This window comes from Pseudomonas sp. PH1b (genome assembly GCF_000633395.1).
Taxonomy (GTDB): Bacteria; Pseudomonadota; Gammaproteobacteria; order Pseudomonadales; family Pseudomonadaceae; genus Aquipseudomonas.
Genome location: NZ_AYMU01000003.1, coordinates 1 through 57671, shown reverse-complemented (window position 1 = coordinate 57671; position 57671 = coordinate 1). Strand labels below are relative to the sequence as shown.

The window sequence follows — 57671 nt, the reverse complement described above, 5'->3', positions numbered from 1 at the left end:
CCGGCCAGGCAGTGCCGGCCAGGAGAATGTCCCAGCCGTACAGGCCCGCGGCATTGGACCGCAGCATTTTCCAGAGGAACTGCGGACGGATCAGGCGCCACAGGTGGCGCCCCATGTTGTCCGGCCCGACGCTGAAGAAGAAGGTCGCCTTGACCCCGGCCTCATCCAGCGTTTCGAGCAGCCGTGGCACCCCCTCCCGGGTGCCGCGGTAGGTATCGACATCAATGCGCAGACCTGCCTGCATCAGCGTGCTTCTTTCTTGGCGCGATCGGCGATTTCCAGCATGGCTTCACGCAGGAAGAAGTCCAGGGTATTACCGATGGTTTCGCTCATTTCCACGGTCGGCTCCCAGTTCAGCAGGCGCTTGGCGTTGTCGATGCTTGGCTTGCGGTGTTCCACGTCCTGGTAGCCGGCGCCGTAGAAGGCCTTGCTTTCGACGTCGCGGAAACCAGCGAACGGCGGGAAGTTGCTGCGCAGCGGGTGGGCTTCGAACTGACGCAGCAGCTCTTCGCCCAGCTGGCGGATGCTGGCTTCGTTGTCCGGGTTGCCGATGTTGACGATCTGGCCGTTGCAGCAGTCATTGTCGTTGTCGACGATGCGCGCCAGGGCTTCGATGCCGTCGGCGATGTCGGTGAAGCAGCGCTTCTGCTCGCCACCGTCGAACAGACGGATCGGCGTACCTTCCACCAGGTTGAGGATCAACTGGGTGATGGCCCGGGAGCTGCCGATGCGTGCCGAATCCAGACGGTCCAGGCGCGGGCCCATCCAGTTGAACGGACGGAACAGGGTGAAGTTCAGGCCCTTGGCGCCGTAGGCCCAGATCACCCGGTCCAGCAACTGCTTGGACACCGAGTAGATCCAGCGCTGCTTGTTGATCGGGCCGACGATCAGGTTGGAGGTGTCTTCGTCGAAGTTCTTGTCCTGGCACATGCCATAGACTTCCGAGGTCGACGGGAAGATCACCCGCTTGTTGTACTTGACGCAGTAGCGCACCAGCTTGAGGTTTTCCTCGAAGTCCAGTTCGAACACGCGCAGTGGGTTGCGGGTGTATTCGATCGGGGTGGCGATGGCCACCAGCGGCAGGACCACGTCGCACTTCTTGATGTGGTATTCGATCCACTCGGAGTGAATGCTGATATCGCCTTCGACGAAGTGGAAGTTGGGGTGGCTGCGCAGGCGTTCGATGGCGTCGGAGCCGATGTCCAGGCCGTAGACGTCGTACTTGTCGTCACGCAGCAGGCGCTCGGACAGGTGGTTGCCGATAAAGCCGTTGACGCCGAGGATCAGTACCCGGGTGCGACGTGGTTTACGGCCGGACTCCGCACCGCGCAGGATCGAGCCGTCCACCAGGCCCAGTTCATTGGCCAGTTGCGGGCCGCCCAGGTACAGGCCGTTGGCATTGCGCTGGCCCGAGGTGATGACCAGGGAATCTTCGCCGCAAGCGATGCGCAGCGGGTCGACGCTGATGACCCGGCCCGGGGCCTGGCCTTCATTGCCCTTGGCGACTTCGGCGCTCCAGACGATCAGCTTGTGCTCGCCCACGGCGCAGAAGGCGCCCGGGTACGGCTGGGTGACGGCACGTACCAGGTTGAACAGTTCTTCGGCCGGGCGCTGCCAGTCGATCTTGCCGTCCGCTGCGGTGCGACGACCGAAATAGCTGGCCTTGGATTCGTCCTGGGCGGTCTCGGTGATCTTGCCCTGGGCCAGTGCCGGCAGGGTGTCGCGCAGCAGGCTGGCGGCGGCGTCACGCAGTTTGTGGTGCAGGGTCAGCGCGGTGTCGCTGCGCTCGATGGCGACCCGTTGCTGGGCAATGATGGCGCCGGCGTCGGCGCGCTTGACCATGCGGTGCAGGGTCACGCCGGTTTCGGTTTCGCCCTTGACCAGCACCCAGTTGGCCGGTGCGCGGCCACGGTAGTGCGGCAGCAGCGAGCCGTGCAGGTTGAACGCACCCTTTTTCGCGGTGGCCAGCAGTGGCTCGCTCAGCAGGTTGCGGTAGTAGAAGGAGAACAGGTAGTCGGGGTCGAGCTTGGCGATGCGCTCGATCCACAGCGGGTGGTTGGCATCTTCCGGGGCGTGCACGGCAATGCCCTTGCGTGCGCAGAGCTGGGCCACCGAGCCGTAGAAGGTGTTTTCCTTGGGGTCGTCGGCGTGGGTGAACACCGCGGCGATCTCATAACCTGCGTTGAGCAGGGCTTCGATGCCTGCACAGCCGATGTCGTGGTAGGCGAAGACGATAGCTTTATTGCTCATGGCGAAACCTGATCAGTATGGGTGGAAGTTAAACCGTCGACAGTCACAGTCGGGGCCGGAGCCGCCGGTTGGCTGCGCAAGACTTTTTCAATGAAGAAGCGTGGGCGGGCGCGCACGTCGCTGTACATGCGCCCCAGGTATTCACCCAAGAGGCCCATGCCGATGAACTGGCCACCGGTGAACACGAACAGCACCGCGAACAGCACGAAGGTGCCGTCGCCGGCCCAGGTGGCGCCGAAGATCAGCCGCAGGACGATCAGCATCAGGGCGAACACCGCACCGAGGCCGGCCATGCCGAAGCCGATGATGCTCAGCAGCCGCAGGGGCGTGGTGGTCATGCAGGTGATCAGGTCGAACATCAGGTTGATCAGGCGCATCGGGCTGTACTTGGAGTCGCCGTGCTCGCGCTCGGCGTGCTCCACCAGCACCTCGGTGGTGTGCCGGGCAAAGCTGTTGGCCAGGATCGGGATGAAGGTGCTGCGCTCGGTGCAGGCCAGCATCGCGTCGATGATGGTCCGGCGGTAGGCCCGCAGCATGCAGCCGTAGTCGCTCATGGCGACGCCGGTGGAACGCTGCACGGCCAGGTTGATCAGCTTCGACGGCCAGCGGCGAAAGGCCGAGTCCTGGCGGTTGTTGCGCACCGTGCCGACCACGTCGTAGCCCAGCTCGGCCTGGGCCACCAGGCGCGGGATTTCTTCCGGCGGGTTCTGCAGGTCGGCGTCGAGGGTGATCACCACGTCGCCACGGCATTGTTCGAAGCCGGCCATGATCGCCGCGTGCTGGCCGTAGTTGCGGTTGAGGATTACCGCCACCACTGGGCTGTTTTCGCGCTCGGCGGCTTCCTGCAGGATGTTCGCCGACTCGTCGCGGCTGCCGTCGTCCACCAGGACGATCTCGAAATCATGCTTGAGCAGGCGGCAGGCCGCTTCGGTGCGCCGCAACAGCTCGGGGAGGCTCTGTTCTTCGTTGTAGACCGGAATGACGATCGACACGAACTGAATCGGATAAGGTTTCAAAGGCTTCAGTCCAGGAGGTTGGCAATGGCACCGGAGACCCGCTCGACGTCGTCGAGGGACATGTCCGGGAACAGTGGAATCGAGCATAGCCGCGCCGAGTTCCACTCGGTATGAGGCAGATGCACTTCAGGGAAGCGCTGTCGGTAATAGGTATGCAGGTGGGTCGCAATGAAGTGGATGCCGGTGCCGATGTTCTGTTCCTGCAGGCCCTTCATGAAGGCGTCGCGGTCAAGGCCGCAGCGTTCGGCGTCGATGCGCAGGATGAACAGGTGCCAGGCATGCTGCTGCGGGTACCGGGGTTGAAGCAGGGGTTGCACCGGCAAGCCTTCGAGGCGCTGCAGGTAGGCCTGGGCCAGCACTTCGCGCTTGGCGTTGATTTCATCCAGCCGCTGCAACTGCACCAGGGCAATGGCCGCGTTCATGTCCGCCAGGTTGTACTTGAAGCCGGGCTCGATCACCTGGGCCTGGGGTTTGCGGCCATGGGTCAGGCGGTCGTAGGCGTCCACCCCCAGGCCATGGAACTTGAGCATGCGCACCCGGTTGGCCAGGGCCTCGTCATCGCTGACGAACATCGCGCCTTCGGCGCAGGTCATGTTCTTGATCGCGTGGAAGGAGAAGATCGCCGTGCCTTGGGCGCCAATGGCACGCCCACGGTAGGTGGTGCCTGCGGCGTGGGCCGCGTCCTCGATCACCGCGATGCCATGCTGTGCTGCCAGGGCGTAGAGCGGGTCGAGGTCGAAGGCGGCACCGGCGTAGTGCACCGGAATGATCGCCTTGGTCCGCGGGGTGATGGCGGCCTCGATGGTCGCCGCATCGCTCATCAGGGTGTCGGGGTCGATGTCGACGAACACCGGGGTGGCCCCCAGCAGGCAGATCATGTTGGCCGTGGAGACCCAGGTCTGCGAGGGGGTGATGACTTCGTCGCCAGGGCCGATGCCCAAGGCCAGCAGGGTGATGTGCATGGCGCCGGTGGCCGAGGACAGCGCCACGGCATGCCGGGCACCGACACGTTCGGCGAAGTGCTGTTCCAGTTCCTGGTTTTTCGGGCCGGTGGTGATCCAGCCGGAGCGCAGAACCTGCTCCACTGCAGCGATCTCTTCTTCGCCAATACTCGGGCGCGAGAAAGGAAGGAAAGCCTGGTTCATGGTTACCTCGGGTTTACACAATGCTAATTGCCGGAATACGGGGTGGTGCGGGTGAACAGACAGTTCATGGAAAGCGGGGAGGTCTTGCAGTCATCAAGGCGCATCCAGTTATTGAGCCAACAGGGCATTCCATGCAGCGAATCAGTAAAGACTAGGTTTATTAAAAGTAAAGGTGGATCAAGGTGTTATCTTTGCAACCTGAGAAAAAACTGCACTCGGACGGTTGTCTGTCGGGGGCTGAGATTAAGCCGAAAAATGTGAAACGAATATGAAAAATAAGGTAAAAGTCCGTTTTTCTGCGAGCCAGACAGCTAGTGTTCAGTTTGTTTCCAAAGTTATCGAAGTGCACAGATGCGGCGACTCTTGTAACCAGTTTTCAATGGCGATTGAAGGGGCCACCGAAAGTATTTTTCTTAGCTCGCAAAGGTGCTACCCGGTGCAACCTTGCCCAGTGCAGAACCCATGACCGCGTCGCCAGCCTGGGCGCGCCCAACCCTTTGAGCCTGTACCTGAAGCGGCTGGCCCCCTCCAGCCAGTCGACCCTGCGCTACGTGCTGCAGGACACCGCCGACCGCCTGGGCTATGCCGAACAGAACCTCGAAGAGATTCCCTGGCACCTGTTGCAGCCCGAGCATGTCACGGCCCTGGTGGCCACCCTGCGCGCAGACGGTTACGCGCCCAATACCTCATCGCTGTACGTCAACGCCTTGCGCGGGGTGATGAACGAGGCCTGGCGCGCCAGCCTGATCAGCCAGGACCACCTGTTGAAGATGCGTTCGGTCAAGGCCATCAGCGGCACACGCCTGGCCCGTGGGCGCAACCTCAAGCGTGGCCTGATCCATGAACTGATGGCCAGGTGCGCTGCCGACCCGCGCCCCCAGGGCGTACGCGATGCAGCGCTGATTGCGGTGCTCTATGGCTCGGGCATGCGCAAGTCCGAGTCGGTGAACCTGGACCTGGCCCAGGTGGACTTCAGCGAGCGCAGCCTGCAGGTGCTGGCCAAGGGCAATCGCCAGTTGATCAAGTACGCGCCCACCTGGGCCTTCGACAAATTGCAGGCCTGGCTGGAGCTGCGCCGCTCGCACCTGCCCGCAGGCCAGGAAGACGACCCGTTCCTGTTCAACCGGATCCGTCGGGGCGGCCACATCACCCGCGAGCGCATTACCAAGCACGCCATCTACTACATTGCCCGGCAACGCGGGGCCGAGGTCGGCGTGCGGATCATGCCTCACGATTTCCGTCGTTCGTTCATTACCCGGGTGATCGAGGAGCACGACCTGTCGATCGCCCAGAAACTGGCGCACCACAGCAACATCCAGACCACCGCCAGTTACGACCTGCGCGATGACAACGAGCGCCGCCGAGCCGTCGACCGTTTCGACCTGTGACCGCCTCAGGGGGCCGGCAGGGTGGGGGACAATTGTCCTGCGAGGTCCCAGGCTTCGAGCATTTTCGCGTACTCGAAGGCATGGCTCGGGTCGCTCTGCAGCCAGTCTTCGAAGGCCCGCCGCTCGTCGACGGTGCAATCGGCTTCCCGCAGGCGCAGGCACCAGTGCGCGGCCTGCATCATCAAGTATTCGTCTGCTTCGCTGGCAGGATTCGTCATCGATCAATCCTTGTTCAAGGTAACGCCGGGGGCGCCTGCGGGCCGCGGATGCTGCGTCAGTATCGGACTGAATGCGCCACCGGCCAAGGTCTCAGGTCAACGAGGACGCTGATGCCCCCGGCGACGCTCCCAGGACATGGGCATGGCCCCGGGTCGAGATCCATACCCGGCTGCCGACCTTCGGGGCATACAACCCGGAACTGCGTACCGGTAGCCGGTGTTGGCTGCCATCGACGGCGGCGACGCTGATGCTCAGGGTGCAGGTGTTGCCGGCAAAATCACAGTCGCTGACCACCCCTGCGCAGCCGGCGTCGCCCCCGCTAGCCGGGGCATCGGTGCGCAGTTGCAGCTGTTCCGGGCGCAGCATGATCTGTGCCGGTCCCTTGAGCGAGTGATCGCCGATGGGCACCTGACCCAGGTCGCAATGGGCCAGGCCGTTGGCGAGCCGCGCGGGCAGCAGCACGGCGTCGCCGAGAAACAGTGCGGTCTGCGCATCCAGGGGGTGGCGATACAGGTCCAGCGGCGCGCCGGCCTGGATCAGCCGCCCCTGGCGCATCACCGCCAACTGGTCGGCGAAGGACAGGGCCTCGGCCTGATCGTGGGTGACCAGCAAGGTGGTGACTCCGGCGTCCGCCAGCAGGCGGGCCACGGTCTTGCGCATCGCAGCCCGCAGGCCGGTGTCCAGGGCGGAAAAAGGCTCGTCCAGCAACATCAGCCGCGGGCGCTGGGCCAGCGCCCGGGCCAGGGCCACTCGCTGCTGCTGGCCGCCGGACAGCTCATGGGGCCAGCGCGTTGCCAGGCGGGCATCCAGGGCGACCCTGTCCAGCAACTCGGCGATCCGTGGCTGTTTGTCCGCCTGCTTGCCCGCCAGACCGAAGCCGATATTGTCCGCCACGCTCAAGTGTGGAAACAGCGCGCCGTCCTGGGGGACATAGCCGATCAGGCGTTGATGGGCCGGCACCGCTCCCTGTCCATCCACCAGTACCTGGCCGTTGAGGGTGATGCGTCCGCTGTCGGGAAACTCGAACCCGGCGATCATCCGCAGCAAGGTGGTCTTGCCTGAGCCGGAGGGGCCGACAATCGCCGTACGGCTGCCGGCCGGGACACTGAGACTGATATCGGACAAGGCGCTGAAGCCGCCAAAGGATTTGTGCAATGCCTGTAGTTCAAGGGTATTCATCGGCCCGCCGTCACTCTGGATTGGTGGTAGAGAAGGCCGGTCAACGGCAGTGAGAGCAGGATCATCAGCAGGGCATAGGGCGCTGCCGCGGCGTAGTCGATTTCGCTGGTCATGGCCCAGAAGCCGGTGGCCAGGGTGCGAGTGCCGTTGGGGGCCAGGAACAGGGTGGCGGTCAGCTCATTGCTGATGGCCAGAAACACCAGGGCCGCGCCGGCGGCCGCTCCTGGCGCGGCCAGGCGCAGGGTGACGCGCCACAGCGCCTGCAGCGGCGAGCGGCCAAGGCTGCGGGCGATGTTTTCCAGTTCCACCGGGGCCTGGGCGATACCTGCCCGCAAGCTGACCAGGGCCCGGGGCAGGAACATCAAGGCATAGGCCAGAAACAAGCTGATGCTGGTTTGATAGATGGGGCGGGCCAGCTTCACCGTGAGGGTCACCAGGGCCAGTGCGACCACGATGCCCGGCAGGGAACTGGCGATGTAGTTGCAGCTTTCCAGCAGGCGCAGCAAGGGCCCGGGCATTCGGATCGACAGCCAGGCCACGGGCACCGCGGCGCAGGTGGTCAGCAGTGCCCCGAGCGCAGCCAGCTCCAGGGTCTGGCGCAGGCTGGGCAGCAACTCCGGTGCTTGCCAGGGGGCAATGCCCGCGGCCAGTAGCCAGTGGCCCAGGGTCAGCAGTGGCACCCCCAGCGCCAGGGCCGTGGTGAGCAACGGCAACAGCCATGCGCCGTAGCGGGCAGCGCCACGCAAGGCCTGCAGCCGTTGCGCTCGCGGGCTGCCGGAGCCAACCCGGGCATAGCGCGCCCGGCCCCGGCTGGCGGACTCGGCCCACAACAGCAGCAGGCAGCAGAGCACCAGGACACCCGCCAGCATGTTCGCCGCCGCACCGTTGTAGGTGGACTGGAACTGATCGTAGATGGCGGTGGTGAAGGTATCGAAGCGAATCATTGCGTACAGGCCGTACTCGGCCAGCAGGTGCAGGCCCACCAGGAGCGCGCCGCCGGCGATGGCCAGGCGCAACTGCGGCAGCACCACCCGCAGCAACAGCTGCCAGGGCTTGAGCCCGAGGGATTCGGCGACATCCTCGAGGGCCGGGTCGAGCCGGCGCAGCGAGGCGGCGACGGGCAAATAGACAAAGGGGAAATAGGCGATCACCGACACCAGCACCGCGGCGGGCAGGCCGTGCAGGGCAGGCACCAGGCTGACCCAGGCGTAGCTGTGGACGAACGCCGGCACCGCCATGGGTGCCACCGCCAGCAGGGACCAGGTTCGCCGCCCGGGCAGGTCGCTGCGCTCGGTGAGCCAGGCCAGGGCCACGCCCAGGAGCACACACAGCGGCAGGGTCAGAACCAGCAGCAACAAGGTATTGCCCAGCAGCTCGGCGACCCGTGGCCGGAACACCAGCTGGACGATGGTCGCCCAGCCGGTCTGGATCGACACGCCGACGACAAACCCCAGGGGCAGCAAGGCCAGCAGTGACACCAACAGCGCCGCCCCCAGCAACCAGGAAGCCGATCGGCTGCCCGGAGATCGGCGGCGATAGCCGGGCAGGGGCGTGCAGCTGGTCGGGGCCACGGCGGCCGTGGGTGCCAGGGACAAGTCGTCGGCCATGGCTCAGAGGATTCCGGCCTGGGTCATCAGGTCCACTGCCTTCTTGCTGTTGAGTTTGCTGGCCTCGACCTTGGGCGCATCGAGTTCTGCCAGGGGCACCAGCTTGGGGTTGGATTGAGCGCCATTGCCCACGGCATATTCGAATGAGTGGCCGTTCTTGAGCACTTCCTGCCCTTTAGGGCCAGTGATCCACTTGAGGAAGGCCTGGGCCTGTTCCTGGTGGCGGCTGGAAGCCAGTACCGCGCCGCCGGACAGGCTGACAAAAGCCCCCGGGTCCTGGTGCTTGAAGTAGTGCAGGGCGGTGTTCTTGCTGTTTTCGCCGGTCTTGGCCTGATCGACGAAGCTGTAGTAGTGATAGATCACCCCACTGTCCACCTGCCCGGCATTGACCGCCTTGAGCACGGCGCTGTTGCCACGATAGAAGCTGGCATTGGCTTTCAGGCCCTTGAGCCATTCCAGGGTGGCGGCTTCGCCCTTGAGCTCCAGCACGGCGCTGACAATCGCCTGGAAGTCGGCGCCGGCCGGCGAGGCGGCCCAGCGGCCTTTCCAGTTGGCGGCGGCAAGGTCCATCAGCGAGCCTGGCAACTGGGCCTGGTTCAACTTGGCCGGGTTGTAGACCAGCACCGTGGAGCGGGCGGCAATCCCGATCCAGTGCCCCTGGGCCGGGCGGTAGGCCGCCCCTACCTGCTCCAGGGTCGTGGGGGCGACGCTGGCCAACAGCCCGGCGTTGTCCACCAGGGCCATGGCCGGTGAGTTCTCGGTGAGGAATACATCCGCGGGGGAGGCGGCGCCTTCTTGCACCAGCTGGTTGCCCATTTCGCTGTCATCGCCGTTGCGCAGGGTGACCTGGATTCCGGTGGCCTGGGTGAACCCTTCGACCCAGGCCTTGGTCAGGCCCTCGTGCTGGGCGTTGTACACCAGGATGCCATCGGAGGCGGCGTAGGCGTGGCCAGCCGCCAGCAACGCCGTGGCCAGCAGTGCGCGTTTGAACAGGGAAGAGAGACGGACAGTCATCGGGGTGCAGCTCCTGCGCGGTTATTGTTCGAAGGAAGGGACGGCGCATGGAATCAATCGGGATGACTCGTAATGCTGTCACCTAATGGGAATCATTTGCATGTGCGTCCGATGGCAAATGTAGAGCGGCAAACCAGAAAAAATCGTCAAATTTATGGTGAATCCTTGTCATTTCTGTTTTGATTCGCTGCACTCGATCGGCCGTTCTGTGCCGTCGCTTTCCGTCCTGCCGGCCGCCGGCCAGCACGCGCTGCAACAGCAAGGATCGCTAGACATGCAAGTTGCCAGGGAGCGGCCAGAATGCCCCTCGCTTCCTGCAATTGCTGAGGCTCCAAGCCAAGTTGCCGTCCAGGGCACAGGCTCAGGCCGAGCAAGGTGAGCCCGGTAATCGACCGGGGCATCAAGCCAGGATGAGCCTGCAATCGTTCAGTCAAAAGAGGGAGTTTTCTTGAGCGCCAAACTGTGCAACAACATCAGCGCTGTCACCTTTGTCAGCAAATACAAGGCGGTCTGCCAACCGATCGCCGATCAACTGGACCTGCCGGTGGAGAACATCCTGGGCCTGGCGGCCCAGGAGAGCCAGTACGGCACCGGGCGCATTGCCCGGGAACTCAACAACTACTTCTCCATGCACGCCCCGGCGCCCTTGCAGAGCGGTGCCGAGTCGCCCCAGGGCAATGCCAGCATCAAGGTGGCGAAGTTCGACTCCTTCCAGAAATCCGCCCAGTCCTTTGCCCAGCGCTATGGCGCCTCGGTGCGCAGCAAGCGCGATCCGCTGGAGTTCGCCCAGGCGCTGGTTCGCAGCGGCTACAACACGGGCGATGCCGCCACCGGCGGGCGCAACGGTTTCGCCAGCTACCTGGCGGACATCATCAACGCGGTCAGAGGGCGTTTGGCGTGCTGACAAAACCAGCCGGTTCATGGGGGCTGTGGCTGTGCCTGGCCGCAGTCGCTCTCAGCGCCTGCGCCGCCGGCACCTTGCAGCCGGCCCAGGTCAATCCCGCGGGGCTGACGCGCGAGCAGGCCCAGGCAGTCTTGCAGGTGGCTCTCAAGCATCAGGATTACCCCATGGGCAAGCCAGGGGTGTTTATCGACGGTGACCTGCAAGATGAAAGCGGCCAGCCGCCGCACCCGGGCTACTTCGATTTCAGCCTCGGCTACAACGATCCCAAGGCCGGCGCCACCGAATACTGGGGGCTGTTCTCGGTCAGCCTGGCCACGGGGGATGTCTGGGAGATCAATCGCTGCCAGCGCCTGGACGGCGCTGAACTGCGGGCCTTGCAAGGCCAGATCATGGCCCGTACCGGCAAGACCCTGGCGGCCGAGCAGCCCCAGCGCCAGGGGCTGGGCTGCGAGGAGTAGCCGCTAGCCACTGCAGGCCCGCCAGCAGGTGCGGGCTTGAGGGATGCAAGGGCACCGGCTGCCCTGGTCACTCAGAAGCGATAGCCGGCGTTGACCATCACCGCTGCGGCGCCGAGCACCACCAGCTCGGTGCTCACCGGCCCGTAATGCGCACCGATCGCCGGGATCAGCGCTGGGGCCACGCCGAAGTGGTTCAGCGGGATCTTGTCCTTGTAGTCGCCCTTGTAGCCCTGGATCAGGCCGCCGCTGAGCTTGGCGTAGACCGGCCAGTCGGCCATCTCCCAGGCCTTGCCGACGTAGGCGTAGTAGGAGCGCTGGGAGAAGGAGTTGCGAAAGGTGCTCACACCCCACAACTCGCCGTCGGCGTAGTTGCGCTCCAGGCCGATCAGGTCCTGGTGGTTGTTGTGGTCGGGGTCGTTGCTCCAGTGGTTGGTGTAGACGCTGGTCTGCACCATCCAGTAGTCCTGCTGCTGATCGGCTTGGGCGCCCTGCAGGGCGGTCACTGCCAGCAAGGCCGCGCCCATGGTGGCGCGAGCCCAGCGGCGAGTCGGCAAGGGCAGGCCAGGGGCGTGGGGTCGAATCATGGGTTTCATCGTGGTTCCCTGCCATGGCGGCAGTTGTGCCCCCGTGGAAATCATGGGGGCAAAAAGGGGGCGCAAACTAGCACCTATCCATTCAAGGGATCAATGAATGAACTGTTGCTTAGTTTATATCGGCGTCGATGCGCTGGATCAGATACGAGTAGAAGGGATTGCTGGTAAGGCGCATCAGTTCATCCATCGGCACCACCAGCACCCCGCGCTCGCCACGGGCCGCCACCGTGCCCAGGTGCACGCCGAAATCCTCGCTGGCAGTGGGTTGTGTGCCGTACAGGGCATCGTCCAGGGGGAAAGGCAAGGCCACGTGGGACAGTGAGAACACCTCGGGCGGGTAGTTGAGGTTCAGCCGCTGGCGCTGGCTGTGCAGGCTCTGGGCCGGAGTGCTCACGGCCTCCAGCGCCGCGGTGCCGGTGCCCTCGTTGGTCAGCAGTCGGGTCGCGTAGTTGCGTGGCGCCGGCGGCAGCAGGCTGGCCAGGGAGGTGACACTGGCCGGGTCCAGCAGGCCCTCGAAGTCCCGGGCGCGATTGAGGTCGAAGATCACCAGCTCACTGCCGTTGGCCGGCAGTTGCCGATACAGGCCGCTGACCAGGGCCGGGGTGCTGACCGTGGCATCGGTCAAGGATTGGAAGCTGAGGATCGGCGGCAGGCGGTTCAGGCGCGGGTCCGTCACCAGGGCCTGCAACTGGCTTTGCAGGGCATCGGTGAGCAGCCAGGACTGGCGCGCCCCATTGGCCGGAAACGAGTTGTACTTGAACGGGTTGTATTCGGGCCGCAGGTTGAGCCAGGCCGCCTTGCTGAAAGCCGGGAACACCGCGGGCAACGCCGCCAGCCCGGCAAAGCGGGCGGAGGAGGCGACACCGATCATCGGCGAGATCAGCACCAGGCGCTGGGCCTGGGGCAATTGCGGATCGTCGAGGGCATCGAGGGCGTACTTGACCGCCAGGGCGCCACCGTTGGAGTAACCGACGATGTGCAAGGGCGCCGGCGCCGGAACTTCGGCCCGGGCGGTACGCAGGGCCAGGCGGGTGGCGGCCAGCCAGTCCTGCCAGTGGACGTCGGTCAGGCCGGCCGGCACGGTGCCGTGGCCGGGCAGGCGCAGGCCGATGGCCAGGTAGCCGCGCTCGACGTAGCGCCGGGCAACGTGGCGCAAGCTGTAGGGTGAGTCGGTCAAACCGTGCACCAGCACCACCACGCCCCGCGGCGTGCCAGGGGGGCGCAGCAGGTAGGAGCGGTTCCAGTCGGTGGCAAAACGCGGCGAGTAGACCCGGCTGTCCACCCGATAACGGTTGAAGGGCGGGACCTGGGTCGGATCCAGGCGGTCGCTGACTTCGTGCCGGACCTCGGCGAACACCCGATCCTCGGCCTGCAGCCAGGCCGCCCAGTCGGCGCCATCGATCTGTTCGATGCTCAGCTCATGGGGCACTCGCAGGTGCCAGGGTTGCAATGCCGGACCCCGCTCACTGTCGAAGGCGCGCCAGGCCAGCAGGGTGAATGCGGCAACGCCAAGGATCAGCGCGCCGCGCTTGAGCAGGCGGGACAGGGCGGGAGCGATCACGGGCAGGGACTCGTCTGGGTGGCACGGATGCGATAGACGCAGCGTCGATCGCCGGTAATCAGGTGCTCCACGCGCTGCACCTGGCCCAGGTCGCCAATGGCGGCCTGGAACACCTGCAGTTCGGCACGGCAGAAACCCTGGCACTGCTGGGCGGCGACGCAGATCGGGCAGTGGCTCTCGATCAGCAGCCAGCCGTCGCCGTCGGCCTCGACGCTGGCCATGTAGCCGGCCACATCACGGATCTGCGCCAAGGCCAGGACCCGCTCTTCCAGGGTCGGCAGCGGGGCGCAGACATCGAGGTACTGCGCGGTGTTGACCCGCTCCATGTCAGTGACGATGCGCTCCACGCCGTCGGAGCCGTAGACCGCGCGAATCGAATCGATCAGTTGCAGGGTCAGGTGCGCATGGGTGTCGGGAAAGCGCGCCTGGGCCTGTTCGGTCAACAGCCATTTCTGCGACGGGCGCCCGGCGCCCTGGGCCGGCATCATCTGCCCGACTATCAGCTCGCCGTCCACCAGCTTCTGTAGCTGCTGGCGGGTGGCTTCCTGGGAAACCTTGAGCAGCGGGGCCAGGTCGGCGGTTTTCAGCGGGCCGTGGGTTTTCAGCAGAAACAGAATCCGCTCGGCGGTGGCTCCGGGATTCTTCTTCTTCTTCTCGGCAGGGGAGGACATCGAGGACATGCTGGGCCATTAACCAATGCGCAAGTGGGGTATCAAGGGCGTGCAAGACGCTGCCAACCGCGCAAGCATAACAGGCTCCAGCCTCGGGGCCTGGCGATTGTCGATCTTTCAGCGGCGCATGCAGGCGGTTGTCCAGGCGATGAAAAATTAATTATCAAATCAAATGCTTGTGTAATACAGTGCGGCTTTCTCGAACAACCCGAAGGGAGCAAGGCATGGCTTCAACAAGCGGATGGTCGGCACTGTTACTGGGCAAGAACGGGCTGCGCTCGGCAGCCCTGGCCGGTGGCGTGGCACTGCATGCAATCAACGTGTACCTGGTCACCACGCTGTTGCCTTCGGTGGTCAAGGATATTGGCGGCCTGGACTACTACGCCTGGAACACCACCTTGTTCGTGGTGGCCTCGATCATCGGCTCGGTGCTGTCCACCCGCGCGCTGGGAGGACTGGGGCCGAAGCTCGCCTATGCCCTGGCAGGCCTGGTGTTCATGCTCGGTTGCGGTCTGTGCGCCCTGGCCCCGGACATGGGCTGGCTGATCTTCGGGCGCAGCGTCCAGGGGTTGGGCGGAGGGCTGTTGTTCGCCTTGCCCTACGCGATGATCCGCCTGGTGTTCGACGAGCCGCTGTGGCCCCGGGCGATGGCGCTGATTTCCGCCATGTGGGGCGCGGCCACCCTGATCGGTCCTGCCGTGGGTGGGGTTTTCGCCGAGCATGGAGCCTGGCGTGCGGCGTTCTGGGTGCTGCTGCCCTGCACCTTGCTGTTCATGCTGCTGGCGCTCGCCCTGCTGCCGGGAAAAAGCCGCGAAGCGGCGCCGCGCACGCCCATTCCCGGCCTGCAGCTGGTGCTGTTGACCGCTGTGGTGCTGGCGATCTCCATTGGCAGCATCACGCCTTCAGCCGGGTACAACGCCCTGGGCCTGGGGGTGGGCCTGGGCCTTCTGCTGCTGGTGGTGATCGTGGAAAACCGCTCCGGCAAACGGCTCTTGCCCCGTGACAGCCTGAAGCCCGGCAGCCCCTTGCTGGCGCTGTACATCTCCATGGCACTGCTGGTGGTGGGCATGACCAGCGAGGTCTTTGTCCCGCTGTTTTTGCAGGTGCTGCATCAGCAGACGCCCTTGCTGGCGGGTTACATCGCCGCGCTGATGGCGGCCGGCTGGACCCTGGGGGCGATCTTCAGCTCCGGCCTGAGCCCCCGGGGCGCGTCCCGTGCCATCGCCAGTGGACCATTGCTGGTGGTGGCCGGCCTGGTTCTGGCCTGCCTGTTCATGCCCGCCACGACCACGCCGGCCTTGAGCCTGGGGGCGGTGTGCCTGGCGATGTTGCTGGTGGGCACAGGAATCGGCCTGGCGTGGCCGCACCTGTTGTCCCGGGTGCTGGAAAACGCCGCCGCTGACCAGAAGGAACTGGCGGGCGCCTCGATCACCACCGTGCAACTGGTGGCCACGGCCCTGGGCGCGGCCCTGGCGGGGATGATCGTCAACCTGGCCGGCCTCGGTTCCAGCGCAGGTGTGGCCGGTGCGGGCCAGGCCGCGGCCTGGCTGTTCGGTCTCTATGCCGTGGTATCGGCGCTGTTGTTTATCAGCGTGCGCCAGGTTCGGCGCAGCCATGCCCGGGTTTTGGCCGAGGCTTGAGGCTGCCTGGATTCATCTCTTGGCCAGGGCCAGGTTGCTGGGGGGGGCAATGCCCACCCGTATACACCTGGCGCGATAGCTGCGTCGTCCTTGTAGGAGCCGGCTTGCCGGCGAAGAGGCCCTTGAGCCTTGCGCTGTCCTTGTGGGCGCCTTCGCTGGCAAGCCAGCTCCTACGGCTGGCGCGATAGCGGCGTCGTCCTCGTAGGAGCCGGCTTGCCGGCGAAAGGGCCCTTGAGTCTTGTGCTGTCCTCGCGGACGCCTTCGCTGGCAAGCCAGCTCCTACACAAGCTGGTGGCGGGTGGGTTTACCAGGTGTCGACGAAGCCTTGGGGGCGCTCGGTCCAGGGCTGCGGCCGGGGTGCTGCCTGCAGGCCGCGAAGCAGCCAGGAGCGGCTGTCCAGTGGGTCGATCACGGCGTCGATCTCCAGGTAGCTGGCCATGTTCAGGGCCTTGCCCTGGACGTAGGCCTTGGCCACCAGTTTGTCGAACAGCGCCTGGCGCTCCTCAGGGCCGGGCTGGGCCGCCAGTTCCTTGGCGAAGCCCAGGCGCACCGCCCCCTCAAGGCCCATGGCGCCGAATTCGGCGCTGGGCCAGGCCACGGTGAACATCGGGTTGTGGAAGCTCCCGGCCGCCATGGCCTGAGCCCCCAGGCCATAGCCCTTGCGCAGCACCAGGGTGAAGAACGGCACCGTCAGGCTGGCAGCGCTGACGAACATCCGCGACACATGGCGCACCGTGGCTTGCTGTTCCGCATCGGGCCCGACCATGAATCCCGGGGTGTCACACAGGGACACCAACGGCAGACCAAAGGCTTGGCACAGGCGCATGAAACGCGCGGCCTTGTCGCCGGCCGCGGCGTCGATGGCGCCCCCCAGCACCCCGGGGTTGTTGGCGATCAGGCCAAAGGCCCGGCCCTCGATGCGGATCAGTGCGGTAATCAGCCCGGGAGCGAACTGGCGCCGCAACTCCAGCACGCTGTCACGGTCGGCCAGGGTCTGGATCACCTGGCGAATGTCGTAGACCCGCAAGCGGTTTTCCGGGATCAGCTGGCGCAGCGCTCGCTGGTCCGCGCATTGCCAATCCTCGAGCGGCCCCTGGAAGTAGCCCAGGTACTGCTTGGCCACGGCCACGGCTTCGGCCTCGTCCTTGACCAGCACATCGATCACCCCATTGGGCCCTTGCACCGATGCCGGGCCCACTTGCTCAGGCGTAAAACTACCCAGGCCGCCGCCTTCGATCATCGCCGGGCCGGCCATGCCGATGCTGGCGTTGGCCGTGGCGATGATCAGGTTGCAGCAGCCGAGCAGTGCGGCGTTGCCGGCAAAACAGCGACCCGAGGCGATGCCCACCGTCGGCACCCAGCCGGAAAGCCGAGCCATGGCCGCAAAGGTATGGCAGTCCAGCCCGGCAACCCCGACAAAGTCGCTGTCGCCGGGGCGACCACCGCCGCCTTCGGCAAACAGCACCACCGGCAGCCGCCATTCCTGGGCCAGGCTCAGCAGGCGGTCGGTTTTCTTGTGGTTCATCACCCCCTGGGTGCCGGCGAACACCGTGTAGTCGTAGGCCAGGGCCAGGCAACGGGCAGACGGGGCATCAAACAATCCAGCATTCACCGTGCCGATGCCGGCCACCAGGCCGTCGGCCGGGCTCAGGGCCTGCAGTTCCTCGAGGCTGCGCCGGCGGCGCTGCGCCGCCAGGGCCATGGCGCCGTATTCCATGAAGCTGCCCGGGTCCAGCAGGTCGTCGAGGTTCTCCCGGGCGCTGCGCTGGCCAGTCTTGCGGCGCTTGGCCAGCGCCTCCGGGCGCTGGGCGTCCTGCAACAGGGCGTGGCGTTGGCGGACCTCGGCCAGATCGGCGCGGATCAACTCCAGGTCAAGCTGCTCTTCGCTGCGCGGGTCGCTACCTGCGACCTCTGCCGGTTCCAGGAACAGCAGCGGCTGGCCGTGGCTGAGGGCATCACCGACCCGGCTGGCCAGGGCCCGGACGATGCCGCTGCACTGGGCCTTGACCTCGAACTCCATCTTCATCGCTTCCAGCACCGCCACCCGCTGGCCGACTTGCAGCTCATCACCCTCGGCCACTTCCAGGGTCACCACCACGCCGGTGCTCGGGGCCTCCAGGGCCAGGGTGCCCGGGGGCGCCTGCAGGTTGCTGCGCAGTTGCTCCGGGGCCAGCGCCTGTTGGGCAAAGAACCGCGACGGATGGTCATCAGCGGCGACCTGGGCCAACGTCGCCCAGTGCTGCTCGACGAAGCCGGTGCTGAGCTGATATTCGGCCACTGCCGGATGGCGCAGCAAGTTCTGCAGGAGCCCCAGGTTGTTGGCGACACCTTCCAGGCGGAACTCGCAGAGCCCGCGATAGGCCCGCCCCAGGGCGCTGGGGTAGTCCGCGCCATGGGCGATCAGCTTGGCCAGCAGGGAGTCGTAGCTGGGGTTCACCGGATAGCCGGCGTAGCCGTAGCCATCGACCCGCAATCCGGGACCGCTGGGCGCTTCATAGGCGCTCAAGGTTCCGGCCACCGGGCGGGTGCCGCCGTCGGCCAGTTGCTCCTCCAGATTGATCCGCACCTGCAGCGCGAACCCCTGGGGCTTCGGTGGCCGGGTCAGGCCCAGGCTGTCCAGGGAGGCACCGGCGGCCAGGCGCAGTTGGGTGTGCAGCAGGTCGATGCGGGTCACCGCCTCGGTCACCGTGTGCTCCACCTGGATGCGCGGGTTGGCCTCCATGAAGTAGAAACGTCCCGGGTGCTGCTGATCGAGGAGAAACTCGAAGGTGCCAATGCCCTGGTAGCGCACCCGGCTGGCCAGTTGCAAGGCGGCGTCGATCAGTTGCTGGCGCAGTTCGTCAGCCAGGTCCGGGCTGGGGGCTATTTCCACCAGCTTCTGATGGCGCCGCTGCAGGCTGCAATCGCGCTCCCACAGATGGCTGACCGCGCCGCTGCCGTCTCCCAGTACCTGGATCTCGATGTGCCGGGCGTGTTGCAGCAACTGCTCGACATAGAGTGCGCCATTGCCGAAGGCGGCCTGGGCTTCGGATTGGCAGCGGGCAAAGGCCTGCTGCAGTTGCCCGGCTTCGGTGACCGCGCGCATGCCGCGGCCACCGCCCCCGGCCAGGGCCTTGAGCATCAGCGCGCCGTGGCGCGCAAGGAAGGCGGCGGCCTGTTCCAGGCTCACCTGATGGTTGATCCCGTCCAGCAGCGGCACCCGGCAATCCTGGGCCAGGGCCCGGGCCGCAGCCTTGTCACCGAACAGTTGCAGCACCTCGGGGGCCGGCCCGATGAAGGTCAGGCCGGCCTTCAGGCAATCCCGGGCAAAGTCGGCGTTCTCGGCAAGAAAGCCGTAGCCGGGGTGGATCGCTGCGCAGCCGTGCTCCAGGGCCAGGCTGATCAACTGCCGGCGATCCAGGTAGGCCGGCACCCCGCGTCCTTTCAGGGGCAGGGCCAGGTCGGCCCGGCGCAGGTGCAGGCTGGCAGCGTCGTCCTCGGCATACACCGCGACGCTGCGAATGCCCAGGTCGGCGCAGGCCCGGGCGATACGGATGGCAATCTCGCCGCGATTGGCGATCAACAGACTCTGAAACATGGCGATTCTCACAAGGGCAAAGGGTGTTTTCACTCAGCCGGTCAGAGCTGTTGTTCCAGCTCGTTCTTCTTGACCTTGCCGGTGGCGGTCATGGGCAGGCTGCTCACCAGGCGGATCTGCGGCACCTTGTAGGCGGCCATCACCTGGTGGCACCACGCGGCCAGGGCCTGAGGGTCCTGGGGGGCGTCGGCCTTGAGCACGACAAAGGCCACCGGCTGCTGGCCGCGACGCTCATCGGCGCGGCCGATCACCGCGCTGGCCAGCACCTGTGGGTGCTGGCCTAAGAGCGCTTCCAGCTCGCTGGGAAACACGCTCATGCCATTGACCTTGAGCATCTCCTTGCGCCGCCCCAGGTAGCGGATAAAACCTTGCTCGGTGATTTGCCCCAGGTCGCCGCTGTGCAGCCAGCCGTCACGCAGCACCGCTGCGGTTTCCTCCGGTTGTTGCCAGTAGCCCTGCAGCAGGGAGGGGCTGCGCACACAGAGTTCGCCTTCACTGCCCAGGGGCAGCAGGGCGCCGCTGACAAAATCGCAGACCTTGAACTCGGTGCCCGGCACCGGCAGGCCGACAAAGGTCGGCGGGCTCTTGAGGTCGAAATCGTCGTCTTGCAAGCCGGCGGTGAAGGTGTCGCAAGTGTGGGTTTCGGTCATGCCGAAGCTGAATTCGAACAGCGTGCAGCCGGTCAGCTCGTGCCAGCGTCGGCGGTAGTCCGGGGTCAGCTTCTTGACGAAGGAGATGCAGCCGGTGGCCCGCAGGGAGCTGAAGTCATGCTTGGCGACGTCAGGGTGCTCCAGCACCTCGGCGGCGCTGTCCACCAGCAAGCCGCAATGGCTGACCCGGTAGTGATCGATCGCCGCCATGAACGCCGGCGCATCCCAGCGTGCCAACAGCACCAGGCGGCAGCCGGCGTAGATGGGAAACAGCAGGCCGGCGTTTTCCCCGGCGATCCAGAACTCCGGGAGGAAGTTGAGCATCACGCTGTCGCGCGCAAGGCCCAGGGCCACGGGCACGAAACTGGCGCAGGTGTAGAGCATGTCGCCGTGGCTGTGGATGCAGCCCTTGGGCAGGCCCGTGGTGCCGCCGGTGTAGTTCAGGGCGGCGATGTCTGCAAGGGCCGGGCGGTGCTCGGGGCGGGCGGCGCGGCAGTTTTCCAGGGCCGGGTAGAAGTCCAGGACTCCGGGGTCCTGGCGCTTGGGCGCCAGCAGCAGGTCCGGCGCCGGGATGCTCGGGGTCGCCGGGCACAGCTCCGACAGGCTGCTGGCGAGGATCCGGTTCAGGGCGCAGGCCGGCGCCACGGCGTGGACCACATCCAGTAGTTGATCGAAGCACAGGATCACCCGGGCGCCGCTGTCCTTGAGCTGGTACTCCAGCTCCAGCGTGCGGGCCAGGGGGCTGACCGGGGCATACACCGCGCCGCACTTGAGGATGCCCCAGAAGCCGATATGCAGTTGCGGGCAGTTGGGCATGTACACCGCCACCCGATCGCCGGGGCCGACCCCGAGCTCGCCGAGCAAGGCCGCGCAACGATCGGAGAGCCGGTCCAGCTCGGCAAAGCTCAACTGGTAACCATAAAAGTCCAGGGCCACGGCACTGGCCTGTGACTGCGCCCAGGCCCGCAGGTACTCGGTGAGGGGCTGCTGGCCCTGGGGGTACTGCGGGGTACGGGGCGTGCCTTCGGGCCAGGCGGCCTGCTGCAGGGCATGAAGGTGCTGCTGATAGGCCGCAAGGTCCATGGTGCCTCCTGAATTGTTGTTATCGGCGTGGCTATCTTAGGCAGCGCCCGGGGCGTCACAGAACCGACGGTTATTCATCGAGATTCATGAATGCGCTACATGGTTCTGCCGGCACCGGCGCGCTGCTAGCCTGCTGCGGGTCGAGACTGCGAGGGCGCAACCATGAACTCACCGCATGAATGGTCAGGGCTCAGCCGCCTGGACCTGAACCTGTTCCGGGTCTTCGAGGTGGTGTACCAGGAGCGCAACCTGACCCGCGCCGCCTCGGTGCTGCACCTCAGCCAATCGGCCATCAGCCACGCTTTGGCGCGCCTGCGCACGCAGCTGGATGATCCGCTGTTCGTTCGCGAAGGCTACGGTGTCGCGCCCACACCCCTGGCCAAGCAACTGGCGCCGGGTATCCAGGATGCCCTCAGCGGCCTGCGCCGCAGCCTCAACCCGACCCAGGCCTTCGACCCCCAGCGTGATCGAAGGCGCTTTACCCTGAACATGCCGGAGCAACTGGAGCCGGTGATCCTGCCGTTGATCTTGGGGCACCTGAGCCGTGTGGCCCCGCACCTGGAGGTGCGCAGCACCAGCGTGCATTGGGCCGACCTGAAGCTGGAGATGATTGCCGGGCGCATTGACCTGGCCATCGAACTGTCACGCCTGACCGACCCGCAGCTGCAACAGCAATTGCTGCTGCAGGATTCCTTCTGCGTGATGGCCGGCCCCGGCTTTCGTGGTGAACTGACGGTGGAGCGCTACCTGGCGGCCGAGCATGTGGCGGTGACCTCCCGGCGCCGCGGCATCTGCGTCGAAGACCTGGCCCTGGGGCACCTGGGGGTGGTGCGGCGCATCCGCCAGCACTGCCAGCATTTCCTCACCGCCGCGCAACTGGTGGCCCAGGGCGACTGGCTCCTGACCCTGACCCGCAACAATGCACGGCTGATCAATGCCGGCCTGGGCAATCGCATTCTCGACATGCCCCTGACCCTGCCGCAGGTGTGCCTGAACCTGTACTGGAGCAAGCAGGTGCAGAACGAGTCGGCCAACCGCTGGCTGCGCGGGCAGTTGCTGGAGCTGGCGGGGCTCAGTTGAAGCGGTGTTTTATCAAGTGGATCAAGCAACACCGGGAACCGCCGTTTCGCGGCCCGACGGCACCACCCACTTCGCCTTGCCCAGTGCAGCTGTGCTGTAATCCGCAGCCACCGAACAGCACAAGGAAGCCTGTGGATGCACGAATCCGCTCATCACATCGTCGATCTGTATCAGCGTCATGCCCAGGCCTGGGACCGGGCGCGGCAGGCCAGCACCCAGGCCTTTCACAGTGAACAAGCCTGGTTCGAGCGCTTTCGCCAGGTCATGGGCTCGGGCCGGCAGGTACTGGACCTGGGCTGCGGAGGCGGCGAGCCGGTAGCGCGCTATCTCATCGAACATGAATGCACGGTCACCGGCGTCGACAGCTCCGCCGCCTTGCTGGAGCAGTGCCGCCGGCGCTTTCCCCAGCAGCAATGGATCCACGCCGACATGCGCAGCCTGGCCCTGGACCAGGACTTTGCCGGCATCCTCGCCTGGAACAGCCTGTTCCACCTGAGCCCGGACGATCAGCGCGCCATGTTTGCCGTGTTCGAACGCCACGCCGGCCCGGGCTGCGCCCTGATGTTCACCAGCGGCCCGGCGGCAGGGGAGGCCATCGGCGAGTTCGAGGGCGAGCCCCTGTACCACGCCAGCCTGGACCCGGGGGAATACTGCACCTTGCTCGATACCCATGGTTTCGAGGTGGTGCAGCAGGTCAGTGAAGACCCGGAGTGTTGTGGGCTGACGGTGTGGTTGGCGCGGGGGATTTACTGAGGTTCAGAGAGCGCACCGAGATTTTTCGCGATGTCCAGCAGGCAGATGCCCAGAGCGCGCTGTTCAGCCTCGTGCGGAGCGAAACCGAGGATGAACAGCGGCCGTATTATCAATGGTTCAATGTGCTTGTCACTGTCATCCAGGGTCTGGATGCGCCCGAGCATGTCCTGTACCTCAGGCAGGTACCATTGGTAACGCTCCGAGAGGTGAAAGAAATCGGCAAACTCCTTCCAGGCGCCATGACCGGTGACACTCAATGCATATTCTTCATCCGTGATGCCGGAAGTCGTCAGTGCAGAGGCCGTTACCTTGAACGTCATGTTTCGAGCCGAGTCATCGAACGGGTGCGGAATCGTCTGTTCGGGGTCCTTGGCGCCCTTGATCGTTGTGGAGTTGCAGCGGTCACAACAGGGGATGAGGTTGTATAGGGAAACCGCCAGGTACGGGTAGATCGATTTGGGCAGGAAATGATCCAGAGGTGGGCGCAACTCCAGCGCTGCTGAGCTTCGTGTGTCGCGCATGTGGTAGTTGATATGGTTCATGTGGCAGTAAGGGCAGATCCGCAGCAAGTGCTTGCCCACCAGCTTGTAGGCGTTCCAGCCGTCATCCTTTTTGTCGAACAGAGCGTAGTTGAACACGGTGTTGAGCTGATTGATCAGACGCTCCATTGGCGACGTGGGTCGGCGCTTCTTGCCCCGAGGACGATTGCGCAGGTACTTGGATAGATCTGGCATCACGGCCTCGACCTGATCAATCACCTGCCGGAGCTCCTGCACATCGCCGACAAGAATTTCCTTGCGCAGGCGCTTCAACGTCGCGTGCAGTTTTGCGGTGTCTTTCGGGTAGCCGGTGAATGACTTCCACAAGTTGAGTTGGTGATCGAAACGTTCTCCCAGGGTTGCCAAGTGCAGGTCTTCGACCTCGCCAGGGAAGGGCTTAAACTTGAGCATCTGATTGCCTCCCCAACACCACCAGTTGCTCCATGACGTGGGATTTCAACGGCTCACTGGCCAGGGTTCGGGTGATGTCCAGCGCCCTGACGAGTTGCTGGGCATCAAGCCTGTTGAGCTTGAGCAGCCCGGACAATTCGTCCAGTCGCTGGGCGTTGTAGCGACCGGTGAAACTCTCGACCTTGAATACCTTCTCCAGGGTCTGCTTGGCGGTGTAGCCGAACGCATTCCCCAGTTGCTTGCGGTCCATGTCGAAGAGGCGGCCGGCGGGAGTGTCCGCGACCACAATCAACGAGTGGGTTGCAATGAACAGATGGGTGCGCTCGGCAACGCCCTCGAACCGCTGAATGAACTCCAGCAGATCCTGGAGATACAGGCGCTGCCATTTCGGGTGCATGAACATCTCGCCGTCATCCAGGCACAACAGCATGCTGCTGGTTTCAGGCTGGCGCTCGAACTCACCGATGGCTTTGGCCATCGAACAGTAGAGGAACATCAGGCTGGCCCGACCGGAGCTCAACTCTTTGAAGGAGAGCTCAAGCAGGCCAAGCGCCGCGACTTTGTAAAGCACGCCTTCATGCAGGCGAATATGCTCACCGATCTGCTGATCCAGGTATTGCAGGCTGGCACTGCGGTGCCATTGAAGAAGACCACCAAAGAGTTTTTCGGTCGCCTCCAGGGACTGCTTTGCCTCAACTAACAGCTCGTCCAGCAAGGGGACGTTGGACAGCAGCTCGATTTGCTCGAGGTTGAAGCTCAGTTGATCATCCAGCCAGGGTTGGTTTGCCTGGATCATCTGGAGCAATGCGTCTATCAACTCATGACGTTGCTGTTCGTCAAATCTGTCGACGGCGCTCAACAGCGTAAAGGACAGGATGAACTTGGTTTTCGCCGAAGCGGTTCTGTCCAATTCTTGAATGTAGGTTTTAAGCTCGGGCAGCAGATTGCTGTAGGTCCGAGTGCCGCGCCTGCCATAGGTTCTGAGCATTTCCACCAGTGAGACCGGTTTGACCTTCATTTCCACCTGGGTCCTGGAAACAAAATCGGCGTGTCCCTTGAGGTAGGGATAAGCGCTGAATGCTGCAATCGGGTCCGATTGCTGGGCTTGCTCCGGATTGGCGCTGAGGTCCATGACTCCCCGCGCCTTCAAGCGATTGCGCCTGGCTCTTTCATAAGGTGAGGTGGTGTAGAAGGCGGTGAAAAAATCAGGCACCGCGCAGCTTTCGGGTTCATCCAGCCAATCACCGGCTTCAAGTTCAACGCCTTGCAGCGAGGTGCCTCTGGCCAGGTGCAGGCCGGCCTGGTCTTCCCAAAGCACACTGATGGGTGAATCGTGACTCCAGCCTGCCAGGCCATCGCACAAGGCAAGCAGCAGCGCGGTCTTGCCACTGCCATTGTCGCCAAAAAGCGTAGTGAATGACGCAAGGCTCAGTTCGGCAGGTGCTGCCGGCTCGGACCGCCGTGCAATCTGCAGGCGGTAAGAGGGCATGGCGGTTATCGGTGAGTTTTTCCTGACAGCCACCTTGTAGTCATCAGTGAGCGGGAGCGCCGCCGGCTGTCCTGGCTTGGCGGTGAAAAAAAGCACATGAATCACTGTCCGCTTTCGCGACATATCGAATCCTTGATGGTTGTTGCCCAGGTCATGGCGTACCCGCCGGTGGATCTGATCAGCACGGCGGAGAAATGGCTTTTAGCCATGTTTTTTGCGGATGGCCGGTAGAGTGACACAGGGATAGGTGCAGGGAAATAGCCCGCCGCGGTTGGCGAGCGGCAAAAAAAAACCACGCGAGCGATGGCCGGCGTGGCTGCTTGAACGGCCCGGGGGCCAATGTTTCAGGTGACTCAGTGCATCATCATGCTGTGATCCGGCGCATTCAGTGCCCGGGCTTCGGCTTCGACCTTGAGGGTTTCCTTCTCGCCCTTGGCGTTTTCCACGGTCAGGGTCAGCGGCACTTTGTCGCCGGCGTTGATCTGGCCGGTCAGCTCCATGAGCATCACGTGGTAGCCGTGGCTGTCCAGGCTGACTTTCTGCCCGGCCGGCAGGGCCACGGCGTCCACTTGCTGCATGCTCATCACGTCGTTGTGCATGCTCGACTGGTGGATCTGCACGTTCTTGGCCACCGGCGACTGCACGTCAACCAGCTTGCTGTCGCTGCTGGCGGTGAGGTCCATGAAGGCGCCGCTGGCGTGCTGGCCAGGAACCGTGGCGCGAACCCAGGCATTGTCCACCTGGGTGGCGGCGCCGGCAGTGCCGGCCAGGCCCAGCAGGGAAACCAGCAGCAAAGCTCGCTTGATACGGGATGGGCGTTGTTGCGAATTCATTAACAAACCTCCATGACGGTGAGCAGGTCTTCGGCGCACTCTTTAGCGGTGAGGGACTGCGAAAGGCCCAGGCGCAAGGTACCCCGGGAGTCGAAGACAAAACTGGTGGCAGTGTGCGACAGGGTGTAGGTCGAGCCGCTGGGGATCTTCTCGTAGAACACGCCAAATTCCTTGGCGGTGGCCGCGGTCTGTTCGAGGGTGCCGTAGAGCGCCTCGAAACTCGGGTCGAAGGCCTTGACGTAGGCGTCCAGCACTTGCGGCGTATCGCGTTCGGGGTCCAGGGTGATGAACACCACTTTCAGGCGGTCGCCGTCACGCCCCATCAGCTTCTTGGCCTGGGCCGCACGGGCCAGGGTGGTGGGACACACGGCCGGGCATTGGGTGAAGCCGAAGAAGATCATCGGCATCAGGCCGCGGTAGCTGGACAGCGACTTGGTTTCGCCCTGGGAATCGGTGAGCTTGAAGGTGCGGCCGAGAATCTGATTGCTCAGGTCCTTGCCGTATTTGAAGGACAGTCGGGGACTGTTGTCGCAACCGGCCAGCAGGCCCAGGCCGAGCAGGCCGGCACTGGTGAGCAGCGTACGGCGAGTCAGTAGAACACTCATGAAATAACGCCCTTTGAACAGCCAGACAGGCAAAAAACCCGCGCATGGTAGCAAACAGACGAAGGCCGTGGCGGGCTAATTAGACCAATGCCTGCGGCCATCGGTCGCAGGTGAGGGGCCCTGGCGCTGCGTTGTCGACTTGGCTTCCAGGGCGACAGTGAGCTGGCTTCGACGCTGTGCAGCAGGTCGTCGAATGATCACCAGCCAGGGGCGGTGAGCAGCGCTGCGCGGCAGCAGGCAATAGGCGAGGGTGGAGCCATCTGGCCGTTGCAGTTGCTGCGCCACAGGCGCCGCCACCGGGACCTCGGTCCGGGTCAGGGGCGCGACGATCAGCAGTCAGCCCGCTGCCCGGCGCCATGGGTGCTTCATGTCTCCAACGCGGCGATCTGCACCAGTGCCCGCACGGCAACGCGGGTGGCCTGGGTCAGGGGTTGCGGCAGGCGGTCCAGTTCGAACCAGGCCATGTCACTGTGTTTGTCCGGTTCGCAATTGCGTGCCGGCATCGCCGGGGCAGACGCCAGGTACACCGGGGATACCCAGTGCTGCTGGCCCTCGGGATCGATCTGGTCCACCACGCACAGCAGCCTGACGCCGTCCAGGGTTAACCCCAGTTCTTCGAGGATTTCCCGGCGCATGGCCTGTTCCACCGGTTCCAGCCAGTCGACCTTGCCACCGGGCAGTCCCCAGCAACCGGCTTCCGGATCCCGCAGGCGCTTGACCAGCAGTAGGTGACCGTCGCGGACGATCGCGGCGCCGCATCCCAGGCGGGGCTGTTGTGGCATGGCGCTACTCCTGTGGGTTGGGCAGAGGGGGGAGGCCCGTGGTGCTGCCCGGCAGTTGCTGTGGGGTTCGCACAATATCGACTGTCGAGGATGACAACCGCGTGTTGCTTTGTTGTTTATTTGTAACTTTGAAGGTGCAGGGCGGCCGCTGACTCGGCCCGCCGATTGGCTCCCCGGCTCAATGGCGAAACAGGGTGGCGCTGATCACTGCCAGTGCCAGGAGGATCAGGATCACCCCGGTGATGCTTTCCAGCCAGGGCAGGGCCTTAGAGAAGCGTTCCCGGACCCGGCCATTGCCGATGGCCAGGGCCACCAACAGATCCCACAGCAGCACCACGCTGAACATCCACACGCCATAGGCCAGCTTCCAGGCACCGCTGGTGTCGGTGCCCACTAGGGACGCCAGGCTGACATAGAATAGGGCATTCTTCGGGTTGAGCAGGCCCGACAGCAGGCCCATGCCCAGGCCGCGCCACCAGGTGGCCCGGTTCAGCGCCCGGGTGTCGCCCTGGGTGTCCACCGCCGCCAGAGAGCTGGCACCGGCGTAGCGGATGAACAGCCAGCCCAGGTACAGCAGGTAGCCACAACCGGCCAGCTGGATCACCAGGAACAGTGAGCTGTCGGGACGCAACACCGACACCCCGCCGAAGGCCAGGACAATGAACAGGCCGTTGGCCAGGGCGATGCCCAGGCAGGCACCGGTGGCGGGTTTCCAGCCGGTGGCCATGGACAGGCGCGCCACCAGGAAAAAGTCCGGGCCGGGGGAGAGCAGGGCGAGAAAATGCGCAGCGGCGACCAGCAAAAACTGTTGAATCATGGGGGCAGGCTTCCAGGGACCTTGAGGGGTTGGCAGTCTGCTGGGAGCCGGGATCGAGGTATTGAAGAAAATTGCGCGGCGCTCAGCGCTTGTACAAACCCGGGGTGACCCCGACATGGGCCTTGAACACTCGCTGGAAATGCGCCTGGTCGGCAAAGCCCAGGCGCTGGGCCAGGGCCGCCGGGGGCTCGCCGGCCTGCAGCGAGGCCCGGGCCTGGATAATGCGCTGGTTCAGCTGGTAGGCGTGGGGCGTCATCCCGGTGGCAGCGCGAAAGGCCCGGATCAGCTGGTAACGGCTGATGCCGGCCAGCGCCGCCAGGTGTTCCAGAGGCTGGGCCTGTTGCGCATCCTGCTGCAGGAACAGCATGACCCGACGTACCCCGACGCTGGCCCGGGCCGGATCGGCGGCCAGGGCAATCACCGGCTGCTCGTGGATTGGAAAGTCGCCAATGAACTCGATCAGCGCGGCTTCCTTGTCCTGCCAGCTGGCAGTGGAAAACAGCAGGTCGTTGAGCTGGCAAAAGCGCTGGTACAGCTCGCCATCGTGGCTCAATAACACTTGGCCCAGCAGTAATTGCACCTGCTGCTGGGCTTCTTCACGCACGCCTACGACCCAGCAGGGGTCCAGGTGCAGCATCTGGTAGCTCCAGGCGCTGTCGGGCAGGGGATTGCAGGCATGGGCGCAATGGGCCGGGACGAATACCACGCTGCCGGCCCGGATCAGGGTTGCCCCCTCGGCGGCGCCACTGAACAGGCTGACGCCACGATCCACGGCGCCGATGGAGACTGTCGGGTGGCTGTGGGCCTTGTAGTTGGCGCGGCTGTCACAGGCCCGGCGGCTTTCGACGTAAGGCAGGTTCGGGTCACGCCAGAATTGCGCTGAAGGAGTCATTGCAGTTCCGCAGAAAGGGGGAAGCGGGCGGCTAGGCTAACAGGCCGGATCGGGCCGGGGCCAGCCTGGGTTGCGGGGGCGGTTCCGCGGCGGGGTGGCGCCCCGGGGGCCAGGCCGGGGGAAAGATCGGGCGTGGTTAGATCGTTTATTTCTCTGGGTTATGTAGATAGCTGTTTTACGCATATCCACAGCAGGGCCAGTGACGCTGCAGAGCCCGTTCCCTCCGCTATGCATGAGCAATCGCTGCAGCAACGGAAATCACCGGCTGCGCCACGCTGGAACGTATGTCGCGACAGCCGTCGCCGCTGCCGGACCGGCCTCTTGCCGCCCCGGCGGCGATCCTTAGAATCCGCCCCATTCGCTTCATCCAACTATCGATACTTCAGGGAACAAGATCATGATGAACGCCATGCAGATGCCAATGAACACCACCATGCCGATGATGCCGATGATGGGCATGCCGATGATGATGGCGACCATGAGCTGCGAAATGCAGGAAGACGGCATGCAGTGCAAGATGATGCCGGCCGCGGGCATGGACATGGCGATGTTCAAGAACAGCGCTGAAATGCTGCAGATGATGATGAACTGCGGCATGCCGATGATGATGCACTGCGGCAACATGAGCATGCTGTGCATGTCCCAGGCGGCGATGGCCATGCCGATGATGAACATGATGATGCCGATGCCGATGATGGGCATGCCGATGCCCTCGATGAAGTGCGTGATGGAATGCACCCTGATGGCCGACGGCATGCTGTGCAAGCTGATGCCCATGGCCGGCATGAACATGGACATGATGCAGAACTGCTGCACCCTGATGATGAAGATGATGAACGATTGCAGCATGCCGATGATGATGAGCTGCAATGGCATGCCGATGATGTGCTGCACCTGCTAGGTTCTGCAGGAACGCCAAAGCCCGGCGGGGATCACTCCCTTGCCGGGCTTTTTTTTTGGCCTGGCGGCTCAGTCCAGGCGTTCGGGGTGGGTCACCACCAGATAGGCCACGGCTTCGCTGTCCGCCGGGTTGCGATAGCGGTGGGGCTGGTCGGCGTAGAACAGGATCGAGTCCCCCGGAGACAGCAGATAGCGCTCTTCGTTGACGCTGATCTCCAGCACCCCCTGGGCCACCACCAGGTTCTCCTGGACGCCAGGGCCATGGCCTTCGGACTGGTCCTCACCGAGGGCCGCAATGCGCAACTCGTAGAATTCCGATTGGCGCGCCACGTCGAAGGGAAACAGTGCGCGGCTGACGAAGGCGCCATTGGCACTCACCAGACGCTTGCTCTGGCTCGCCCTGAGCAGCGCCACACCCTCGAAGGCCCGGTGTTCGAGAAAGGCCGCCACCGAAACCTTCAGGCCCTTGGCGATCTTGCACAGTACCTTGATCGACGGCACGCTGCGCCCGGACTCGATCTGCGCCAGCATCGCCCGGCTCACGCCGCACTGGCGGGCCAGGGCATCCAGGGACAGGTGGCGCTTGCCCCGCAGGCGCAGCAGGTTCTGCGCAACCCGCTGGCTGATGGGGTCCTGGTCCTGGGTGTGCAGGGGCGCAAGATCCAGCAGCGGCGGGGCATCACCGGCGAGAAAGCGCGAGGGGTCTTGAGCGTTCACCCGTGGCGGGTCTCGTCGCCGTGCCGGGCCTGAACCCATTGCATGGCCTGGCAGGCGGCGTTGCGCGCGTAGAGTTCCCACATAAGTCGTGCCCGTTGCTGAGCCTGTTTGCGTTTGCGGTAGCTGGCCAGGTCGATGAGGTTGTCAGTCGGCTGCATGGTGGGCACTCACTGTGATGACGAGGAGTCGGATGAGTTGAGAGTACGTGGATTTTCATATAGCCATAAATAATCAATATTCATTTATTAATTCTTTCTAGATCTATAAAGGCCCGATATCGACGTGGCCCGATCGATAATTCAAAAATATTTTTGAATGTGTATTTTGAATTTCCTCGAAATGTGCTGCTATCGCGTACCTCCTGGCTGCCCGTGCGCAGCGGTAATAGCTCTGAAATTTGGCTGGAAAGGGATGTCCTGCCGTTTCTCGTGACTTCTCGATCACGGCCATTACCCGGCGATCTGCATCGCCCTACCTGCGAGGAACAACAATGAAAAACCTGAATCGCCTGTTTGCTGCCAGTGCGCTGATACTGGCGTGCGCCGCGGCATCGCCCGCAGTGGCTGAGCCGCACTTCACTCCCGTGGTGAACTTCCAGGGGCATGGCACCATTCGTTTGCAAACCCCTGCCACCTTCCAGCAGACGATCGTCTGCAACGTCACTATCGACGGCTCGGTCAATCCGGTGAACAGCGCCAAGATCACTGCGGCGAGGTTCGCGGGGAGCTCGCCCTTTTGCTCGTTGCTGGTGGCCAAGAACCTTTCCTGGCCGATGTACATGGACAGCCAGCTCAGCGGCGGCATTTCGGAGATGGGGCTGGCCCTTACCGGGACCTCCGCGAACTGCGGAATCAGTACCATCCGTATCCTATGGAACAACAGCACCTCCAGCCTGAACGCTTCCAATCAGCCGCTGGGGGGCTATTGCAAGCTCATTTCCCTGGATGTGCAGATCTCGCCGCAGTTGATGGTGGTGTATTGATCCGCGGTCGCGGCTAGCAAGGTTGCAACCAGCCCCGGGGCCCAGGGTCCCGGGGTTCCCGACGCCACCTGCGGCCGGCTGCAGGCCGGGACGAGTTCATGGCTCTCTTAGCTTATGCAAAAAGAGAATTTCAAGGCGGCCTCTCAAGACCGTTATGGTCTATATGACTCTCCTGAACCCTGTCCAAGGAATCGCCCCCCATGAACCTCTCACGACGCCTGCGCGAATTACTCGCCAGTGCCTTGCTGCTCGCTCCCCTGGCCCAGGCCGCCGAGCCCCTGGTGTTGAATGTCGGCGACCAGAACTACTACAACATCCGCGCCTCGGTGGAGGCCTCCGGGGCACTTGAAGGTGCGCCCTACAAGGTCGAGTGGAAGCACTTCCAGGCAGCGGCGCCCCTGGCCGAGGCCCTGAATACCGGCGCGCTGGACCTGGGCTTTCTCGGCGACTCGGGCTTTCTGTTCCTGGCGGCCAAGCAGGCGCCCGTGAAGCTGATCGGTGTGTCCCGGCAGAACCCGGACACCATTGCACTGCTGGTGCCCAAGGATTCACCGGTACACAGCATCGCCGACCTCAAGGGCAAGAAAGTCGCCTATTGGCCCGGGGCCTGGAGCCAGCAACTGACCCTGCGCGCCCTGGAACAGGCCGGCCTGCCGGAAACCCATGTGCAGTTCGTCAAGCTGATGCCCATCGACGCCGCTGCGGCCTTGCCCCAGGGCGGTATCGATGCGTTCCCGGTGTGGGAACCCTACATTTCCCAGCAGATTGTGTTCTCCGGTGCGCGCCCGATCATCACCGCGCGCAACCTGATGCCCGGTCTCAGTGCGGTGGCGGCATCCACTGCGGCCGTCGACAACAAGCACGCCGCCATAGCCGACTTTCTCGTGCGCCTGAAACAGGCCCGGCAGTGGGTCGACAACCACACCGACGAGTACGCCGATCTGTGGGCCAGGAAAGCCAACCTCGACCAGAGCGTCTCCCGCCACTGGTTGCGCCAGGCCCACCTGACCCTGGGCCCGGTGGACCCGCAAGCAGCCTCGGACCTGCAAGGCACCGCGGACTTCCTGTTCAAGGTCAAGGCCTTGCCGGCGCCCTTGGCCACCGCGCCGTTGATTGATCATTCGTTCCAGCAGGCCCTGGCGGATTGAGTCCCGGCCCCGCACCTGACGGAGGGGACCGGCGCCGGCAAACCGGCGGTTGCAAGTGGGCGGAGTAGGGCAGCCAAGGCTGCCTATACTGCAATCCGGGTTTCGCTCAAGCGTGCCACGACCTGCAACAGGAGCTGCCATGAACTTCAAGGAAATCGCCTACGAGCAGCATGGACCCATAGTGGTCATCCGCTTCAATCGCCCCGAGCAGCGCAACTGCATCGGCCCTGTGACCCACCGTGAACTGATCGACGCCTGGACGTGTTTTCGCGACGACGACACGGCCCTGGTGGCGATCATTACCGGCACCGGTGATCGGGCCTTCTGTGCCGGCGGCGACCTCAAGGCCGCCGCACAGCTGGTGCCCTCGAACGCCGAGGAAATGGCCGCCCATGATCGCGGCGAGCGCCCCGGGATCATCGGCCCCAGCCGCTGGACCGATATCTACAAACCGGTGATCGCCGCGATCAACGGCGTGGCCTATGCCGGTGGCCTGGAGTGGGCCTGTTTTGCCGATCTGCGCATCGCCGAGGAGCATGCTTCGTTCGGTGTAACCTGCCGCCGTTGGAACATCGGCCTGGCGGACGGCGGCACCCAGCGCCTGCCACGGATTGTCGGCATGGGCCGGGCCATGGAGCTGATTCTGACGGGCAAGGTGATCGATGCCCAAGAGGCGTACCGCATCGGTCTGGTCAACGAAATAGTGCCCAGCGGGCGTTCGCTGAAGCGGGCGATGGAGCTGGCCACCGTCCTGGCCGGCCTGCCGCAACCGGCCATGCGCTCAGATAAGGAAGCCACGATTCGAGGTTACGGGCTCCCCCTTACCGAGGGCTTGAAGATCGAAGCCCAGTGCTTCAATCGATCGGTGCATCAGCCCGAGACCCAGGAAGGTTTACGCCAGTTCATCGAGCGTGACCATCCCGATCGCTCGGCCCGACAGCCATCCAGGACACCGGGAATTGTCAGGGACTGATTGCCAAGGGCACGCTCAAGTCGACCTCGGTTTGGCGATTGCCGGAATAATCCCGGGTTGTCATCATGCGTGCCTTTCAACACTCAACGGGACAGGGATTGCCGCAATGCCCATTTATCTAGCAGCTGAAAGTGAACTGAATGTAGGCCAGGATCTGGTACTGGAGGCTCCCGCAGAGGAAGGCTCGTTGGTCGTGGTTTTTGAAGACGATGGGCACACCGCTTACTTCTACGCACTGGATACTGCCGTCGCCGACAACCCGATTCACGATGCGCTGCATATCTACAACGTTGCCGATGTTTCCGACAACGACAAGCCATCGGTGGTGAAAATCGGCTGGTCCATCGACCACCGCAAGGCGGTGCTGCTGATCAACGATTATCCCCACGCGGTATTCGATTTCGACGCCAGGCAGGGATATTGCAGATCCGGCTTTCCACCGCAGATGGGCAAAGGCTGGTCCGAAGGCGGTCATCAATGGGACGACGCCGCGCTCAATCTGTTTGCTTGATCACAAGCCTGGCATTGCCAGGTTTTTTTCATTCGCAGGTACGAAGGCTGGAAAAGCCGATTGTTCGAAGTTCATAGAAACGGCCTTGTTCAGTTCGTTGAACTCGTCAATCCACTTTACAGTGGACAGGCCAGATTTTTATCTGGCCCGCTCGCTGTTATTGGGCTTTGCTGTTTTGTCATCATCACGCGAAGTGGCGTTGATTCCGACTGTCCTGCACTCAAACAATAGTTCTGGCGCTCCCATGGGTTTCAGCTTGTATACGCATTGGCCAAGCTCCTGGGTCTGCCAAGGCAGTGCTCGTATATAGGCCAAGCTGTATGGGGAAACACTGAGACTTTTATAAACAGCAAGAGGGGGTGGGTGGGGGCTCTCGCTGACGCCTATTTTTAATCGTTCGCAGGTTTTTTGATCATGGGGCATCTTGCTCCGTAGCTCTTCCGGCAAAGATCGAGCATAGAAATCTGGATTGCAGCGCACGGCCTGAGCAATCCACTCAGTGCGGTTCACTACGATTACCGTGGCGCTTAACGCCGCACCTATCAGACCAAACGTCAGGTACCCCACCTTCGTCCAATCAAGAGTGTTGGCTGGCGGCGGCTTGAGAATATCTTTGGCGAGCGGCCCTAGCTGGCTGGCTATGTAGCCGGTTAACACGAGCCCCAAAGCATTGCTGATAGGCGAATACAGTGCGCCGTCAACCGGGTCGAACGGAACTGCCAGCACGGCTACAACACAACCGCTTATAAGTCCGATAAAAAGCAAAAAGCATCTTTTTCTCCATTCGTTTTGTGCTGGGCTGGAGCCAAGTACAAAACAAAACACGATCGCGAGCGCTAGACAGATGAGAAACGCAAGATCTGTAAGGGCTGCGGTAAAGCTCGGTGCGATCGGAGTAAATATTCCAATCAGAGGTTCCATGGTATGGCGCTCCAGTGAACTAACCGGCTGGCTACTGCACACAAGCTCTCATCCTTGCAACAATACGAGGAACACTACCTCGGATTACTGACCACCAAGGAAATCTGGGAGAGGTAGGATTCAAATTAGACTGACTTTTCACAGCTGCCAGTGTTTATGTAACAACTTTTTCCGTGCGGATTGCCCTCCCGATGTTTTCGCGGATTCAGATGCGCGTATTTCACAACAAGGGAAGTGGGCAGATATTACATATTCGCCCTTATGCATTATTCATTGAGCGTTACCACGAGTGTCTTGAGCTTGTACGCCTCCTAAGGGCTGAGTAGATCCTTCACGAGCCCCCCAACCTGCATGATTTCAATCGAAGCGGAAGGTGTTTTTCCGGGAAGACTTCAAGTTTTAGTTAAAACGCTTCAATCCAAACGCTGATTATCATCGTCAGTTTTCTGACTCAGACTTCGTTCCTGCCTCCACGCTCTCTGGAGCAAGAAACGAGCGGTCTATGCCAGTCAGTTCTGCAACACCCTGCTGCCAATGCTTAACGGACGCTGCGCTATGACGCGGTTGTCTGCCACTTCATCCCCAGCCGGTGCGGCCGTTCATTCAGCCTTGGCCTGTTGCCACCTGCTGCTGCAACTGACCCAGGAGCGCGCGCCGCAAGCCGCCCCCCCCGGCCCCAGCCCCGCCGCTTGACCTGCGCCGGGCGGTCAGGGATTACGCACGAACCGCCGGCGTCGAACTACGCCTTGAACGTCTGGCATTGACCAGGCTGACCCCGAAGATGGTGCCCCTTGTCTGGCGCAACCGGCACGGCGATTTCATCCTGCTGGCCCGGCTCTCTGACACCCAGGCGCTGGTGCAACGACCTGCAGTGCAGACCCCTGACGTGATGGACCGTGCGCAGTTGGCCGAGCAGTGGAGCGGGGAGGTGATTCGTCTGCGTCAGGGCGGCCTGCGTTTCGATCTGTCCTGGTTCATTCCGGAGCTGCTGCGCCACCGGCGGGTCTTGGGTGAGGTATTGCTCTGCTCGCTGTTGCTGCAGGTACTGGCCCTGGCGACCCCGCTATTCTTCCAGGCGGTCATGGACAAGGTCATGGTGCACCGGGCGCTGTCGACTCTCGACGTGTTGGTGATGACCTTGGTGGTGGTCGGCCTGTTCGAGGTGCTGCTCAAGGGCTTGCGCGAATACCTGTCGGCGCACACCGCCAATCGCATCGATATCGGTCTTGGCGTCAAGCTGTTCCGCCATTTGCTCGGCCTGCCGTTGCTGTACTTCAAGCAGCGCCAGGTCGGCGCGATCATCACCCGGGTCCAGGAGCTGGACAGCATCCGCGAGTTCCTCACCGGCTCCCTGCTGACCCTGTGCGTGGACGTGGCCTTCACCTTGGTGTTTTTCGCCGTCATGGCGTGGATTTCCTGGCCGCTGACCCTGCTGGTGCTGCTGACCCTGCCGCTGTATGCGCTGCTGGCCTGGCTCAGCAGCGGGCCACTGGAAAAACGCATCGAGCGTCAGTTCTACAGCGCGGCGCGCAACACCGCCTTCCTCAATGAAACCGTGAGCAGCAGCGAAACCATCAAGAGCCTGGCGGTAGAGCCACGCATGCAGCGGCGCTGGGAATCCCAGACCGCGGAAATGGTCGAGGCCGGGTTCGCCAGCCAGACCCTGGGCAGCGCCATCAGCCAGGCGGTGACCCTGTTGCAGAAGGTCACTGCGGTGGCGGTGATCTGCTGGGGTGCGAGCCGTGTCATCGACCTGCAGATGACCATCGGCCAACTGATCGCCTTCAACATGATGCTGTCCCACGTCAGCCAGCCCATCGCCAAACTGATCGACGTCTGGCAGCAGTTCGTCCGGGTGCGGGTGTCGGTGGACAAGCTGGGGGACATGCTCAACCTGCCGGTGGAGCAGGCCGAGGGCGACCGGGCCCCGGAGCAGCCGCTGCGCGGCGAGGTGCGCATCGAACAGTTGGCTTTCCGCTACCGTCCGGAACTGGCGCTGGTGCTGCGCGGCCTGGACCTGCATATCGCCGCCGGGCAGACCCTGGGCATCGTCGGGCCGTCCGGCTCGGGCAAGAGCACGCTGACCCGCCTGCTGCAGAAGCTCTACACCCCTGATGCCGGGCGCATCCTGATCGACGGCCAACCTTTGGCAGAATTGCCAGCGGCCTGGCTGCGCAGCCAGATCGGCGTGGTGCTGCAGGAAAACTACCTGTTCAACCGCAGCGTGCGGCACAACATCGCCCTGCGCCATCCCACCGCCTCCCTGGAAAGCGTGATCGACGCCGCGCGCCTGGCCGGCGCCCACGACTTCATCCTGCGCCTGCCCCTGGGCTACGACACAGTGCTGGCCGAAGCCGGCAGCTCGCTGTCCGGTGGCCAGCGGCAACGCCTCGCCATTGCCCGGGCGCTGATGGGCGACCCGCGCATCCTGATCTTCGACGAAGCCACCAGCGCCCTGGACGATGAATCCCAGGCGCTGATCCAGGACAACATGGCGCGCATCGCCCAGGGCCGCACGGTAATCATCATTGCCCATCGCCTGTCGGCGGTGCGCCATTGCCAAAGGATCATCGCCCTGGAACAGGGGCGCATCAGCGAGTCGGGCAGCCACCAGCAACTGCTGGCCAACGGCGGTTGCTACTCGCGGCTGTGGGCCTTGCAACAGGCCCTGCGCGAGGAGCAGGCATGATCTTCGGCTCACTGCTGCGCACCTTGCGCCGTGCCCGCCAGCGCCTGGCTCAGGCCCCGGCGCTGCTCAAGCGCAACCGCGACGAATACGAATTCCAGCCCGGCTACCTGGAGATTGTCGAGCGTCCGCCGGCGCCCTGGGCGCGGGCCACGGCGCTGCTGCTGATCTTCAGCATCCTCCTGGCCCTGGGCTGGGCGATCTTGGGCTTCCTCGACATTCATGCCAGCGCCGCCGGGCGCCTGATGGTCTCCAGCTACACCAAGGTGATCCAGGCCCACGAGGCCGGTGAAGTGCGCGCCATCCATGTGCGCGACGGGCAGCGGGTCAAGGCCGGCGAGGTGCTGGTGGCGCTGAACCCGATTGGCATCGACGCCGAATTGAGCGAGCTGCAAACCCAACTGGACTTCAAGCGCCTGGAGCTGGCCCGGGCCCGGGCACTGCTGACCCCGGAGCCATTGCACAGCTACCAGGCGCCTGCGGGCCTGGAGCCACAGCAGGCAGCGGCGGCCCGGGAGCAACTGCTCAGTACCTGGAAGGAAATCAGCGCCAACCTCGACAGCCTCAACGCCGAGATCGCCATCAACCAGGCCAGTCAGCAGGCCCGGGGCAGCGAGATCAGTGCCCTGGGCAAGCTGGCCAGCAATGTGCGCAAACGGCTCCATGCACGCCGGGCGATGGCAGCCGAACAACTGATGCCCCTGGTGGAATTGCTGGAACAGGAAAAGGAGCAACTGGACGTCGAACGCTCCCTGGCCCAGCAACAGGCCGAGCTGCAGGTGCTCAAGGCCCAGGCCAGCAATCGCCGGGAGCAGCGCGACAGCTTCCTGGCCCGGACCCAGCGCGAACAGCATGAAGTGCTCAATCGCAGCCAGCAGGACATCGCCGTGCTCGAGCAGCAGCTGATCCGCGGCCGCGACCGCCAGCGCCTGCAGACCCTGCTGGCACCGGTGGACGGGGTGGTCCAGCAACTGGCGGTGCACACCCTGGGTGGCGCGGTGCAGGCGGCGCAGCAACTGCTGGTGATAGTGCCCGAGGGCGCCGAGCTGGATGCCGAGGTCATGGTGCTGAACAAGGACGTGGGATTTGTGCGGGCCGGCCAGCCGGTGGAGATCAAGGTGGATGCCTTCCCCTATACCCGCTACGGCACCTTGCGCGGCACCGTGGACCATGTCTCCGGGGATGCCATCAAGGACGAGCAACTGGGGCTGGTGTTCCCCACCCGGATTCGCCTGGAACGGGCGGCGATTGCCGCGGGGCAGGGCTGGATGCCCTTGCAGGCCGGCATGAGCGTGACCGGCGAGATCCGCACCGGTGAGCGGCGGGTGATCAATTACCTGCTGAGCCCGATTCGCGAGTACCAATCCGAAGCGTTGCGGGAGCGTTGAGCATGACCACTGCCTGCAACCCTGGCGACGAACTTTCGCCGACCCTGCTCGACACTAGCCTGCACGCCCTGGCCTGGGCCGCCCGGCGCTTCGACCTGAGCATCAGCGTGGCGCAACTGACGCACCGCCTGGGGCGGGTCGAGGGCCTGGCCGACAGCCTTGACCTGCGGCGCTGCGCCGGCTGGATCGGCCTGCGCGCCCGGGCGGTGAACAGTCAGGTGCAGCGCCTGGACCACCTGCCGTTGCCGGCCCTGCTGGAAACCAGCAACGGCTGGGCGGTGCTGGACGCGGTAGAGGGCGACCAGGTGCGCGTCTACTGGCCGCTGCTGGGGCAATGCCAGAGCCTGTCCCGGGCCCAGCTGGCCCAGCTCTGGCCCCCCGGGGGCCAGGTGCTGTTGCTGGCCGAGCAGCATGTGCAGCCCGGGGCCCGGGGGGTCGGGGTGTCCTGGTTCCTGCCGTCGATCCTCAAGCACGGGCGGCAGTTTCGCAGCGTGCTGCTGGTGTCGCTGATGCTGCAGGGGGTGGCCCTGGTGACTCCGTTGCTGTTCGAGAACATCATCGACCGGGTGCTGGTCAGCCGCGGCCTGTCGAGCCTGCAGGTGCTGGGCATCGCCATGCTGGCCCTGGCGCTGTTCGAGCCCTTGTTCGGCCTGGTGCGTTCCTGGCTGTTCAGCAACGTGGCGAGCAAGATCAACGCCGAGTTGTCGGCGCGCCTGTACCAGCACCTGATCCAGCTGCCGCTGGGGTATTTCCAGGGACGCCAGAGCGGCGAGATCATTGCCCGGGTCGGCGAGATGCAGCAGATCCGCCAGTTTCTCACCGGCTCGGCCCTGACCCTGGTGCTGGACCTGGCCTTTTGCGGGCTGTTCATCGCCGTGATGTACAGCTACGCACCGCTGCTGACCTGGGTGGTGGTGGGCTCCCTGGCCCTGTATTTCCTGTTCTGGCTGTGCGTGGGGCCCTTGCTGCGCAGCCGCGCCTTGCGCGAGTACGAGTTGAATGCGGCCAACACCGCCTTTCTCACCGAGGCCGTGACCGGCATCGAGACCATCAAGACCGGGGCCATCGAAAGCGGCTTCCAGCAGCAGTGGCAGCGCCAGCTGGCGGCCTATGTGCGGGCGGCGTTCCACACCCGCATCGTCGGCATCTGGGCCGGGCAGGGCATTGGCCTGATCCAGAAACTCACCGCGGCGCTGTTGCTCTGGTGGGGGGTGATGCTGGTGCTGGACGGCCAGTTGAGCCCGGGCCAGCTGGTGGCCTTCAACATGCTCGCCGGGCATGTCGTGGAGCCGATCCTGCGGCTGGCCCAGGTCTGGCAGGACTTCCAGCACACCCTGATCTCCCTGCGCCGGTTGGGCGACATTCTCGACACCGAGTGCGAAAGCGGCAGCGGTGGCCTGGCCTCGGTGCCGGCGCTGCAGGGCGGGGTGAGTTTTCAGGGGGTGCGCTTTCGGTACCAGGAAGACGGCCAGGAAGTGCTGCGCCAGCTCGACCTGGAGATCCAGCCGGGGGAGTTCGTCGGCATTACCGGGCCTTCCGGTTCCGGCAAGTCGACCCTGACCCGGCTGTTGCAGCGCCTGTATGTGCCGCAGCACGGGCGAGTCATGGTGGACGGCATCGACCTGGCCATCGCCGACCCGGTGGCCCTGCGCCGCAACATGAGCGTGGTGCTCCAGGAAAGCCTGCTGTTCGCCGGCAGCATTGCCGAGAACATCCGCCTGTGCCGGCCCCAGGCCAGTGATGCCGAGGTGCAGCACGCCGCCCGCCTGGCGGGGGCGTCGAGCTTTATCGAGGCCCTGGACCAGGGCTACGAGACCCAGGTAGGCGAGCGTGGCGGCCAGCTGTCCGGCGGCCAGCGCCAGCGCATTGCCCTGGCCCGGGCCCTGCTGACCAACCCCGGCATTCTGTTGCTCGACGAAGCCACCAGCGCCCTGGACTACGAGTCGGAAGCGGCGGTGATGAGCAACCTGCAGGACATCGCCCGCGGTCGCACGGTGATCAGCGTTGCCCATCGCCTCAATACCCTGCGCCACGCCGACCGGATTCTGGTGATCGATCAGGGCCGGGTGCTCGAACAAGGTACACACCAACAGCTGCTCGACCTGGACGGGCTGTACGCCCGGCAGTGGGCCCTGCAGATGAAGGATTGACCCCACCGACGGCAGGAGGATTCACCCACCAGTCATGTCTCCCCACCCCGCATTTCCCTAGGCAGCTCTTCACCACGCGAAGGGCTTTGCTCAAACAGACAAAGGATCACTGCAATGGCTTCCATGTCCAAGGATTTCACGCGCCTGCTCAACTCCCTGATCGACCAACAGATCAAGGCCGCCGGGCGCCAAAGCGAATGGTTCAACATGAGTGCCGACGAGCGCGCCGCGTACCTCGGCGAGGTCGGCGAACGCCTGCTGGATATGCAGCAGAGCACCCTCAGCGTGCTGGCGGCCCAGCACTTTCAGATGCAGGACAACCCGGTCTCCCTCGGCGACCAGTTGCAGACCCTGCAACAACGGCGCAAGGAAATGAACGCCATCGCCGACACCCCGGCCACCAGCGCCTACAAGCAGCAGCTGGACCGCGACATCCTGCTCTACAGCCGGCAGGACGCGGCCGTCAGCCGCTATGACCAGAGCTGGACCAAGGCCCTGGGCGTGCTCGGCGCCGGTGGCGGGCAAAAGCTCGACCTGAAGGGCCTGACCGCCGATGCGCCGGCCAAGCAGGGCAAGCTCGCCAAGCGCATCAAGGGCCTGGAGCAGCAGCTCGAGGTGCAGGTGGCCGACACCACCTTCAGCCAGGCCTACGTGACCCTGTTCTCCGAGTTGCAGGCCTACAAGGAAGTCAGCGCCCGCTACGACGCCCTGCTCAAGACCGCGCCCAAGCAGCAGGTCGCGAGCCTGGCAGCGCTGGCCAAGCCGCCCCGGGCATCGGACGAGCTGCCAGTGAACATTTCCCTGCTGATGTTGGAGGAGCGCCCGGGCTACATCCGCATGAACGTGGCGCTGGTCAATGCCAGCACCGACGGGCGCTTCAAGGACTTCTACCTGGACGGCGGGCGGCTGGTGGTGCCCACCGATGGGGTGTTGAACTTCTCCTTCGGCACCGCGGCCCGTTCCCTGGCCTGGCAGCAGCAGTACCGGTTGAAGAGCGAACCGCCGTCCATGCGCTCGCCGACCTATGCACCGATCCGCTCGGTGCTGGTCAAGACCGGCTTCGTCGAGCAGTACTTCGCCCACCACTTGGTGTCGGAAAGCTCGTTGCGCGAGGGCTTCAAGGCCCAGGTCCTGAGTGACGGCCACAAGCTGCTGCTGACCAGTGTCGATCGCAAGGTGCCCAACCAGGTCGGGGTCCAGGTCTCGGGCCAGTCCCCGGCTACCAGCGTGCGCCGCGAAGTGCCCCTGGGCAGTGCCTTGAGCGAACTGATCACCCGGAACGCCGACCTCAGCAGCTTCCAGACCATCGGCCTGGAGGATTTCCGGCACAACAGCTACCAGCTGGACCGGGACGGGGTCTTCGTCAATATCCACGAGCTGGAGCGCTCTGTGGGCTTCAGCGAACGCCAGTACCTGCTGGAAATGCCCCAGGGCGGCGAGTTCCGCGCTGCCACGCCGTTTGCACTGATGAGCGTGGACGGCGACAAGGTCAGCAGCAGCCACCTGAGCAAGGCCCAGACCGAGGCCCTGTACCAGTACAACGCGGCGTTCTTCAACAAGCTGGAACAACTGCGCGACGGTGGCACCAAGGCCAGCCGCCTGTTCGAAGGCAGCAGCGAGCGCGCGACCTTCGTCCAGCAACTGAGCCGCCTGCTGGAGCGCAACCACATCACCCCGGCTGGGGTGCTGATGCCGCAGCACATCCGTGCCAGCCTGCGGGATATCAAGGGCAACAACCTGAACAAGGTGCTCTGGGAGCAGTCCTTCGCCGCGTCGGTGTGGCAGAGCCGGGACAGCGACGGGCTGCTGTTCGGCCTGGCCGACAAGCTGGCGCAGTCCCCGGCGCTGGCCAAGGTCCTGCAGGGCGGTTATGTGCAGAGCGACATTGCCCAGGCCAAGCTGTTGCTGGCACCGCTGTATGAGCAATGGCGGACCCAGGCCTACGACGCGGAAAACCTGCGGGTCGCCAACGCCAAGGCGCAACAGCATCCCGACAACCCCAAGGTGGAGGCCGTCGACCAGGTGGCGGTGGAGCGCGCCCTGGACAGCAAGCTGCTGAACCTGTTGTTGCGTGGCCCCGCAGGGCTGGAGGCGGGGGATGCCCAGCTGCGCCCCGCGGTCGAGGCGCAGTTGGCCGGCGACCAGGGCCGCAGCTTGCGCAAACAGGCGCTGTTCCATGCCCTGCGGCCGGTGGCCGACAGCTTTTCCAAGGCCGCGGCGCCGGTCAATGGCCACCCCGGGCTGGCACCGTCCACCGGCGCCGACCGGCTGGTGATCAACAACCGGTTGAATCAGCCCGACCCGTACCTGATCCTCAATACCCACCCGGAGCAGGCCCAGGCCGCTGCCACCTGGCTGATCGCGGATGACAAGTACCGCAGCTACAACCAGTTCCGTCCCGACCCGGCGAACCCCGCCAGCCGCTACATGAGCGACCTGGACACGCCGTTCGTGGGCGGCATTTCCGGCACCACCCAGACCGTCAGCAACGTCTTGCCGGAGCTGTTCGGCGGTGCCCTGAGCGTCAAGCAGTACTGGCAGTTCCAGATGGCCAACGCGGCCTTCATGATCCGCAACGGCTATCACTCGTTCTTCGAGACCCTGTATGTGGCTGCCCGTTACGAGCCCCAGGGCCCGGACAGCATTGGCCCGGACGTGCTGCAGATGTTCGACCGCTACCGCGCCCAGGGCAGCACCCAGGCGTTGCAGGGCGAGCTGTACGACGGGGTGATGGAGCGCGTCCTGCCGCTCGTCAATCAAGGCTTGCCGGCCAGCGAGGAGTTCCATGCGCCGCGCTTCACCGACGTCGGGCCGATGCCCGCGCTGCTGGGACAGGCGGCCAAGGACCTGCAGCTCAAGGCCGGGCTGGCCTCGCTGGGGGGCGGGGCACCACCGCGCCAGGGCAGCGCCGACATCCAGCAGTTCAGCGCCGACCCGGTGCAGTTCGCCAAGACCCACACCCTCAGCGCCGAGGCCCTGGTCAAGTCGGGGCGCCTGCCGGCCCAGGGCAATGTGCAGTTGGTCAAGGTTGCGCCGAACCTGTACGAGCTTGAATACACCGGGCATGGCGCTGGTGAGGTGGCCGGCAGCGGCAACAGCGCACCGGCGTATTTCCTCGGCTACAACGGCCCCAACCAGAGCAATGACGCACCAGCCTATGTGGACATTCCCAAGCAGGGCGCCGAGGGCCGCTTCCTGTTCACCGGCACCCTGTCGGGCTGCTCGCTGGTGGTGACCAGCCTGGACGCCAACACCTTCCGGGTCTATCACGACGGCCGGGTCAACAGCTCGCTGCTGTACGACAACGTGGTGATGGCCGTGGACTACAAGGACTACCAGGTTGCCGGTACCGCCGAGGGCCTGGCCGCCGCCTACATGCAGTACGTGGACGGCCAATGGCAGCTGGTGTACCAGCGCCAGGAGTACCAGCGCCAGGGCCAGACCGTCTGGCCCAAGCTGCGCGAGGGCGCCGAGCCCCTGGAGATCCAGACCGCCAACCCCCAGGTGACGGAACGCAACCGCACCCAGTTCGCCACCTACCGCGAGCAGGTGCACCAGAACCTGAAGAAAGTCGCGGCGCAGTTCGGGGTATCGGCCGACGGGGTGGCCGACGGCGTCTACCGCGACGGGGCATTTACTCCCGAGCATCCGGCGATCGCTGCCTGGAACCAGCTGCGCGAAGCGGTGCAGGCCAAGGTCAGCGCCGATATCCAGCAACTCTCCGAGCAGCGCTACCAGTTGCAGGAGCAACGCCGCAGCGCCGCTGACAAGACCCTGATCGACCAGCAGATCAAGCAGATCAACCTGACCCAGGACTACTACCGGGCGCAGTACGATCCGGTGCTGCGCGAAGCCGGTTCGGTGGAAAAGACCTGGCTCTGGCAGCAGATCAAGGCCAAGGACGGCACTGGCGCGGTGGTGCGCACCGACGATACCGCGATCCAGGGCTCGGGCCAGGAGCGGGCCAGCAGCGTGGGCGAGCGTTATGCCACCGCCGAGGCCTACCAGCGGGGCGCGCGGGGCACGGCCTTCAGCGATGGCCTGCGGGATTTTCGCCAGATCAAGATCCCCGGGGTCGACGACGGGATGTCGTCCCTGGAGATGAAGAAGCTGTTCCTCGAGGGCGCGCTCTCGCCCCAGCAGCGTGGCGCCCTGAGCGCACGCATCAGCGAAACCGCCCAGGCCGAGTACATCGACAAGGTGTTGCGCCAGACCGCGGTGTTCAGTGAGGACTTCCGCACTGCCGGCAGTGTCTTCAGCCAGCTGGCGCCCCAGGACTTCTACCTGTCGCTGGTGGGCGACCGCTCCGGCGGCCGTTGCTACCCCTTGGTCCGGGCCATGGCCGTGGCCCTGGCCAGTGGCGGCGAGGCGGGGGTCAACAGCCTGGTGCAGAAGCTGTTCCTGGCTTCCGCCGACCCGCAGGCCGGCAGCTCGACATTGCTCAAGAACAGCCTGATCCGCCTGCACTCCAACGTCGACGCGGTACAGGCCTCGACCGAGGTGGGGCAGCTCAAGCTGTCCGATGTGGTGGCGCGACTGGCTGCCAGCAAGGGCACGGCGATGTACGCCCTCAATACCCAGAACCACTCGATGATGGTGGGCAGCACCTCGACCGCCGAGGGCCAGCGCTACTACTTCTACGACCCCAACGTGGGGATCTTTGCCTTCGATTCCACCCAGGGCCTGTCCCAGGCCATGCAGCAGCACCTGGTGAAGCGCAACCTGGCCACCCACTACGGCTCGTTCGGCAGCCAGTCGGCGCCGGCCTTCAACCTGATCGAGATCGACACCGGCAAGATGGCCGAGGTGCCGGTGGGCAACGGCCTGAACGTTGCCGACCTGTCCCGTCCCGAGGAGCTGGCCGGGGTCATCGGCCAGCGTCGCCAGGTCGAGCAGGCGCTGGACGCCCGCCAGCGGGTCAGTGAAGACCTGCGCCTGGGCGCGGCACTGACCACCTTCGACGCCGAGCAGTGGGGCGCGCGCTTCGAAGCCGCGAGCACCCGCCTGGCCCGGGAGAACCAGCTGGGCAGCCAGTGGATACCGATCATCGCCACCACCGAGAGAACCCCGGAGGGGCGCTATCAGGTGCAGTTCATCAACCGTGACCAGCCCGAGCGCACGCAATTGCTGACCACCCACGATGGCACCTTTTTCGAGTTCCGCCGCTTTGTCGATGAGCACATGCGCGTCTTCAACCAGCACTTCACCCTGGAGCATGGCCAGATCCGGCCCCGTGCCGGGGTCAGCGAAGCCTCGGGGGTGGACGGCCTGAACGCCGGCTTTGCGGTACAGACGCTGATCCAGTGGTTTGCCGACAAGAACCGCAAGGATGCAGGCCAGGGCACGCAGTCGCCGGACCTGGCCACTGCGTTGAAGATCCACAGCTACCTGGGCCTGGTGCAGATCGGCCATGGCACCGTGCAGGATGTGGCCAATGTCACCAAGCTGGTGCAGACCGCCCTGCGCGGCGAAGCCATGGCCGCCGAAACCTCCCTCAAGGACTTTGCCTCGACCCTGGGGCACACGGTCAACGAGGGCGCGGGCCTGCTGTTTGGCGGGGCCATGGTCGGCCTCGATGCCTACGAGCTGGCCCATGCCGAGAACGATGTGCAAAAGGCCGTGTTCGGCACCCAGCTGGCGTTCGATTCGGCAAGTTTTGTCAGCGGCGCGGCGGGTATCGGTGCCGGGCTGATCGGTGCCTCGACAACAGCGGCGGTGCTCGGTGGCGCGGGGGTGATCCTCGGTGGCCTGGCGGTGGGCTTCACGGCACTGGCCCAGGCCTTTGGCGCGGTGGCCGAAGACGCCAAGGCGGTGGGGCGTTACTTCGACACCCTCGACAAAGCCTACCAAGGCAACGGCTATCGTTATGACGAAAAACAGCAAGTGCTGGTGCCGCTGGCCGGGGCGGTGGTCAAGCGCCTCGACCTGCGGGCCAACGAGATAGGTTTCGATAGCCAGTACATTTACCGCACCCATCACGGCTCCACCGGTTCAGGGGCGATCAACTACTTCTTCTGGGTCGGGGACTTTCCACGGATGATCCACGACCGCGCCCAGGCGATCGAGGTACGCAGCGGCATTGGCCACGGCGACAAGCCGCCCAAGCTCGAACACGGTGACAGCAGGACGGTGATCCTGCCGGGCACGCCCAAGTCCTACATCAGCTACGAGTACATGATCCTGCCGGGTGCCACTACCCGGCATGACACGGGTTTCGATGTGATTCGCAAGCTTGAGCAGGACCGGCGTTTCGACTACGACTTCTACATCTTCCCGAGCGAGGAGACGATCCGGCGCATTCACCAGGAGTACGTCGAGACGCCGGTAGAAGTGCTGCTCGATGGGCACAACCGGCAATTGGTGATACCGCAGCTGCCCAAGGAACTGTATGGCTACCTGCGCTACGACATCCAGGGTGCAGGCGGCGAATACCTGATCGGCCTCAACGAAGGCACTGAGGTCAGGCTCAGCAACGAGGTCGGCAGTCAGCCGTCACGCTGGATCATCGACAGCAGCCAGCTTGAGAGCGACAGCATCAGCGTGGCGAAGGACCACTTGCTGGTGGGTGGGGTCAAGGTCAAGCTCGATCCGGCCCAGAGCGGACAGGTGCTGCTGGTCAACGCCAAGGGCGAAGTGCGTGCGGCCGATTTTGCCAGCCAGTCCACCTACGTGGTGAAGGAAGACGCCAGCCAATGGCAAGTGCCCGGGCACCGCATCGAACAGCACCTCAAGGAACTGGCGCAGGCCCATCAGTTGCACGGCCAATACGTGCTGGTTGAGAACTACAAGCACGGTGAGCGCAATGTCGGCCGGGCGTACTACGACGTCGCCAACGACCGCATGCTGTTCACCGACACCGATGTGCAACAGGCGCGCAACGCTCAGTTGGGGGCGGTCATCGGCGAGCAGGCCTACTTCGTCGATGCCGAGAACGCCGCCGCCTGGCGGGTCGATATTGCCAGCGGCAAGGTCGATGCGCAGTTCGCCCCTTCGTTCAACCAGAGCGCCGGCCAGATCAGCCGGTTCTGGCAAGAGGGCGATGCGGTGTATCTGGCCCGTCGCTATCAGCTCAAGGAGCGGGAAGCAGAACTGAGCTTCCGTATCCTCGGTGACCGGATGGAGCTGGTGGGGGTGGTCGGCGATGAATCGCTGCTGCAACTGTCGGCAAGCAACAGTCAGCATGGCAAGGACGCCAAGACCCTGCTCAATACTTTGCTCAGGGGCTACGAGGCTCAGGCCACCCAGCGCGATACCCCGGTGTACAGCCTGGGGGCGCCCCTGCTGGAGCCGACCGCGGCAGAGCTGATCACGGTGTTTGGTCTGGATAGCGCCAAAGTCGCGCACCGCTACTGGGTGCGCAGCAGCGACGGCATCGTGATCAAGCCGAACCTGGCGCCACCGGCCGGGCAGGCGCCGCGTGCCGATGCCCCGGGTCAGGCGCAAAGCGCCTGGCAGATTCCGGCGGACCTGGTGTTGGCGGGCAGCCTGGCGCAGCCCGGTGGCCAGGAAGTGTTTTATTTCTACAGCAAGGCGCAGCAGGTGCTGTTCCGCCAGGAAGGGCCGGGGCAGAAGGTGCTCGATGCCGGCCAGCCAAGCGCCTTGCGCCTGACCACGCCACCCCTGGCCAATGTGCTCAATCTCAATGGCCATCTGCTGGCCGTGACCAAGGACGGGCGCATGGCCCGGATCGAGGCGACGGGACGCCTGAGTTATGAAGCGGTCAACGAGCATTGGCTCAAGGGCCGTGCCAACTGGTGGCAGGACCTGGCCAGCGTCAACGGCAGCAACGCCACCCTGGCGGTATTCGGGGCCAAGGCCGGCGATGGCAAGACGGCGCTGGCGGTGTGGTACCACAACGGCCAGGTGGTGGTGGCTGCGGCCGCGCTGCAAGGCAAGCCGCTGCAGTTTCTCGGCTTCGACAGCGCCAGCTCCAGCGCGCGGCTGTTCGAGCCCGAAAGCGGCAAGCTGTACCTGCAGGCACCGCTGAGCCCCGAGGCACTGAAAACGGCCTTTGGCGGCGATGAGGTGCTTGAGGCCACGGCGCAACTGCCCGCGGCCACGCTGTTGCTGCCTGAGGCACCGCTGCGCTCGGCCGTCCAGGTCGATGCCGGCTTGCGCCTGACCACGCGCCAGGGGGAAATCCTCTTGCGCGCCAATAACGGCGATGTGCAGCTGGTGGCGGTCGACAAGGGCTGGCAGCAGGCGCATGCGGGCAATCTGCCCCAGGCGCTGGCGGCAGTGACCGGCCAGTGGGGCGCCAAGGGCGTGCTGACCCTGCAGGACGCCCAGACCCGGGGTTGGTTCGATATCGCCAGCGGGCGCTTGTATGCCAGCAACGGCATTCCTGCCGCCGGCGACCTGCGCTTTATCGGTGTGGACGCCGAATCGCCGCGCTCGGCCTACGTCTACAGCCCGACCGAGCAGGCACTGTACAAGGTCAAGGAAGGGGCGGCGCTGAAGCTCGGCCACTACGGCAATGTCGAGCGTATCGGCTCCTCGCTGCTGCTGCAGGGCATGGCGGGGGCTGACGCTCGGGATGAACTGGCGCCCCCGCTGATTGCCGGGGTCGACAGCGTAGTGCTGCACGGAGGCAGTGCCGACGATACCTATCGCCTGAGCCCGGCAATGTGGGCGCATTACCGCACGGTGGTGATCGACAACGACGATCCCGGCCAGGCCCTGGATCGCCTGTTCCTGCCGGTGGCCGATGGCAACAACATCCTCGTCAGCCGCCAGGGCGAGGACGTGTTGCTGACCGACGTCGGCAGCGGCAGCGCCCTGGTGCTGCGCCAGGTGCTGGGCAACCAGGCTGCGGCGCATCGGCATCTGCAGATCGAGCTGCAAGGCGACTCGGCCGTGATCACCGTCGACCACCTGCTCAAGGGCTTCGCCCAGACCGGGCTGACCCAGGGCGGCTTGTTCGAGCTGTCCTCCCGTGAGAACAAGCCGGTGCCGGACAGCAATGCCATCGCTTCGGCGACGGCGCTCGAGGGCCCGAGCCTGGCCAAGCTGAGCGGGGCCATGGCGGCCTTCGCCGACACCGGCGGTGCCCGCGAGCATCTGCCACAAGACCGTCAGGCCGCGCAGGCGGTGCTGGTACCTCCACTGAGCTGACCGCAGGGGAGTCATCACAGGAGGGGCGCAAAGCCCCTCCTGTCTGCGGCCCTATTATTTTCTTGTGTAGAACTCACCATGATCAAACCCATGACTTCGCCACAGCGAGCCCTTGCCGGCTGGCTGCCTGTCCTTGCATTGCTTGGTGTCGCCCAGGCGCAGGCTGCGCAACACCCGCCCGAGGGGTTGCCCAGCGACCTGTGGCGGGTGTACCTGGATGCCCGTGAGCACAACAGCGAACTGGCCGCGGCCCGTGCCGACCAGGCCGCCCGGGCCGAGGCCGTGCCCCAGGCCCGGGCCGGGCTGCTGCCGACGCTGTCGGCCAGCGCCGACCTGAATGCCACCGGCACCTCCCTGCAACAGCCGCGGCAGGACACCCGGCGCAGTGGCACCAGCTATCAGGCGGTGCTCAACCAGCCGCTCTTTCGTGCCGATCGCTGGTTCACCCTCAAGGCCGCCCAGGCCGAGGACCAGCAAGCCCAGCTGGAGCTGGCCGCGGCCGAGCAGAAACTCATGCTCGACAGCGCCCAGGCCTACTTCGGCCTGCTCAAGGCCCAGGACGCCCTGGCGGCGGCCAAGGCCGAGGAAGCGGCGCTCAAGCGTCAGCAGCAACTGGCCGAGCGCGGCCTGCAACTGGGCCTGTCGGACCGCACCGATGTGCTCCAGGCCGAGGCCGGGCATGACACCGCGCGGGCCAATCGCATCGTCGCGCAAAAGCAGACCGACGATGCCTTCGAGGCCCTCGACACCCTGACGCATCAGCAGTACCAGGCCATCCAGGGCCTGCGCCACGACATGCCGGTGCGGTTGCCCGAGCCCAACGACGCCCGGCGCTGGGTGGACACCGCAGTGCGCCAGAACCTGACCCTGCAGGCCAGCCAGCAGGCCCTGGAGGCGAGCCAGCAGACCCTGAGCGCACGCAAGGCCGGGCACGCGCCGACCCTGGACGCGGTGCTGCGCTACCAGACCGGTGACAACGACAGCCTGGGCTACGGCAACAGCGACATCCGTGGCAATGGCTACGGCGGCAATGTCGAGCAGCGCACGGTCGGGCTGCAGTTGAACATTCCGCTGTTCAGTGGCGGCCAGACCCGCTCCCAGGTGCGCGAAGCCCACCAGCGGATGAACCAGCGCGAGTATCTCAACGACGGTTTGCGCCGTCAGGTAGTGGAGCAGACCCGCAACCTGCATCGTGGCCTCAACAGTGGTGTCGATCAGGTGCAGGCGCGGCGCCAGTCGATCATCTCCAACCAGGGCGCGGTGCTGGCCTCGCAGATGGGCTTTCAGGTCGGGACCCGCAATATCGTCGATGTGCTGGAAGCGCAGCGTCAGCTCTACAACGCGGTGCGCCAGTACAACAACAGCCGCTATGACTACATTCTCGACACCCTGCGGCTCAAACAGTCGGTGGGCACCTTGTCGCCCCAGGACCTCAAGGCGCTTGGTGATTACCTCAAGGCCGACTACGATCCGGACCGCGATTTTTTGCCGCCGGAGTTTCCACGCCGGCTGGCAAGACGCTGACCGGGCCTGGCGATGCCCCGAGGCAAGGGTTGGCGGGCAAGATTTTTTTCCGGTAAAGGGGCAAGCAGTTGTACGGGTTATTGGACTTCTTCGACGGCCACCGGCGGTGCTGCTATGCCCTGGGTGTGCTGATCGCGGCCGGCGCCGCGGTGGCGCTGGGCAACTACTACCGGCTGCAGGTCGAAGACGTCTACCGGGCCAGCGTCGAACTGCAGACCCGGGAGCAGGCCCAGGACCTGGAGCAATGGAAATCCAACGGTTTTGCCATTGGTGCACTGTCGATCCTCGGGCGTCACAACCCCTCGCTCAAGCGCATCGTCCTGGAGCCCGAACCCTCTGCGGACCTGATGGAACGGGCCACCATCCCCCTCAAGACCCTGTCCCTGGTGGTGGACGCCAACCATGCGTTCGTGCTCAACCGGGACGGGGTGGTGGTGGCCGCCCATGACCAGCAGGGGCAGACCCCACTGGGGCTGAATGTGGCCTTCCGACCCTACTTCAAGGTGGCCCTCAAGGGCGGCAGCAGCGTCTACGGCGCCATCAGCAGCACCACCGGCACCCGCATGTTCTACATGGCGGTGCCGATCTTCGAATCACGCACGCGCCAGGACCAGGTGATCGGGGTGCTGGTGGCGCGTTTTGACGCCGATATGCTCGATGCCAGCCTGAGCAAGCCGTACAGCGACGACCTGAAGATGATCCTGTCGCCCAGCGGCGTGGTACTGGCCGCCAGCTCCCCGGCCTTTGTCCTCAAGTCCGACCGGGCCTGGCCGTGGAACCGCTTCACTGGAGAGATCCGCCGCCAGTTCGGCGACTACCGGTTTGCCAACGGCGTGCCCGAGCGCCTGCCTTTCGATGCCCGGCAGCCGGTGGTGCGGCTGGATGGCCGGCGCTACAGCCTGTCCCGGGTGGATTACGACTGGAATGACCCGAACGGTCCCTGGACCCTGATCACCCTGGGCGACCTGGATGCGCTGTTGCCAGGGGAACAGGTGCTGCTGATCGAGGGATTGAGTGCCCTGGTGTTCCTGCTGTTGCTCTGGGGCGGCCTGCGGCGCCTGGCCGATGCTCGGCGGCACAAGCGCGACGTGGCGCAGATCGAGCAGAGCGAACAGCGCCTGGACATGGCCCTGCAAAGCGGCGCCCTGGGGCTGTGGGACTGGAACCTCAGCCTGGGCACGGTGATCAACAACGATGTCTGGCTGCAGATTCTCGGCTACAGCAAACAGCAGATGGAACAGGCCTTCGGCCATGGCCTGGAGCGCTGGACCTGTCTGGTGCACCCGGACGACTACGAACCGGTCATGGCCCTACTCAAGGCGCACCTCAACGATGAAGTCGGCGAGTACCGCGCCGAATACCGCATGCGCAACAAAGACGGGCAATGGCTGTGGGTCCTGGACATCGGCAAGGTCATGCAGCGCGATACCAATGGTGAGCCGACGCGGGTCACCGGGGTGTTGCAGGACATCAGCGAGCGCAAGGCGGTGGAAACGCAAATCCAGCAATCACGACGCGATGCCGAGCTGGCCACCCAGGCCAAGTCGGAGTTTCTCGACAGCATGTCCCATGAGATCCGTACGCCGCTGAACGCGATCATCGGCATGGCCCACCTGGCACTGGACTTGCCGCTGGAGCGGGTGCAGCGCGACTACATCGAAAAGATCGACCGTGCGGCGAAACACCTGGTGGGCACCATCAACAGCGTGCTTGATCTGTCGAAGATCGAAGCCGGCAAGCTGAGCATGGAGCAAGTGGGCTTCGACCTGCGGGAACTGGTGGACGATGTGTTGCTGTTGGTACGCCAGCGTGCGGAGGAAAAAGCGCTGCGGCTGTACCTGGATATTCCGGCCTCGCTACCAGGGCGTTATGTCGGTGATCCACTGCGCCTGGCCCAGGTGCTGACCAACCTGGTGGACAACTCGATCAAGTTCACCGAGACCGGCCATGTCTGTATTGGCGTGTGCCTGGTGCGACAGTGGGGCGACAAGGCCCGGCTGTGCTTCAGCGTCACCGACACCGGGGTGGGGCTCAGCGATGAGCAGCAGACACGCTTGTTCAATGCCTTTGTCCAGGCGGACCTGTCGATCAGTCGGCGTTACGGCGGCAGCGGTCTGGGGCTGACTATCTCGAAGAAAATCGTGCAGATGATGCAGGGCGACATAGAAGTACGCAGCACGCCGGGCCAGGGCGCAGTGTTCAAGTTCAGCGTGCAGTTGGGCATGCCGCAATTGTCGCTGCAAGCGCCATCCACCTCAAACAGCACCACGCCAGCCGTACCAGCGGTTACCGGCGCAAAGGGGCTGTGCACGAGCAAAGACTATGCCCAGCTGCTGGCGGGTACGCGGGTGCTGGTGGTCGAAGACAACCGGCTCAACCAGGATGTGTTGCAGGGCTTGCTGCAGCGCGTCGGCATACAGGTGCTGCTGGCGGCGAATGGCGCCGAGGCCTTGAGCCTGTTACTCGAAGGAGGGCGCTTCGACGCTGTGCTGATGGACTGCCAGATTCCGGTCATGGACGGCTACGGCACGACGCAGAAGATTCGCGGTTATCCGCACCTGAAGGCGCTGCCGATCATCGCCGTGACCGCCAGTAGCCAGGCCGATGTGCAGGGCAGGGCGCTGGCTGCCGGAATGAGCGACCTGCTGAGCAAGCCCCTGGAGGTTACGGTGCTCTATCGGACCCTGGTGCGCTGGATCAAACAAGTGGAAATGCCGGCGGCGCAGACTCCGCCACCGCAAGCCGCGAGCCCCCGGGGCATGACCTACGAGGGAATCGACAGCGTGCTCGGGCTGGCGGTGGTTAACCAGGACCTGGCGCTGCACCAGAAACTGCTGGCGGATTTTCGTGATACCCAGCAGCAGATCATCGAGCGCTTGTGGCGTGCCCATGCTGCTGAGGACCTACCCGTGATCGGCTTTCTTGCCCACAGCCTGCAGGGTACCGCCGCAAGCATCGGCGCCACGGCGATCAGGCAAGCCGCCAGGCAATTGGAGGAACACTGTAGCGGGCAGGCTGACCTTGCGCCGCTGATCCAGCAGTTGGCGCAATGCCTTGCGCCGGTACTGGCCGGCCTGGCGTCGCTGCCGGCGGCGGGCGATGAGTGTGCGCTGGAGAACCAAGGGCTGGACGCTGAACTGATGCCCAGGCTGGAGCGGCTGGGGAACCTGCTGCGCACCCATAATGCGCAGGCTCTGGCGATGATCGATGAGCTGTACGAGCAGCACCCGGGCGCTGCCCTGCGGGCCATTCAGGAGCGGATTTACCGGCTGGAATTCCAGCAGGCCCATGACCTGCTCGTCGACTTGCGCACGCAGCAGAGCTAGCCAGCACTCTGGGTCAGGGCCAGATAGCGGGCCATGCGGTCCGTGCAATGCTCGACCAGACATTGATGCAAGGCGCGTAACGACGAGGTGATCTGCGAGCGGTGCGATACCACCAAGCTCAGCGGCGCGGCGTCGGACTGCCAGCCAGGCAACAGCGGCAGCAGGCGACCGGCGAGCAAGTCTTCGATGACATTCAACAGCGGCAGATTGACCACGCCGTGGCCGGCCAGTGCCCAGCGCCGTGCGGCATCGCCATCATCACAGCAAAAATGCCCCTGTACAGCTACGTCCTCGACCTTGCCGGGCGCATGGAAACGCCAGCGGCTCTCCGGGCGGCCAATGCTGTGGCAGATGATGCACTCGTGGGCACTCAGCTGTTCCGGCGAATCGGGCTCGCCATGTTCAGCCAGGTAAGCGGGCGCAGCGCAGGCGATAAAGTAATGCTGCTTGAGCACCGGTAGCTCGACCAGGTCCAGCGCCAGGCTTTTGCCATAGCGCAAGGCGGCATCGAAGCGGCCTTTGAGCAGGTCCTCTTCCTTGTCGCTCAGCGCCAGCTTGATATGCATTCGCGGCCGTTCCTGCTTGAGCCGGGCGAGCATATCTAGCAGCAGGTTGCGGCCCAGGTCGGAAGACACCGTAAGCTCCAGCATCCCGTCATCGTGACTCAATGAGCGCTTGCCGTTGGCCAGGATCTTCAAGGCGTGCTGTGCACTTTCCAGGTAGCGTGCACCCTCGGGGGTCAGTTTCATGGTGCGCGTGGACCGCGTGAACAGACGCACGCCAAGACGGTTTTCCAGACGCTTGAGCCCCAGGCTGGCGGCAGCCGGGGTGATCGACATGATGCGAGCGGCGGGCGACAGGCCCTGCAGTTCGGCAATCAGAATGAACAGCTCCAGATCTGCGAAGTTAGGCATTGGCGAGGCTCACAGTCCGTTCAACGGTCGAGAAAGGTCTGTGAAGACCTCAGCAAGGCCGCCGAGAGCGGCTCCGGACCGCCGGCGATGCATTGCTCGAACCCCGGCTGCTGGTACATCTGGCGCATGGCTTGAGCATGGCGACTGGAGAGATCATCGGTACTGGCTTGGAGCAGGTGCAAATGGTAGTTCAGCGCAAGGGCGAACAGACGGGCCGAGTGGGGGAGGTGCTCCCACGTTGCCGGGCTGCATGGGCCCTTGAGCACAGTTTCGGCGTGGGTGATTTTCCAGGCGAGGTTGAGGATGCGGTCTTCCGGCTCGGCGCGGGCGAGAATTTCCTCAATCAGTACCCGACTGTGGGCCAGCGCCTGATCGATACGGCTGCCCGGCTGGTTGAGGCCCATCAAGGCCAGGCAGGCGGCGTTGCGAAACGCTGCGGAGTCGCTCTGGGTCACACTGCCGTCGAGCAGGATGGACAAGGTATCGAGCAGGGCTTCGAGACGGATCTGCCGATTGCCGGCCAGTTGCAAGGCCAGGGCGCTGATAAAACCGTCGCGCATGTCACTGCCGGCCGAGGGCTCCGCGACGGGTTGCAGGTCATGCAGGGGTTTGTTGCGATAACCCAGTTGCGTCGCCACCCGGGCCAGCACCACCGGAGGCGAAATCGGCTTGGCGATGTAGTCGGCGGCGCCGAGCAGCAGGCCCATGCGTTCGTCTTCGACGCTGCTGCGCGAGGTCAGGAAAATCACTGGAATGCTCGCGGTCGCCGGGTGGCTCTTGAGCTCGCTGAGCACCTGGAAGCCATCCATCTCGGGCATCAGGATGTCGAGGATGATCAGGTCGGGGCAGGCGCTGCGCGCCAGGGCCAGACCACGCTCACTGCTCTTGGCCAGCAGCACTTCATACTCGGTCGTCAGGGTTTTCGAGAGCACGATCAACGATTGCGGATCGTCGTCGATCGCCAGGAGGGTATAGGGCTTGGGAACATGCTCTGCGGGCATGACGAGGGGGGCCTGAACAAGATAGGGCGGCAGTCTATCTTATTTTGGCGATACCTAGCGTACTGCTTGCCAAGTCAGCGTCCACACCAAGCGCAGCAGGGCATGCACTGCTCTCTGAAACATCTCTGAATCAAGATCAATCGTGCGCTATTGATGATCCTTAGCTGCGCAGTGCCTGATCGAATAGTTAGTCTTCTGCAGAAACCAAGAGAGCACGGAGTTGGACCTTTAGTTAGCCATCTGAAATATAACTCAACTAA

Annotated in this window: 41 protein-coding genes and 1 pseudogene (1 of these 42 running past the window's edge); 17 read left to right on the top strand and 25 right to left on the bottom strand. The window is 64.4% G+C overall.

What is annotated here, in order from left to right; genetic code table 11:
• The 4 genes in view from arnD to arnB are tightly spaced (at most 5 nt apart) and all read right to left on the bottom strand, a layout consistent with a single transcriptional unit that may run on beyond the window.
• Positions 1-244: the start of a 4-deoxy-4-formamido-L-arabinose-phosphoundecaprenol deformylase gene (gene arnD / locus U873_RS0105815; protein WP_025127341.1), read on the bottom strand. 641 nt of this gene lie to the left of the window's left edge; 244 of the gene's 885 nt are visible here — the first part of the coding sequence; it begins with the start codon at positions 242-244; its stop codon lies beyond the left edge, outside the window.
• Entirely contained in the window at positions 244-2250 is a 2007-nt protein-coding gene (arnA, locus tag U873_RS0105810) for a bifunctional UDP-4-amino-4-deoxy-L-arabinose formyltransferase/UDP-glucuronic acid oxidase ArnA (protein ID WP_025127340.1), read from the bottom strand. The genes arnD and arnA overlap by 1 nt, the downstream gene beginning before the upstream one ends.
• Positions 2247-3266, bottom strand: coding sequence for an undecaprenyl-phosphate 4-deoxy-4-formamido-L-arabinose transferase (gene arnC / locus U873_RS0105805; RefSeq protein ID WP_025127339.1), 1020 nt, complete (start codon positions 3264-3266; stop codon positions 2247-2249). The genes arnA and arnC overlap by 4 nt, the downstream gene beginning before the upstream one ends.
• 5 nt (positions 3267-3271) lie before the next feature.
• Positions 3272-4411 (bottom strand): UDP-4-amino-4-deoxy-L-arabinose aminotransferase, encoded by a 1140-nt coding sequence (gene arnB, locus U873_RS0105800; protein WP_025127338.1) that lies wholly within the window; start codon positions 4409-4411, stop codon positions 3272-3274.
• Between the two features lie 479 nt (positions 4412-4890).
• Here arnB and xerC point away from each other — a divergent pair, with 479 nt between their 5' ends.
• Positions 4891-5799: a tyrosine recombinase XerC gene (xerC, locus tag U873_RS0105795; RefSeq protein WP_029978178.1), complete on the top strand. Its 909-nt coding sequence runs from the start codon at positions 4891-4893 to the stop codon at positions 5797-5799.
• A gap of 5 nt (positions 5800-5804) precedes the next feature.
• On the opposite strand, the gene U873_RS0105790 is transcribed toward xerC, so the two are convergent.
• From U873_RS0105790 to U873_RS0105775, 4 genes are all read right to left on the bottom strand, one after another.
• The gene (locus U873_RS0105790; protein WP_025127336.1) at positions 5805-6017 is read right to left on the bottom strand and encodes a DUF4880 domain-containing protein; all 213 of its coding nucleotides are present in this window, start codon (positions 6015-6017) and stop codon (positions 5805-5807) included.
• A gap of 91 nt (positions 6018-6108) precedes the next feature.
• Positions 6109-7197, bottom strand: a complete 1089-nt coding sequence (locus tag U873_RS0105785; RefSeq protein WP_025127335.1) for an ABC transporter ATP-binding protein — start codon at positions 7195-7197, stop codon at positions 6109-6111.
• Positions 7194-8804 carry an iron ABC transporter permease gene (locus U873_RS0105780; RefSeq protein WP_025127334.1) on the bottom strand — a complete coding sequence of 537 codons (1611 nt, stop codon included), beginning with the start codon at positions 8802-8804 and terminating at the stop codon, positions 7194-7196. Before U873_RS0105780 ends, U873_RS0105785 begins: the two co-directional genes overlap by 4 nt.
• A 3-nt stretch (positions 8805-8807) precedes the next feature.
• Positions 8808-9818, bottom strand: coding sequence for an iron ABC transporter substrate-binding protein (locus U873_RS0105775; protein WP_025127333.1), 1011 nt, complete (start codon positions 9816-9818; stop codon positions 8808-8810).
• Positions 9819-10266: 448 nt separating this feature from the next.
• Here U873_RS0105775 and U873_RS0105770 point away from each other — a divergent pair, with 448 nt between their 5' ends.
• Both U873_RS0105770 and U873_RS34255 read left to right on the top strand, forming a co-directional pair.
• Positions 10267-10722, top strand: a complete 456-nt coding sequence (locus U873_RS0105770; RefSeq protein ID WP_025127332.1) for a glucosaminidase domain-containing protein — start codon at positions 10267-10269, stop codon at positions 10720-10722.
• Entirely contained in the window at positions 10716-11180 is a 465-nt protein-coding gene (locus U873_RS34255) for a hypothetical protein (protein WP_025127331.1), read from the top strand. The genes U873_RS0105770 and U873_RS34255 overlap by 7 nt, the downstream gene beginning before the upstream one ends.
• Positions 11181-11251: 71 nt before the next feature.
• Here the strand turns inward: U873_RS34255 and U873_RS0105760 are convergent, their stop codons facing one another.
• The 3 genes from U873_RS0105760 to U873_RS0105750 form a co-directional block, all read right to left on the bottom strand.
• Positions 11252-11704, bottom strand: a complete 453-nt coding sequence (locus tag U873_RS0105760; RefSeq protein ID WP_029978173.1) for a hypothetical protein — start codon at positions 11702-11704, stop codon at positions 11252-11254.
• A 178-nt stretch (positions 11705-11882) separates the two neighbouring features.
• Positions 11883-13334, bottom strand: coding sequence for a carboxylesterase (locus tag U873_RS0105755; RefSeq protein ID WP_025127329.1), 1452 nt, complete (start codon positions 13332-13334; stop codon positions 11883-11885).
• On the bottom strand, positions 13331-14005 hold the full coding sequence (locus tag U873_RS0105750; RefSeq protein WP_025127328.1) for a metalloregulator ArsR/SmtB family transcription factor: 675 nt from the start codon (positions 14003-14005) through the stop codon (positions 13331-13333). Before U873_RS0105750 ends, U873_RS0105755 begins: the two co-directional genes overlap by 4 nt.
• Positions 14006-14229: 224 nt before the next feature.
• Between U873_RS0105750 and U873_RS0105745 the strand changes: the two genes are divergently transcribed.
• Entirely contained in the window at positions 14230-15645 is a 1416-nt protein-coding gene (locus tag U873_RS0105745) for an MFS transporter (protein ID WP_025127327.1), read from the top strand.
• Between the two features lie 304 nt (positions 15646-15949).
• Here the strand turns inward: U873_RS0105745 and U873_RS0105740 are convergent, their stop codons facing one another.
• On the bottom strand, positions 15950-19222 hold the full coding sequence (locus tag U873_RS0105740) for a carboxyl transferase domain-containing protein (RefSeq protein ID WP_025127326.1): 3273 nt from the start codon (positions 19220-19222) through the stop codon (positions 15950-15952).
• A gap of 41 nt (positions 19223-19263) precedes the next feature.
• Positions 19264-20955 (bottom strand): AMP-binding protein, encoded by a 1692-nt coding sequence (locus U873_RS0105735; protein WP_025127325.1) that lies wholly within the window; start codon positions 20953-20955, stop codon positions 19264-19266.
• A 162-nt stretch (positions 20956-21117) separates the two neighbouring features.
• Here U873_RS0105735 and U873_RS0105730 point away from each other — a divergent pair, with 162 nt between their 5' ends.
• Both U873_RS0105730 and U873_RS0105725 read left to right on the top strand, forming a co-directional pair.
• Complete coding sequence (locus tag U873_RS0105730) at positions 21118-22035, top strand: LysR family transcriptional regulator (RefSeq protein ID WP_025127324.1); 918 nt, start codon at positions 21118-21120, stop codon at positions 22033-22035.
• Between the two features lie 135 nt (positions 22036-22170).
• Positions 22171-22788, top strand: a complete 618-nt coding sequence (locus U873_RS0105725) for a trans-aconitate 2-methyltransferase (protein ID WP_025127323.1) — start codon at positions 22171-22173, stop codon at positions 22786-22788.
• On the opposite strand, the gene U873_RS0105720 is transcribed toward U873_RS0105725, so the two are convergent.
• The 7 genes from U873_RS0105720 to U873_RS0105685 form a co-directional block, all read right to left on the bottom strand.
• Positions 22782-23738, bottom strand: a complete 957-nt coding sequence (locus U873_RS0105720; RefSeq protein ID WP_025127322.1) for a hypothetical protein — start codon at positions 23736-23738, stop codon at positions 22782-22784. The two genes, U873_RS0105725 and U873_RS0105720, sit on opposite strands and share 7 nt — an antisense overlap.
• On the bottom strand, positions 23725-25350 hold the full coding sequence (locus U873_RS0105715) for a hypothetical protein (protein ID WP_157838064.1): 1626 nt from the start codon (positions 25348-25350) through the stop codon (positions 23725-23727). Before U873_RS0105715 ends, U873_RS0105720 begins: the two co-directional genes overlap by 14 nt.
• A gap of 230 nt (positions 25351-25580) precedes the next feature.
• On the bottom strand, positions 25581-26060 hold the full coding sequence (locus tag U873_RS0105705) for a copper chaperone PCu(A)C (protein WP_025127320.1): 480 nt from the start codon (positions 26058-26060) through the stop codon (positions 25581-25583).
• Positions 26060-26665 (bottom strand): SCO family protein, encoded by a 606-nt coding sequence (locus U873_RS0105700; protein ID WP_025127319.1) that lies wholly within the window; start codon positions 26663-26665, stop codon positions 26060-26062. Before U873_RS0105700 ends, U873_RS0105705 begins: the two co-directional genes overlap by 1 nt.
• A 365-nt stretch (positions 26666-27030) precedes the next feature.
• Complete coding sequence (locus U873_RS0105695) at positions 27031-27447, bottom strand: NUDIX domain-containing protein (protein ID WP_025127318.1); 417 nt, start codon at positions 27445-27447, stop codon at positions 27031-27033.
• Between the two features lie 178 nt (positions 27448-27625).
• Positions 27626-28264 (bottom strand): LysE family translocator, encoded by a 639-nt coding sequence (locus U873_RS0105690; RefSeq protein ID WP_029978168.1) that lies wholly within the window; start codon positions 28262-28264, stop codon positions 27626-27628.
• Between the two features lie 82 nt (positions 28265-28346).
• On the bottom strand, positions 28347-29156 hold the full coding sequence (locus U873_RS0105685; protein ID WP_025127316.1) for an AraC family transcriptional regulator: 810 nt from the start codon (positions 29154-29156) through the stop codon (positions 28347-28349).
• A gap of 397 nt (positions 29157-29553) precedes the next feature.
• Here U873_RS0105685 and U873_RS35050 point away from each other — a divergent pair, with 397 nt between their 5' ends.
• Entirely contained in the window at positions 29554-30057 is a 504-nt protein-coding gene (locus U873_RS35050) for a hypothetical protein (RefSeq protein ID WP_081818613.1), read from the top strand.
• 68 nt (positions 30058-30125) lie between these two features.
• On the opposite strand, the gene U873_RS0105675 is transcribed toward U873_RS35050, so the two are convergent.
• Positions 30126-30773, bottom strand: coding sequence for an XRE family transcriptional regulator (locus tag U873_RS0105675; RefSeq protein ID WP_025127314.1), 648 nt, complete (start codon positions 30771-30773; stop codon positions 30126-30128).
• Positions 30770-30931, bottom strand: coding sequence for a hypothetical protein (locus U873_RS36895; RefSeq protein WP_177330243.1), 162 nt, complete (start codon positions 30929-30931; stop codon positions 30770-30772). The genes U873_RS0105675 and U873_RS36895 overlap by 4 nt, the downstream gene beginning before the upstream one ends.
• A 332-nt stretch (positions 30932-31263) precedes the next feature.
• Here U873_RS36895 and praB point away from each other — a divergent pair, with 332 nt between their 5' ends.
• The 4 genes from praB to U873_RS0105650 all read left to right on the top strand — a co-directional run bounded on the left by praB (position 31264) and on the right by U873_RS0105650 (position 34387).
• The gene (gene praB / locus U873_RS0105665) at positions 31264-31755 is read left to right on the top strand and encodes an alkane oxidation protein activator PraB (protein ID WP_025127313.1); all 492 of its coding nucleotides are present in this window, start codon (positions 31264-31266) and stop codon (positions 31753-31755) included.
• Positions 31756-31955: 200 nt separating this feature from the next.
• A complete protein-coding gene (locus U873_RS0105660) occupies positions 31956-32903 on the top strand; it encodes an ABC transporter substrate-binding protein (protein ID WP_025127312.1) in 948 nt (315 codons plus the stop codon).
• 139 nt (positions 32904-33042) lie between these two features.
• Complete coding sequence (locus U873_RS0105655; RefSeq protein WP_025127311.1) at positions 33043-33876, top strand: enoyl-CoA hydratase/isomerase family protein; 834 nt, start codon at positions 33043-33045, stop codon at positions 33874-33876.
• Between the two features lie 106 nt (positions 33877-33982).
• On the top strand, positions 33983-34387 hold the full coding sequence (locus U873_RS0105650; protein ID WP_025127310.1) for a DUF2251 domain-containing protein: 405 nt from the start codon (positions 33983-33985) through the stop codon (positions 34385-34387).
• Between the two features lie 138 nt (positions 34388-34525).
• On the opposite strand, the gene U873_RS36585 is transcribed toward U873_RS0105650, so the two are convergent.
• Positions 34526-35308, bottom strand: coding sequence for a hypothetical protein (locus U873_RS36585; protein ID WP_157838063.1), 783 nt, complete (start codon positions 35306-35308; stop codon positions 34526-34528).
• A gap of 555 nt (positions 35309-35863) precedes the next feature.
• Here U873_RS36585 and U873_RS34250 point away from each other — a divergent pair.
• From U873_RS34250 to U873_RS0105620, 6 genes and pseudogenes are all read left to right on the top strand, one after another.
• Positions 35864-37997, top strand: a pseudogene (locus U873_RS34250) (type I secretion system permease/ATPase).
• Positions 37994-39382, top strand: a complete 1389-nt coding sequence (locus tag U873_RS0105640) for an HlyD family type I secretion periplasmic adaptor subunit (protein WP_025127309.1) — start codon at positions 37994-37996, stop codon at positions 39380-39382. The pseudogene U873_RS34250 and the gene U873_RS0105640 overlap by 4 nt, the downstream one beginning before the upstream one ends.
• 2 nt (positions 39383-39384) lie before the next feature.
• Positions 39385-41532, top strand: coding sequence for a type I secretion system permease/ATPase (locus U873_RS0105635; protein WP_025127308.1), 2148 nt, complete (start codon positions 39385-39387; stop codon positions 41530-41532).
• A 114-nt stretch (positions 41533-41646) separates the two neighbouring features.
• Positions 41647-50646, top strand: coding sequence for a TcdA/TcdB pore-forming domain-containing protein (locus U873_RS0105630; protein ID WP_025127307.1), 9000 nt, complete (start codon positions 41647-41649; stop codon positions 50644-50646).
• 78 nt (positions 50647-50724) lie between these two features.
• Positions 50725-52170 (top strand): TolC family outer membrane protein, encoded by a 1446-nt coding sequence (locus U873_RS0105625; protein ID WP_025127306.1) that lies wholly within the window; start codon positions 50725-50727, stop codon positions 52168-52170.
• Positions 52171-52250: 80 nt separating this feature from the next.
• Positions 52251-55496 (top strand): ATP-binding protein, encoded by a 3246-nt coding sequence (locus U873_RS0105620; RefSeq protein ID WP_025127305.1) that lies wholly within the window; start codon positions 52251-52253, stop codon positions 55494-55496.
• On the opposite strand, the gene U873_RS0105615 is transcribed toward U873_RS0105620, so the two are convergent.
• Positions 55493-56410 carry a LysR family transcriptional regulator gene (locus U873_RS0105615; protein WP_025127304.1) on the bottom strand — a complete coding sequence of 306 codons (918 nt, stop codon included), beginning with the start codon at positions 56408-56410 and terminating at the stop codon, positions 55493-55495. The genes U873_RS0105620 and U873_RS0105615 overlap by 4 nt on opposite strands.
• A gap of 20 nt (positions 56411-56430) precedes the next feature.
• Entirely contained in the window at positions 56431-57411 is a 981-nt protein-coding gene (locus tag U873_RS0105610; RefSeq protein ID WP_025127303.1) for a two-component system response regulator, read from the bottom strand.
• Between the last annotated feature and the right edge of the window lie 260 nt (positions 57412-57671).

Bases quoted from the DNA above. Each gene is read 5' to 3' on its own strand.
- U873_RS0105695 (WP_025127318.1), bottom strand. From the start codon at position 27,447: ATGCCACAACAGCCCCGCCTGGGATGCGGCGCCGCGATCGTCCGCGAC.
- U873_RS0105690 (WP_029978168.1), bottom strand. From the start codon at position 28,264: ATGATTCAACAGTTTTTGCTGGTCGCCGCTGCGCATTTTCTCGCCCTG.
- U873_RS0105715 (WP_157838064.1), bottom strand. From the start codon at position 25,350: ATGTCGCGAAAGCGGACAGTGATTCATGTGCTTTTTTTCACCGCCAAG.
- U873_RS35050 (WP_081818613.1), top strand. From the start codon at position 29,554: ATGATGAACGCCATGCAGATGCCAATGAACACCACCATGCCGATGATG.
- U873_RS0105650 (WP_025127310.1), top strand. From the start codon at position 33,983: ATGCCCATTTATCTAGCAGCTGAAAGTGAACTGAATGTAGGCCAGGAT.
- U873_RS0105615 (WP_025127304.1), bottom strand. From the start codon at position 56,410: ATGCCTAACTTCGCAGATCTGGAGCTGTTCATTCTGATTGCCGAACTG.
- U873_RS0105780 (WP_025127334.1), bottom strand. From the start codon at position 8,804: ATGGCCGACGACTTGTCCCTGGCACCCACGGCCGCCGTGGCCCCGACC.
- U873_RS0105735 (WP_025127325.1), bottom strand. From the start codon at position 20,955: ATGGACCTTGCGGCCTATCAGCAGCACCTTCATGCCCTGCAGCAGGCC.
- U873_RS0105740 (WP_025127326.1), bottom strand. From the start codon at position 19,222: ATGTTTCAGAGTCTGTTGATCGCCAATCGCGGCGAGATTGCCATCCGT.
- U873_RS0105750 (WP_025127328.1), bottom strand. From the start codon at position 14,005: ATGTCCTCCCCTGCCGAGAAGAAGAAGAAGAATCCCGGAGCCACCGCC.
- U873_RS0105660 (WP_025127312.1), top strand. From the start codon at position 31,956: ATGAACCTCTCACGACGCCTGCGCGAATTACTCGCCAGTGCCTTGCTG.
- U873_RS0105635 (WP_025127308.1), top strand. From the start codon at position 39,385: ATGACCACTGCCTGCAACCCTGGCGACGAACTTTCGCCGACCCTGCTC.
- U873_RS0105705 (WP_025127320.1), bottom strand. From the start codon at position 26,060: ATGAATTCGCAACAACGCCCATCCCGTATCAAGCGAGCTTTGCTGCTG.
- U873_RS0105745 (WP_025127327.1), top strand. From the start codon at position 14,230: ATGGCTTCAACAAGCGGATGGTCGGCACTGTTACTGGGCAAGAACGGG.
- U873_RS0105640 (WP_025127309.1), top strand. From the start codon at position 37,994: ATGATCTTCGGCTCACTGCTGCGCACCTTGCGCCGTGCCCGCCAGCGC.
- U873_RS36895 (WP_177330243.1), bottom strand. From the start codon at position 30,931: ATGCAGCCGACTGACAACCTCATCGACCTGGCCAGCTACCGCAAACGC.
- praB (WP_025127313.1), top strand. From the start codon at position 31,264: ATGAAAAACCTGAATCGCCTGTTTGCTGCCAGTGCGCTGATACTGGCG.
- U873_RS36585 (WP_157838063.1), bottom strand. From the start codon at position 35,308: ATGGAACCTCTGATTGGAATATTTACTCCGATCGCACCGAGCTTTACC.
- arnA (WP_025127340.1), bottom strand. From the start codon at position 2,250: ATGAGCAATAAAGCTATCGTCTTCGCCTACCACGACATCGGCTGTGCA.
- U873_RS0105685 (WP_025127316.1), bottom strand. From the start codon at position 29,156: ATGACTCCTTCAGCGCAATTCTGGCGTGACCCGAACCTGCCTTACGTC.
- arnB (WP_025127338.1), bottom strand. From the start codon at position 4,411: ATGAACCAGGCTTTCCTTCCTTTCTCGCGCCCGAGTATTGGCGAAGAA.
- U873_RS0105700 (WP_025127319.1), bottom strand. From the start codon at position 26,665: ATGAGTGTTCTACTGACTCGCCGTACGCTGCTCACCAGTGCCGGCCTG.
- U873_RS0105790 (WP_025127336.1), bottom strand. From the start codon at position 6,017: ATGACGAATCCTGCCAGCGAAGCAGACGAATACTTGATGATGCAGGCC.
- U873_RS0105725 (WP_025127323.1), top strand. From the start codon at position 22,171: ATGCACGAATCCGCTCATCACATCGTCGATCTGTATCAGCGTCATGCC.
- U873_RS0105610 (WP_025127303.1), bottom strand. From the start codon at position 57,411: ATGCCCGCAGAGCATGTTCCCAAGCCCTATACCCTCCTGGCGATCGAC.
- U873_RS0105630 (WP_025127307.1), top strand. From the start codon at position 41,647: ATGGCTTCCATGTCCAAGGATTTCACGCGCCTGCTCAACTCCCTGATC.
- U873_RS0105655 (WP_025127311.1), top strand. From the start codon at position 33,043: ATGAACTTCAAGGAAATCGCCTACGAGCAGCATGGACCCATAGTGGTC.
- U873_RS0105730 (WP_025127324.1), top strand. From the start codon at position 21,118: ATGAACTCACCGCATGAATGGTCAGGGCTCAGCCGCCTGGACCTGAAC.
- U873_RS0105785 (WP_025127335.1), bottom strand. From the start codon at position 7,197: ATGAATACCCTTGAACTACAGGCATTGCACAAATCCTTTGGCGGCTTC.
- U873_RS0105775 (WP_025127333.1), bottom strand. From the start codon at position 9,818: ATGACTGTCCGTCTCTCTTCCCTGTTCAAACGCGCACTGCTGGCCACG.
- U873_RS0105760 (WP_029978173.1), bottom strand. From the start codon at position 11,704: ATGGGCGCGGCCTTGCTGGCAGTGACCGCCCTGCAGGGCGCCCAAGCC.
- U873_RS0105720 (WP_025127322.1), bottom strand. From the start codon at position 23,738: ATGCTCAAGTTTAAGCCCTTCCCTGGCGAGGTCGAAGACCTGCACTTG.
- U873_RS0105625 (WP_025127306.1), top strand. From the start codon at position 50,725: ATGATCAAACCCATGACTTCGCCACAGCGAGCCCTTGCCGGCTGGCTG.